This is a genomic window from Paracoccus sp. SJTW-4 (assembly GCF_047716885.1).
GTDB lineage: Bacteria > Pseudomonadota > Alphaproteobacteria > Rhodobacterales > Rhodobacteraceae > Paracoccus > Paracoccus solventivorans.
Genome location: NZ_CP136681.1, coordinates 334,034 through 389,763, shown reverse-complemented (window position 1 = coordinate 389,763; position 55,730 = coordinate 334,034). Strand labels below are relative to the sequence as shown.

Annotated in this window: 55 protein-coding genes and 1 pseudogene (2 of these 56 running past the window's edge); 21 read left to right on the top strand and 35 right to left on the bottom strand. The window is 70.8% G+C overall.

Annotated elements, in window-relative coordinates:
• Both RSP45_RS01940 and RSP45_RS01935 read right to left on the bottom strand, forming a co-directional pair.
• Positions 1-493, bottom strand: the 5' portion of a protein-coding gene (locus RSP45_RS01940) for a propanediol utilization protein (RefSeq protein WP_415393017.1). 290 nt of this gene lie to the left of the window's left edge; only the first 493 of its 783 coding nucleotides appear in the window; its start codon is at positions 491-493; its stop codon lies off the left edge, out of view.
• 2 nt (positions 494-495) lie between these two features.
• Positions 496-1,053, bottom strand: a complete 558-nt coding sequence (locus RSP45_RS01935; RefSeq protein ID WP_415393016.1) for a histidine phosphatase family protein — start codon at positions 1,051-1,053, stop codon at positions 496-498.
• Positions 1,054-1,164: 111 nt separating this feature from the next.
• Between RSP45_RS01935 and cobU the strand changes: the two genes are divergently transcribed.
• From cobU to cobS, 3 genes are read left to right on the top strand one after another with little or no spacing between them, the layout of a single operon-like run.
• On the top strand, positions 1,165-1,713 hold the full coding sequence (gene cobU / locus RSP45_RS01930) for a bifunctional adenosylcobinamide kinase/adenosylcobinamide-phosphate guanylyltransferase (protein WP_415393015.1): 549 nt from the start codon (positions 1,165-1,167) through the stop codon (positions 1,711-1,713).
• A complete protein-coding gene (gene cobT, locus RSP45_RS01925; protein ID WP_415393014.1) occupies positions 1,710-2,690 on the top strand; it encodes a nicotinate-nucleotide--dimethylbenzimidazole phosphoribosyltransferase in 981 nt (326 codons plus the stop codon). Before cobU ends, cobT begins: the two co-directional genes overlap by 4 nt.
• Entirely contained in the window at positions 2,687-3,445 is a 759-nt protein-coding gene (gene cobS / locus RSP45_RS01920) for an adenosylcobinamide-GDP ribazoletransferase (protein ID WP_415393013.1), read from the top strand. Before cobT ends, cobS begins: the two co-directional genes overlap by 4 nt.
• Before the next feature lie 147 nt (positions 3,446-3,592).
• On the opposite strand, the gene RSP45_RS01915 is transcribed toward cobS, so the two are convergent.
• The 20 genes and pseudogenes from RSP45_RS01915 to fabF form a co-directional block, all read right to left on the bottom strand.
• Positions 3,593-4,309 (bottom strand): DUF2793 domain-containing protein, encoded by a 717-nt coding sequence (locus tag RSP45_RS01915; RefSeq protein ID WP_415393012.1) that lies wholly within the window; start codon positions 4,307-4,309, stop codon positions 3,593-3,595.
• On the bottom strand, positions 4,302-8,195 hold the full coding sequence (locus RSP45_RS01910; RefSeq protein WP_415393011.1) for a baseplate multidomain protein megatron: 3,894 nt from the start codon (positions 8,193-8,195) through the stop codon (positions 4,302-4,304). The genes RSP45_RS01915 and RSP45_RS01910 overlap by 8 nt, the downstream gene beginning before the upstream one ends.
• Before the next feature lie 41 nt (positions 8,196-8,236).
• Positions 8,237-8,671, bottom strand: coding sequence for an NlpC/P60 family protein (locus RSP45_RS01905; RefSeq protein ID WP_415393010.1), 435 nt, complete (start codon positions 8,669-8,671; stop codon positions 8,237-8,239).
• Complete coding sequence (locus RSP45_RS01900; protein ID WP_415393009.1) at positions 8,668-9,504, bottom strand: DUF2163 domain-containing protein; 837 nt, start codon at positions 9,502-9,504, stop codon at positions 8,668-8,670. The genes RSP45_RS01905 and RSP45_RS01900 overlap by 4 nt, the downstream gene beginning before the upstream one ends.
• On the bottom strand, positions 9,501-10,133 hold the full coding sequence (locus RSP45_RS01895) for a TIGR02217 family protein (RefSeq protein ID WP_415393008.1): 633 nt from the start codon (positions 10,131-10,133) through the stop codon (positions 9,501-9,503). The genes RSP45_RS01900 and RSP45_RS01895 overlap by 4 nt, the downstream gene beginning before the upstream one ends.
• 114 nt (positions 10,134-10,247) lie before the next feature.
• Complete coding sequence (locus tag RSP45_RS01890) at positions 10,248-10,901, bottom strand: phage tail tape measure protein (protein ID WP_415393007.1); 654 nt, start codon at positions 10,899-10,901, stop codon at positions 10,248-10,250.
• A gap of 4 nt (positions 10,902-10,905) precedes the next feature.
• Positions 10,906-11,151, bottom strand: coding sequence for a rcc01693 family protein (locus RSP45_RS01885; RefSeq protein ID WP_415393006.1), 246 nt, complete (start codon positions 11,149-11,151; stop codon positions 10,906-10,908).
• Positions 11,148-11,465 carry a gene transfer agent family protein gene (locus tag RSP45_RS01880; protein ID WP_415393005.1) on the bottom strand — a complete coding sequence of 106 codons (318 nt, stop codon included), beginning with the start codon at positions 11,463-11,465 and terminating at the stop codon, positions 11,148-11,150. The genes RSP45_RS01885 and RSP45_RS01880 overlap by 4 nt, the downstream gene beginning before the upstream one ends.
• 74 nt (positions 11,466-11,539) lie before the next feature.
• Positions 11,540-11,947 (bottom strand): annotated as a pseudogene (locus tag RSP45_RS01875) (phage major tail protein, TP901-1 family); the annotation flags it as partial.
• A 10-nt stretch (positions 11,948-11,957) separates the two neighbouring features.
• Positions 11,958-12,389, bottom strand: coding sequence for a DUF3168 domain-containing protein (locus RSP45_RS01870; RefSeq protein ID WP_415393004.1), 432 nt, complete (start codon positions 12,387-12,389; stop codon positions 11,958-11,960).
• A complete protein-coding gene (locus RSP45_RS01865; RefSeq protein WP_415393003.1) occupies positions 12,386-12,724 on the bottom strand; it encodes a head-tail adaptor protein in 339 nt (112 codons plus the stop codon). The genes RSP45_RS01870 and RSP45_RS01865 overlap by 4 nt, the downstream gene beginning before the upstream one ends.
• The gene (locus tag RSP45_RS01860; protein ID WP_415393002.1) at positions 12,721-13,338 is read right to left on the bottom strand and encodes a head-tail connector protein; all 618 of its coding nucleotides are present in this window, start codon (positions 13,336-13,338) and stop codon (positions 12,721-12,723) included. The genes RSP45_RS01865 and RSP45_RS01860 overlap by 4 nt, the downstream gene beginning before the upstream one ends.
• A gap of 139 nt (positions 13,339-13,477) precedes the next feature.
• The gene (locus RSP45_RS01855) at positions 13,478-14,659 is read right to left on the bottom strand and encodes a phage major capsid protein (protein WP_415393001.1); all 1,182 of its coding nucleotides are present in this window, start codon (positions 14,657-14,659) and stop codon (positions 13,478-13,480) included.
• A gap of 173 nt (positions 14,660-14,832) precedes the next feature.
• On the bottom strand, positions 14,833-15,384 hold the full coding sequence (locus RSP45_RS01850; RefSeq protein WP_415393000.1) for an HK97 family phage prohead protease: 552 nt from the start codon (positions 15,382-15,384) through the stop codon (positions 14,833-14,835).
• 11 nt (positions 15,385-15,395) lie between these two features.
• Positions 15,396-15,626 carry a GTA head formation protein, RCAP_rcc01685 family gene (locus RSP45_RS01845; RefSeq protein WP_073065769.1) on the bottom strand — a complete coding sequence of 77 codons (231 nt, stop codon included), beginning with the start codon at positions 15,624-15,626 and terminating at the stop codon, positions 15,396-15,398.
• Between the two features lies 1 nt (position 15,627).
• Positions 15,628-16,896: a phage portal protein gene (locus RSP45_RS01840; protein ID WP_415392999.1), complete on the bottom strand. Its 1,269-nt coding sequence runs from the start codon at positions 16,894-16,896 to the stop codon at positions 15,628-15,630.
• A 104-nt stretch (positions 16,897-17,000) separates the two neighbouring features.
• Positions 17,001-18,356, bottom strand: coding sequence for a DNA-packaging protein (locus RSP45_RS01835; protein ID WP_415393973.1), 1,356 nt, complete (start codon positions 18,354-18,356; stop codon positions 17,001-17,003).
• Complete coding sequence (locus RSP45_RS01830; protein ID WP_415392998.1) at positions 18,298-18,696, bottom strand: permease; 399 nt, start codon at positions 18,694-18,696, stop codon at positions 18,298-18,300. Before RSP45_RS01830 ends, RSP45_RS01835 begins: the two co-directional genes overlap by 59 nt.
• 350 nt (positions 18,697-19,046) lie before the next feature.
• Positions 19,047-20,222, bottom strand: coding sequence for an endolytic transglycosylase MltG (gene mltG, locus RSP45_RS01825; RefSeq protein ID WP_415392997.1), 1,176 nt, complete (start codon positions 20,220-20,222; stop codon positions 19,047-19,049).
• Positions 20,222-21,484 (bottom strand): beta-ketoacyl-ACP synthase II, encoded by a 1,263-nt coding sequence (fabF, locus tag RSP45_RS01820; RefSeq protein WP_415392996.1) that lies wholly within the window; start codon positions 21,482-21,484, stop codon positions 20,222-20,224. Before fabF ends, mltG begins: the two co-directional genes overlap by 1 nt.
• Before the next feature lie 315 nt (positions 21,485-21,799).
• On the opposite strand from fabF, the gene RSP45_RS01815 reads away from it, so the two are divergent.
• The 5 genes from RSP45_RS01815 to RSP45_RS01795 all read left to right on the top strand — a co-directional run bounded on the left by RSP45_RS01815 (position 21,800) and on the right by RSP45_RS01795 (position 27,627).
• Complete coding sequence (locus RSP45_RS01815) at positions 21,800-23,020, top strand: toxic anion resistance protein (protein WP_415392995.1); 1,221 nt, start codon at positions 21,800-21,802, stop codon at positions 23,018-23,020.
• 89 nt (positions 23,021-23,109) lie between these two features.
• Positions 23,110-24,123 carry a DUF2927 domain-containing protein gene (locus RSP45_RS01810; protein WP_415393972.1) on the top strand — a complete coding sequence of 338 codons (1,014 nt, stop codon included), beginning with the start codon at positions 23,110-23,112 and terminating at the stop codon, positions 24,121-24,123.
• A gap of 83 nt (positions 24,124-24,206) precedes the next feature.
• Positions 24,207-25,349 (top strand): SPFH domain-containing protein, encoded by a 1,143-nt coding sequence (locus RSP45_RS01805; protein ID WP_415392994.1) that lies wholly within the window; start codon positions 24,207-24,209, stop codon positions 25,347-25,349.
• A 92-nt stretch (positions 25,350-25,441) separates the two neighbouring features.
• The gene (locus RSP45_RS01800; protein WP_415392993.1) at positions 25,442-26,731 is read left to right on the top strand and encodes a zinc ribbon domain-containing protein; all 1,290 of its coding nucleotides are present in this window, start codon (positions 25,442-25,444) and stop codon (positions 26,729-26,731) included.
• Positions 26,716-27,627 carry a PfkB family carbohydrate kinase gene (locus tag RSP45_RS01795; protein ID WP_415392992.1) on the top strand — a complete coding sequence of 304 codons (912 nt, stop codon included), beginning with the start codon at positions 26,716-26,718 and terminating at the stop codon, positions 27,625-27,627. The genes RSP45_RS01800 and RSP45_RS01795 overlap by 16 nt, the downstream gene beginning before the upstream one ends.
• A 112-nt stretch (positions 27,628-27,739) precedes the next feature.
• Here RSP45_RS01795 and RSP45_RS01790 read toward each other — a convergent pair whose 3' ends face one another.
• The gene (locus tag RSP45_RS01790) at positions 27,740-28,909 is read right to left on the bottom strand and encodes an aspartate aminotransferase family protein (protein WP_415392991.1); all 1,170 of its coding nucleotides are present in this window, start codon (positions 28,907-28,909) and stop codon (positions 27,740-27,742) included.
• Positions 28,910-29,082: 173 nt separating this feature from the next.
• Complete coding sequence (locus RSP45_RS01785; protein WP_415393971.1) at positions 29,083-29,868, bottom strand: ABC transporter permease; 786 nt, start codon at positions 29,866-29,868, stop codon at positions 29,083-29,085.
• 252 nt (positions 29,869-30,120) lie between these two features.
• Here RSP45_RS01785 and RSP45_RS01780 point away from each other — a divergent pair, with 252 nt between their 5' ends.
• The 3 genes from RSP45_RS01780 (at position 30,121) to RSP45_RS01770 (ending at position 32,630) form a co-directional block, all read left to right on the top strand.
• Positions 30,121-30,807, top strand: coding sequence for a GcrA family cell cycle regulator (locus tag RSP45_RS01780; protein ID WP_415392990.1), 687 nt, complete (start codon positions 30,121-30,123; stop codon positions 30,805-30,807).
• Between the two features lie 45 nt (positions 30,808-30,852).
• Positions 30,853-31,578: a hypothetical protein gene (locus RSP45_RS01775; RefSeq protein ID WP_415392989.1), complete on the top strand. Its 726-nt coding sequence runs from the start codon at positions 30,853-30,855 to the stop codon at positions 31,576-31,578.
• A gap of 71 nt (positions 31,579-31,649) precedes the next feature.
• The gene (locus RSP45_RS01770) at positions 31,650-32,630 is read left to right on the top strand and encodes a hypothetical protein (RefSeq protein WP_415392988.1); all 981 of its coding nucleotides are present in this window, start codon (positions 31,650-31,652) and stop codon (positions 32,628-32,630) included.
• Positions 32,631-32,971: 341 nt separating this feature from the next.
• Here the strand turns inward: RSP45_RS01770 and RSP45_RS01765 are convergent, their stop codons facing one another.
• A complete protein-coding gene (locus RSP45_RS01765; RefSeq protein WP_415392987.1) occupies positions 32,972-33,202 on the bottom strand; it encodes a hypothetical protein in 231 nt (76 codons plus the stop codon).
• Between the two features lie 15 nt (positions 33,203-33,217).
• Here RSP45_RS01765 and metG point away from each other — a divergent pair, with 15 nt between their 5' ends.
• From metG to argF, 4 genes are all read left to right on the top strand, one after another.
• Positions 33,218-34,945: a methionine--tRNA ligase gene (gene metG / locus RSP45_RS01760; RefSeq protein WP_415392986.1), complete on the top strand. Its 1,728-nt coding sequence runs from the start codon at positions 33,218-33,220 to the stop codon at positions 34,943-34,945.
• A gap of 594 nt (positions 34,946-35,539) precedes the next feature.
• Positions 35,540-37,609 carry a TonB-dependent receptor domain-containing protein gene (locus RSP45_RS01755; protein WP_415392985.1) on the top strand — a complete coding sequence of 690 codons (2,070 nt, stop codon included), beginning with the start codon at positions 35,540-35,542 and terminating at the stop codon, positions 37,607-37,609.
• A gap of 119 nt (positions 37,610-37,728) precedes the next feature.
• Positions 37,729-38,649 (top strand): arginase, encoded by a 921-nt coding sequence (gene rocF / locus RSP45_RS01750; protein ID WP_415392984.1) that lies wholly within the window; start codon positions 37,729-37,731, stop codon positions 38,647-38,649.
• A gap of 255 nt (positions 38,650-38,904) precedes the next feature.
• The gene (argF, locus tag RSP45_RS01745) at positions 38,905-39,831 is read left to right on the top strand and encodes an ornithine carbamoyltransferase (RefSeq protein WP_415392983.1); all 927 of its coding nucleotides are present in this window, start codon (positions 38,905-38,907) and stop codon (positions 39,829-39,831) included.
• On the opposite strand, the gene RSP45_RS01740 is transcribed toward argF, so the two are convergent.
• Positions 39,832-40,890: an A/G-specific adenine glycosylase gene (locus tag RSP45_RS01740; RefSeq protein WP_415392982.1), complete on the bottom strand. Its 1,059-nt coding sequence runs from the start codon at positions 40,888-40,890 to the stop codon at positions 39,832-39,834.
• A gap of 64 nt (positions 40,891-40,954) precedes the next feature.
• Between RSP45_RS01740 and RSP45_RS01735 the strand changes: the two genes are divergently transcribed.
• The gene (locus tag RSP45_RS01735; RefSeq protein ID WP_415392981.1) at positions 40,955-41,536 is read left to right on the top strand and encodes a DUF721 domain-containing protein; all 582 of its coding nucleotides are present in this window, start codon (positions 40,955-40,957) and stop codon (positions 41,534-41,536) included.
• A 38-nt stretch (positions 41,537-41,574) separates the two neighbouring features.
• Positions 41,575-42,240, top strand: coding sequence for a DsbA family protein (locus RSP45_RS01730; protein WP_415392980.1), 666 nt, complete (start codon positions 41,575-41,577; stop codon positions 42,238-42,240).
• 40 nt (positions 42,241-42,280) lie between these two features.
• On the opposite strand, the gene lpxK is transcribed toward RSP45_RS01730, so the two are convergent.
• Both lpxK and RSP45_RS01720 read right to left on the bottom strand, forming a co-directional pair.
• Positions 42,281-43,270: a tetraacyldisaccharide 4'-kinase gene (gene lpxK / locus RSP45_RS01725; RefSeq protein WP_415392979.1), complete on the bottom strand. Its 990-nt coding sequence runs from the start codon at positions 43,268-43,270 to the stop codon at positions 42,281-42,283.
• Positions 43,270-44,463: a 3-deoxy-D-manno-octulosonic acid transferase gene (locus RSP45_RS01720; RefSeq protein ID WP_415392978.1), complete on the bottom strand. Its 1,194-nt coding sequence runs from the start codon at positions 44,461-44,463 to the stop codon at positions 43,270-43,272. Before RSP45_RS01720 ends, lpxK begins: the two co-directional genes overlap by 1 nt.
• A 514-nt stretch (positions 44,464-44,977) precedes the next feature.
• Here RSP45_RS01720 and purD point away from each other — a divergent pair.
• Positions 44,978-46,237: a phosphoribosylamine--glycine ligase gene (gene purD / locus RSP45_RS01715; protein ID WP_415392977.1), complete on the top strand. Its 1,260-nt coding sequence runs from the start codon at positions 44,978-44,980 to the stop codon at positions 46,235-46,237.
• Positions 46,238-46,494: 257 nt separating this feature from the next.
• On the opposite strand, the gene RSP45_RS01710 is transcribed toward purD, so the two are convergent.
• Entirely contained in the window at positions 46,495-47,514 is a 1,020-nt protein-coding gene (locus tag RSP45_RS01710) for a ribose-phosphate pyrophosphokinase (RefSeq protein ID WP_415392976.1), read from the bottom strand.
• Between the two features lie 110 nt (positions 47,515-47,624).
• Between RSP45_RS01710 and RSP45_RS01705 the strand changes: the two genes are divergently transcribed.
• Entirely contained in the window at positions 47,625-48,224 is a 600-nt protein-coding gene (locus tag RSP45_RS01705; protein WP_415392975.1) for a 2-hydroxychromene-2-carboxylate isomerase, read from the top strand.
• Positions 48,221-49,006 (top strand): alpha/beta fold hydrolase, encoded by a 786-nt coding sequence (locus RSP45_RS01700; protein WP_415392974.1) that lies wholly within the window; start codon positions 48,221-48,223, stop codon positions 49,004-49,006. Before RSP45_RS01705 ends, RSP45_RS01700 begins: the two co-directional genes overlap by 4 nt.
• 278 nt (positions 49,007-49,284) lie before the next feature.
• Here RSP45_RS01700 and RSP45_RS01695 read toward each other — a convergent pair whose 3' ends face one another.
• The 6 genes from RSP45_RS01695 to RSP45_RS01670 form a co-directional block, all read right to left on the bottom strand.
• Positions 49,285-49,734 (bottom strand): F0F1 ATP synthase subunit epsilon, encoded by a 450-nt coding sequence (locus tag RSP45_RS01695; protein WP_073065691.1) that lies wholly within the window; start codon positions 49,732-49,734, stop codon positions 49,285-49,287.
• A 9-nt stretch (positions 49,735-49,743) separates the two neighbouring features.
• Positions 49,744-51,165, bottom strand: coding sequence for a F0F1 ATP synthase subunit beta (atpD, locus tag RSP45_RS01690; RefSeq protein WP_073065687.1), 1,422 nt, complete (start codon positions 51,163-51,165; stop codon positions 49,744-49,746).
• A 20-nt stretch (positions 51,166-51,185) separates the two neighbouring features.
• Entirely contained in the window at positions 51,186-52,058 is an 873-nt protein-coding gene (locus tag RSP45_RS01685) for a F0F1 ATP synthase subunit gamma (protein WP_415392973.1), read from the bottom strand.
• A 12-nt stretch (positions 52,059-52,070) separates the two neighbouring features.
• The gene (atpA, locus tag RSP45_RS01680; RefSeq protein ID WP_073065681.1) at positions 52,071-53,606 is read right to left on the bottom strand and encodes a F0F1 ATP synthase subunit alpha; all 1,536 of its coding nucleotides are present in this window, start codon (positions 53,604-53,606) and stop codon (positions 52,071-52,073) included.
• On the bottom strand, positions 53,606-54,166 hold the full coding sequence (locus tag RSP45_RS01675) for a F0F1 ATP synthase subunit delta (protein ID WP_073066136.1): 561 nt from the start codon (positions 54,164-54,166) through the stop codon (positions 53,606-53,608). Before RSP45_RS01675 ends, atpA begins: the two co-directional genes overlap by 1 nt.
• A 352-nt stretch (positions 54,167-54,518) precedes the next feature.
• Entirely contained in the window at positions 54,519-55,310 is a 792-nt protein-coding gene (locus RSP45_RS01670) for a class I SAM-dependent methyltransferase (RefSeq protein WP_415392972.1), read from the bottom strand.
• 121 nt (positions 55,311-55,431) lie between these two features.
• On the opposite strand from RSP45_RS01670, the gene gloB reads away from it, so the two are divergent.
• Positions 55,432-55,730: the 5' end (the start) of a hydroxyacylglutathione hydrolase gene (gloB, locus tag RSP45_RS01665; RefSeq protein ID WP_415392971.1), read on the top strand. The gene runs 439 nt beyond the window's last position; 299 of the gene's 738 nt are visible here — the first part of the coding sequence; the start codon lies at positions 55,432-55,434; the stop codon falls past the right edge of the window.

Here is a 55,730-nt window from a genome sequence, read left to right as displayed (position 1 = left end):
CGGTGCGCCGCGGTGGCCCCACAAATCCGCCGACGATCTCACAAGGCTCCAGCGGCGCCATCGCCCGCACCACCCGCCCCTCGCGAGAGGCCCAGAGCACCGCCCCCTCGGGCAGCATCAGCGGGTCCGAGGCCCCTTCGGCCGCGATACAGGCCAGCGCCAGCCGCAGCGGGTCGCCCCGCCATCCCGCCAGCCGCGCCAGCGCCACCAGCGCCGCGGTGGACATGCCCGCGCCGCCCCCCGGCACCGCCTCGGGGAACAGCGCCACGCAGCCCCGCAGCGGCAGCCGCAACCCACCAAGGAACCGCCGCGCCCGCGCAGGCGAAATGAGCCCGCCGCGCAGCGACAAAGCCGCGCCCGCCGCGACCCGCACCGCCCGCACCCCCAGCGCCGGGCATGGCAGCGTCAGCAGCACCACCGGCCCCTCCGGCCCCAGCCGCCCCTGCAACAGTTCGCCAAAATGCCCCGCCACCCGGACCCGCGACCGCGCCATGCTCACACCGACAGGTTCACGCAGGCGACCGACCAGCCCGAGGGCGCCGCGTCGATCACCGTCAGCGACAGGGGCGCCACGCGGAACGCCAGCGCCGCCCCGGCGCCGCCGATCGCCCGCGCCAACCCCGCCCGCACCGTGCCGGCATGGGCCACCACCGCGACCCGCCCGCCGCTGGCCGCCAGCTCCTCCAGCGCCGGGATGCTGCGCGCGCACAGCGCTGCGAAACTCTCGCCGCCATGGGGGGCCGAGCGCGCCAGTTCCTCGCCGCCCATCACCCCCAGATCGGGCAGCTCCGCCAGCGCCATCCCCTCCCAGCTGCCGAAATCCTGCTCCCACAGCCGCGCGTCCTCAGCGACCGCCACGCCCGGCCACAGCGCCGCCGCCGTCTCGCGGCAGCGCCGCGCCGGGCTGGACACCACGCGCGAGACCGGCCCCGCCAGCGCCGCCAGCCGTCGCGCCGCCGCCGCATCCACCACCGCCGCCACGTCACGCCGCCCGGTCAGCCGCGCGGGATCCGCCAGCGGCGCGTGCCGGATCAGCAGCAGCGTTCCGGTCATAGGGCTCAGGCTCCGGGTCAATGTTTCATCTTTCGGCCACGGCGCGGTTGTGCTTTGTCCCGTCCCGGCAGACAAGCCCCCCGACTGACCCCTGGCCCGGACGACCACGGCATGACCCGCATCACCCTGATCACCGGCGGCGCCCGCTCGGGCAAAAGCCGCCTGGCCGAGGCCGAGACCCGCGCCCTCTGCCGCGCCCGCCAGCGCCCGCTCTACATCGCCACGGCCGAGCCGGGGGACGCCGAGATGGCCGCCCGCATCGCCGACCACCGTGCCCGCCGCGGCCCCGAGTGGGACGATCTGCACGCCCCCCTTGACCTCGCCTCTGCGCTTGAGGGCAGCGACGGCCGCGGCCCGCGGCTGGTCGATTGCCTGACGCTGTGGCTCAGCAACCTGATGCTGGGCGGCCACGACATCGACGCGGCCACGGACGCGCTGCTGGAGGCGCTTTCGCACCAGCGCGACCCGGTGGTGATCGTCACCAACGAGGTCGGGCTGGGCATCGTCCCCGACAACGCACTTGCGCGCGCTTTCCGCGACGCGGCCGGGTTTCTCAACCAGCGGGTGTCGGGCGCCGCCGACCGCGTGGTGCTGGTCGCCTGCGGCCTGCCGCTCAGCCTCAAGGGCGCCCCGCTGACGCACGCAAAGGAGCATCCATGAAAGACCTCGCCACCACCGCCGCGCAGACCCAATTCGACCACGACAGCGCCGCCGAGGCCCGCGCCCGGCAGGACAGCCTGACCAAGCCGCAGGGCTCGCTGGGCCGGCTCGAGGAACTGGCCCTGTTCATGGCCGGCTGGCGCGCCACCCCGCGACCGCGGATCGACCGCGCGCAGCTGGTGGTGTTCGCCGGCAACCACGGCGTCTGCGCGCAGGGCGTCAACCCCTTCCCGCAAGAGGTCACCGCCCTGATGGTGCAGAACTTCCGCTCGGGCGGCGCGGCAGTGAACCAGCTCGCCCGCGTGGCTGGGGCGACGCTGTCGGTGGTGGCGCTCGACCTCGACCGCCCCACCGCCGACTTCACCCAAGGCCCCGCCATGACCGCGGCCGAACGCGACGATGCGATGGCGCAGGGCGCTACCGCCGTCGATCCCGCTGCCGACGTGCTGGCGCTGGGGGAAATGGGCATCGGCAACTCCACCGTCTCGGCCGCGCTGTGCCTGGCGCTGTTCGGGGGGCGCGCCGAGGACTGGACCGGCGCCGGCACCGGCGCCGAGGGCGACACCATGGCCCGCAAGATCGCCGCCGTCGCCACCGGCGCCGCCCGCCATCAGGGGCTGGCGCCGCTGGACCTGCTCGCCGCCATCGGCGGCCGCGAACAAGCCGCGATCTGCGGCGCCATCCTCGCCGCCCGCGCTTCCCGCATTCCGGTGCTGCTCGACGGCTTCATCTGCTGTTCTGCGGCCGCCGTGCTGCACGCGCAGGACCCGGCCCTGCTCGATCACTGCCTGATCGCCCACGCCAGCGCCGAGCCCGGCCACGCGCCACTGGTCGAACAGCTCGGCAAGCGCCCGTTGCTGTCGCTGGACATGCGCCTGGGCGAAGGCTCCGGCGCCGCCGTGGCCCTGTCGCTCTTGCGCCACGCGCTGGAAATGCACGACGGCATGGCCACCTTTGCCGAGGCCGGGATCGCGTGACCGCCCCCCTGCGCATCCGCGCCGCCGAGGCCACCCTTGCGCTGGCCATGCTCACCCGCCTGCCGGTCCCGCAGCTGCGCGACTGCCCGCCGGTCGGCGCCTCGGCCTGGGCGTGGCCGCTGGCTGGGGTGGTGGTGGGCGGCCTGCAGGCCGCGGTGCTGCTGGCCGCCGCGGCGGTCATGCCGCCCGCGATTGCCGCGGGGCTGGCGCTCGCCGCCGGGCTGCTGCTGACCGGGGCGCTGCACGAGGACGGGCTTGCCGACCTCGCCGACGGGCTCAGCGGCGGGCGCAGCCCCGCGCAACGGCTTGAGATCATGAAGGACTCGCGCATCGGCAGTCACGGCGCCGTGGCGCTGATCACCGCCCTCGGCCTGCGATGGGCCGCGCTCGCCGCCATCGCGGCCTGGCACCCGGCCGCCATATTCGCCGCCCTGATCGCCGCGCAAGCCGCCAGCCGCGCCGGCCTCGCCCTGATGAACTTCGCCGGCCCGCAAGCCCGCCCCCGCGGCTTCGCCGCCGCCGCGACGGATGGCCTGACCGCCCCGCGTGCCACCGCCGCGCTGGCCCTCGCTGCCGCGCTGGCGCTGGCCACGCTCCCCCTCACCCAGGCGCTCACCCTGCTCGCCGCCGTGGCACTGACCCAGCTCCTGCTGCTGCGCCACGCCCGCCGCCGCCTCGGCGGCATCACCGGCGACGTCCTCGGCGCCGCCCAGATCACCGCCGAAATCGCCGCCCTCGCAACTCTCCTCGCCTGAACCCTCTTTCATCTGGCCGAAAATATCCCGGGCTCCCCAGCGCCCGGAATAGAAGGCGGATCAGAAAACAGCCCACGAGGCTTTTTCCCGCCGGATGGTCCAGTGGACCGTTTTCAGAGAGAAAGGCCGGGGCAGAGCCCCGGTCCTTCACACCGCATCCGGCACCCGCAGCGCCAGGTAATGCACCGCCAGTCGCAGCCGCCCCCCGGCGAACGCGCCGCCCAGGGCGGTCAGCAGCAGCTCCTCGGGCGCCCAGACCGCCATCGGCGCTGACAGCAGCCCCTGCGACCACGAGTTCACCCCCAGCCCCAGCCCCGAGCCATAGCGATCCGCCGCGCCCTCGACCCCCAGCGCCCAGGCGTCCAGCGATCCGGTGATCGCCTCGACCACCCGCGCCGTCACCCCCAGCACCAGCACATGCGAGGGGATTTCCACCCCCGTCGCCACCACCGCCCCCGTGCCGACCGCCACCTCGGCCTCGAGAATCCCGGCGCTGATGCCGCCACCCCACAGGCCCAGCGTCAGCGCACCACCGCGCCATTCCTGCCCGTCCCAGACCGCCTCTACGCCGCGGTCCAGCAGGAATGCCCGCTGCCCGCGCTGCGGCGTCGCGAACACCCAGCCGCCATTGGCGCCGATGGCGATGCGGCCCGCCTGCCCCTCCCACGCACCCGTGGCGCCAGCACCCACGCCCCAGCACTCGCCCTCGACCACCGCCGGAGGCTGGACCCGCGCCGCGCCCTGCAGCACCAGGTTGACCAGCCCGTCCAGCCGCAGCAGCGACTCGTTCACCGTGACGTGTTTCTGCGCCTGCGCCGGCTGCAGCAGGGGCAGGAAGTGGCGCCCCGTAACCTGTTCAGACATCGACATTCCTCCTGACAGACGGGCCCGGCCCGTAGAGTTCCGACAGCTGCGCCACCGCGACGGCAAACCCGCCGCCCGCGCGCGCCGCCGCCCAGACCGAGGCCGGGATTTCATACTCCGGCCCCGTGACCTCGGCGCGATGCAGCTCGACCTCGCCGCGCAGCAACCGCAGCAGATAGCGTTCCGAGGTCTCGCCCAGCGGCACCTCGGGCGCCTCCCAGCCGTCGCCCTCGACCCGCGTGCGCCGGATCCAGCGCACCACCCGCCCCTCAATCCGCAGATGGCAGGGCGACAGCGGCCGCAGCCCGGCGCCGCCCGCCACCACCGCCTGATGGCGATAGGCCGCATCCTCGGGCGACAGGCTCGCCGGCCCCACTCGCCAATGCCGCAGCTGCAACCGCGCGGACGCAGGCAGTTCCACCTGCCGCGGCCCACCGTCCAGCAGCACCACCACGCTGCCCGCAGGCCATTCCCCCGGCATCAGCGCATCGGTCCCCGCCTGCCCCCGCAGCCGCTCCCAAACCTCCCACTCGCCCGGCGCCACCAGCCGCGCCTGCGCGAACTGCATCAGCTCCCACCGGTCCGAGGAACCGTCGCCGATCGCCAGCAGGTTCCCCCCGGCCAGCAGCGCATTCGCCGTCACCGAGCGCAGGTTGCCGCCCTTCAGCCGCAGCCGCAGCGCCGGGCCGCGGTCCACCACCCCCGGCCGCGCCGCCGCCAGCGGCTCCAGCGTCACCCCCATCACCGCAGGCCCCGGCAGGATCACGTTCGGCTGATACCCCGCCCCTTCGTCGACCGAGACCCAGGCCCGCACCGCCCCCGGCCAGGGCGTCGCCGCCACCGCCAGCCACGGCGCGTGGGGGGCCTCGTCCCCGGTCAGCAGCGGCAGGTCCAGAAACAGCGGCCAGACCGGCCCCGCCGCTACATAAGGTTTCCCCTGCAACGTCCCGGAAACGAACGGCAACGGCCGGTAGACCCCCGGCTCGACCCGCACCGCCTCGGCCAGCAGCGCCCCGGCGCGCTCGATGCGGTCGATACGCCAGCGCCCGCCCGCGCCGGTGCCATCCGCCATCGCCACCACATCCCCCGGACCCAGATGCCCCAGCGAGGGCGGCAGCGCGAACCGCGCCGCATCCTGCGCGACCAGCGTCTCGGCCAGCCAGCGCAGCGCGGTCGCCTGCGCTTCGGGCCGGGTCAGCACCATCGGAAATTCGCTGTCCGCGGTCGAGATGCGCGCCCGTTCCGGCATCGCCGCCTCGGCCGTGCCCAGCGCGTAATCACCGCCGGCCTCGATATGGCTCAGCCGGATGCGGCCCGGCATTTCGGCGTCGGGCGCGCGGGTGATCTCGAACCCGCCCTGCCCCTCGGCCACCGCCAGCGCGCCTTCCTCCAGCACCGCCGCCGCCCGCCCGTCGCGCATGACGAAGCGCAGCACGCCCTCGCGTTCCACCGCGTCGAACCCATGGGCCAGCATCAGCGGCTGCAAGGCGGCGCGGCCGGTCTCGGGCCCCTGCACCGCATAGCCGCGCACCACCCCGTATAGCCCGCCGGCATCCACCGCCCCCAGCCCCGAACCGGCGCAGATATCACGCACCACATCCGCCAGCGCCACCGCGCCGGCGCGCCCGTTCAGCCAGTGCCCGCGTTCCCACGCCGGCCCGTCCGACCACAGATCGCCCAGCGCAGGAAACGCCGGATAAGGCCGCGCGTCCCAGGCCCAGACATGGGCGCGCGACAGATCGACCATGCGGCCGCCGCCCTCCATCTCGGGGTTGTTCCCCGGATCGGCCCAGTAGGAGTTCACCGCCTCGACATAGGCCGCTTGCATCGCATCGTCGCGCAGCCCCCGCGAATAGCGCGGCAGGGACGACTCGCTGCTCATCGCATCCAGGAACTTGTTGGGCTGGTTCGTGGCGCGGTCCAGCGCCGCGCAGCCGTATTCGGTGAACCAGATCGGCTTCGAGCCCGGCACCCAGGCGGTCGGCTCGGCCGCGCGCCCGCCGCCGGGCAGGCGCTCGTAATGCCAGTTCGACCACCAGCCGCGCAGGTCCTTGGTGCGCCAGATCCACGGCTCGGCCTGCCCGTCGGTGATGGGCGTGCGGGTCTGCACCTCGCGGTGTTCCTCGCTGGCGTAATACCAGTCGTAGCCCTCGCCGCCGCAGACATTCGCGCGCAGGTAATCGGGGTTGCGCACGTCGCCCCAATGCGCGTCCAGATGCGCATCGCCCTCGCGCCAGTCGGACAGAGGCATGTAATTGTCGATGCCTACAAAGTCGATGTTCTCGTCGCCCCACAGCGGGTCCAGATGGAACCGCGCCTCGTCGCCGCCGGGGTGGTGGCCGAAATACTCGCTCCAATCCGCGGCATAGCTCAGCTTGACGCCCGGCCCCAGAATGCCCCGCACATCCGCCGCCAGCTGCCGCAGCGCTGCCACCGCCGGATAGCCTTGGGCACCGCGGATCTGCGTCAACGCCACCATCTCGGACCCGATCAGGAACGCCCCCACGCCCCCCGCCATCCGGCACAGATGCGCGTAATGCAGGATGAAACGGCGATAGGACCACTCATCCGGCCCGCCATAGACCACGCGCCCGCCGTGGGTCGTGAAATCCCCCGGCGCCGCGCGGCCGAAAAACGCCGCCACCTCGGCCTCGGCCGCCGCCGTCCCCTGAGGAGAGCCCTCGCGTCCCGCCGCGACCGAACTGGTGATCCGCCCCCGCCACGGCATCACCGGCTGCTCGGGGATCACTCCGTCCTCATCCGGCACACCCCACGGGTCGGGCAGCCCATTGCCCGCCAGCTGCTCCATCAGGATGAACGGATAGAACACCGCCGACTTGCCCGAGGCCCCTATCGCCCGCAGCGCCTCGACCACCGATTCGTCGGCAGGGGTGCCGCCATAGATCACCCGCCCGTCCACCTGAGGCAGAACCTGCGCCTGCGCCCGGCCAATACCCCCCGCGCGCCAAGCCATCTCGCGCCCGTCCAGCGCCTTTTGTTCCACCTTGGGCCGAATCCGGCAGTTCCCGCAGCGCAGGTCGTCGCCGAACCACGACACCACCAGCGACACCGATTCCACCGCCGGCAACTCCCGCCCCAGCACCGTCAGCGAGGCCGCAAAATCCGTCCCCCCCATCGCCGTGTTGCGATTCAGCACCCGCGTCTCGCCCAGCCCCAGGTCATGCGAGACCTGCCGTGTCGCCAGCGCATATTCCCCCGTCCCCGGGATCATCGCCACCGCCCGCACGTTGCCGGCCAGCGACTGCGCCCCCTCGACCCCGCGCGTCACCTCGAAGCTCAGCTGCGGCACGCGGTTGCCCCAGCGCTCCAGCGCCAGATCCTCGAACACCACATAGGCCGTGCCCCGCCAGCCCGGCGCCGCCTCGCCCTCATGCGCGGCCACCGCCGGGTCGGGCAGCTGCGCCTCATCCCCCGGATAGACCCGCATGTTCAGGGTTAAGGGGTCGATCTCCTCGCCATCCGCCCAGATGCGCCCGACGCCCCGGATCGCGCCCTCGCACAGCGCCACCGCCAGGCTCAGCCGATAGCTCAGCTCCGTCACCCGCGGCCCGGTGCCCTTGCCGCCCGCGTCATGGCTGCGCCGCACCTCGACCAGCTTTGATGCCCAGATCACATGCCCCGGCACCCGCATCTGCCCCCAGATCCGCGGGATCGGCGCGCCCTCTCCGGCCGTTTGCAGCCGCAGCCGGTCGATGCGCCCAGTCTCGACCGAGCGCGCGCCCCCGCCCAGCAGCCGCTGGTCGATCGCCCGCCCGACCGTGGCCCCCACCGCGCGCCCGATCACCGCCCCGGTCAGCCCCAGCACCGTGCCGCCGAACCCCGCCCCGATCGAGGCCCCCGCCGCCCCCAGTAGAATCGTCGCCATCGCCTGTCCCCAATCTGCTTTTGCCGCGCATCACGGCCGCCCTAAGGTGCAGGCCAGCGAAACCGCGCCACGATCCGCGCCCGCCACGGGGCCGAGAGCGGACTTTCCACCACCCCGTGCCGCTCATAGGCATGGATGAAACTGTCACCGCCGCCCGCCAGAATCCCCAGATGCTTGGCCACCGCGCCCGCGCGCATCCGAAACAGCAGCACCTCGCCGGGACTGGCCTCAGCCTCGGCCACCACCAGGTTGCGCAAGGCCGCCGCCAGCAGCGGCCCCTGCTCGCCGCCCCCGATCTCGCCCCAATCGGGCGTATAGGGGGGCGGCGCCTCGGGCTCGGTCCCGTAAAGCTCGCGCCAGACGCCGCGGATCAGCCCCAGGCAATCCGCCCCCGCCCCCTTCACCGAGCCCTGATGCACATAGGGCGTGCCGATCCAGCCCCGCGCGATCTCGACCGCCCGCGGCCCCACCGTCATCGCCGCCCCCGCGCCACCTGCGGCGCCAGCAGCCAGTCCTCGGGCGGCAGTTCGGGGAAGCCTCGGAAGTTCAGGAAATTGAGGAACTTCCCCCGGCAGGTGCCCGCCTGCTTGTCGCAGCCTGCCCCCAGCCGCAGCCGGTCGCCCACGCGCGGCGCCGCCCCCGGCGCCGCCCACAGTTCAACCTCGCGCCTCTCCCCGGCCACACGGTCGATCTTGACCACCCCCGCCAGCCCCGCCGCCGGCCCGTCCAGAAACTCAGCCCGCCCATGCTCGAACCAGCCCGCCGCATGGAGGCCGACCCCCGACAGCTGCAGCCGCGCCCCGCCCTCGGAGACATCGGTAACCACGGCTTCGGCCGAATACCCCTCGCGCGACAGGTCGAACCGGCACTGCCCATCGCCCAGCATCGCCGAGCAGCGCGCGTGGAACACCCGCCCCTGCGGCCGATTCAGCGCCTCGGACAGTCCCCGCAACTCCGCCCGATAGGCGCCCCCGGCAAGGACCACCTCGCCCAAGGCCCCGCGAAACAGCAGCCGCCGCTGCGCCACATCGCGCCAGTCCACCTCCCACAGCCGCACCTCGGCGCCGTCCCAGCGCCCCGCCGCCAGATCCCCGGGCGTGATCGCGTCCGAGGACAGCACCCCCTGCACCTCGGTATTGTCCACCGCCAGCCCCAGCCCCTGCACCAGCGCCTGCGCGCTCAGCCCGGCCTCGGGGCGAAATACGATGCCCTCGAACTCCAGCGCCATGTCGTGGTCGGTGAACCCCAGGCACAGCCCGTCGGCACGCGTGACCGCCCAGGCCCGCGCGATCGTGGTCGCCGCGCTCACAGCCGCAGCTCCACCACCGGAACCTGCGGCACGTCCCCCGCCTGGAACGAGGCCACCGATACCGCGATCCGGTCGGTATCGAAGCGCACCGGCACGTCGAACTCGAACCCCGCGGTGACCGGCGCCTCCATCATCGGCGCCTTGCGCAGCACCACCACGCCGGTGGCGTGGTCGATGTCGTAATCCTGCCCCTCGAAACGCTCGACCCCGCCCACGGCAATGCGCACCGTCCCCGCCACGGGCTTGGTGATCGGCCGCAGATACCCCTCACCCCCCGAGCGATAGAGCTTGCCTAACCCGAACTCGACCCGCAGCCCGTCGCCGGTGCCGATCAGCTGGTCCCCCGGCGCCACCACGCCGCTGGGCGGGCAGGATTTGTAATCCGCCCAGTCCTTCCAGCGAAACCCGTGCAGCTGCCCCGCCCGCGCCTCGAAGAACGCGATCAGCGCCGCCATGTCGTCCAGGCTGCGCAGCCCCACCCCCGCGTCATAGCGGCGGCGCGAATGTGCCCAGGGGCTGTTGCGTTCCTCAAACCCGTTGGTCAGCGCGACGATCTCGGTCCGCCGCTCCGGCCCGCCCATCGAGCCGAAGGACAGATCCGCCGGAAACCGGATCTCGTGAAATGCCATGATGCCACCTTTCCGCAGCCGCAACCAAAGCCCGCAAACACCCGCGGCTTCTTCATCATCCAAATATCCTGGGGGGGCCGGCGCAGCCGGCGGGGGCAAAGCCCCCCTTTGCGATCAGCCGTGCCGATCGCCCCGCGCCAGCACCCGCCCCAGCCGGGCCGCAATCTGCCCCTGGCTGCGCTGGAACCCCGCCACATCGGGGGTCGAGACGTTGAAGGTCACGTTCACCGCCCGCCCGCCGCCCGCAGCCGCCACCCCCAGCCGCCCGTCCGGGCCGCGGCGCAGCGGCATGATCGCCTCGGGCCCCGCCTCGCCCATCAGGCCCACGCCACCGCGCATCGGGAAATGCGTGGGGGCGCTGACGATGCCGCCCTGCGCGAACGGCATTACCCGGCCCTGCGTGAACGCGCCCCCTTGCGCAAAGGGCAACGCCCCGGCCACGAACCCGCTCACCCCCTCTGCCAAGGCACCCGCAACCGCGGTCTGCACCGGCTTCATGGCCACGGAAAACACCGTGTCCGCCATGCTGCGCGCCACCGACTTCAGCGCATCCGACAGCTTCACCCCGTCGAACACCAGCCCGTCGAACGCCCGCCGCAGCCCGCCCCCAAAGCCCGCGGTCAGCGAAGAGACCTCGCGCCCGGTCTGCCCCATCGCCTGCCCCAACCGCGCCAGCTCCGCCTCGAACGCGGCGGCGATCCGCCCCGACTGCTCCAGCCGCTCGTCCAGCCGCGCCAGCCCGCCCTCGTCGATTCCGTCCCCGTCCATTGCCTCACTCCTTGCATTGCCGCACCGCGCCCGCAGCGGCGCCGTCGGGGAACCGCGCCATCAGCGCGTCCAGCCCGCTGCGGGTCATTGCGCTCGCCTTCACCCCGGCCCCCGCCCCGGCCCCGGGCTCGACCCCCAGCATCAGCGCCAGCTCGGCCGGGGTCAGTTCCCAGAACTCCCCCGGGCGCAGCCGCAGCCCCTGCAGCCCCGCCCGCATCAGCCCCGGCCAGTCGAGCCCCCGCCCGCTCATTCCGGCAGTCGAAAGGCGCGGGCGATCAACTCGGCGGCAGCACGGGCCGCGGCGACCGGGCCGCCCTCAATCTCGGCGGTCAGCAGGTCCGGGTCCGCCCCCTGCCAGCCGCCGCCGCGCAGCCCGGCGACCAGCACCGCCATCACGTCGCGGCTGGAAAACCGCCCCGCCTCGAAGCGCTCGATCACCTCGACCAGGCTGCCCGCCCCCAGCGCCGCCTCCAGCGAGGCCAACGCCCCCAGCGTCAGCCGCGCCGCATGGCGGCGGCCGTCCAGCGTCACCGCCACCTCGCCGCGATGCGGGTTCACGCTCATGGCGCCTCCCCCTCATCCTCGCCGGCAGGACTCCCATCCTCTCCGCCATCGCCCGGATCGCCGCCCCCCGGCTCGGCCACGAAGCCCAGCACCCCGGCCGAGGCCAGCGACAGCTCGTAGCTCGCCTCGCCGTTGTAGCTGCCGGCATATTCCAGCCCGGTGATCTGGAACGGCCCCTCGATGCGGCCGAAGCCGGGGATCACCACCTGGAACCGCGGCACCTCGGCGTCAAAGAACGCCTGCCGCGCCCGGGCATCCGTCGCCTCATCCCGAAACACCCCCGACCCCGAGATCGAGGCCGACCGCACCCCCGCGCCCCCCAAAAGCTCGCGCCAGCCCCCGGCGCTGCCCATCGAGGTCACGTCCACCGTCTCGGCGTTGAACGCCAGCCGCGTGGCGCGCAGACCCGCCACCGTCTCGAAACTGCCGTCGCCGGTCATGTCCATCTTGATCAGCAGGTCGCGCCCGTTCTGTACCGTCATGCCGCTCTCCTCATGCCACCTTCAGGCCCAGGTCGATGCGCGCGCGGAACACCAGATCCACGCGGCGCCCTGCGCCCACCCCGGCCCGGCGCGCCCGGGCGCGCAGGAACCACAATCCGACCAGATGCCCGTCCCACAGCGCCAGCGCCCCATCCTCGAGCGCCGCCACCACCGCCGCCGCCGCGGCCTTTACGGGCGCAAAACCGCCCGTATCCTCGGCCCCCGACAGGACCGAGACGGTGAAATCATGCCGCGCGCCGCCGCCGGTCATGTCACCCGCATCCGCCACATCCTCGGGGCCGATCGCGACATGGGTCCCGGCCGGCGGGCTGACCGGCAGCGCGTCATAGATCGCGTCCCCCACCAGCGCCGCCAGCGCCTCGCTGTCGCGCAGCGCCCGATAGACGGCCGCCTGCAATTCTGCTGACACATGAAAATTCATGCCACCCTCACCTCTCTGGCCAGACAGTCGAGCCACAACCCCGCGGCATCCGCCTCGGCCACGGCGTCGATGCGAAACACCCGCGCCCCCATGCGGAACCGCTGTTCCGGCCGAGGGCGCCGCGGATCACCCTCGCGTGTGGCGCGCAAGGTAATGCGCCAGCGCACCACGCTTTCGGCGCCGACCTCGCCCGCGCGCTCTGCTCCCGTTCCCGCCTGCATCCGGGCATGGACGATGCCCAGCGCGTGCCAGACCATCCGATAGCCGCCCATGCCGTCGGCTACCCGCTCGGGCGTCTCCAGCATCAGCGGATGCAGCATCCTGGGCGCGCTCATGCCCGCCTCCCGAAGCCGCCGCGCCCGGCCAGGGTGCGCACCGCGCGCCAGCGGTCGATCAGCGCGCTGACCCCATGCGGCAGCGCCAGCTGGCTGCCGTCAAAGCCGCGGTCCTCGTAGTAGCGGGCGGCCAGCATCATCACCGCCTGCGCCAGATCGGCGGGCACCTGGTCCCAGCCGGTCCCGAAGCCGGCGGTAAAGCGCACGGTGACATGCCCGCCCACGGGGACCGAGGGCAGGCTGCCCGCCACCGGCGCCAGCACCGGACGCTGGTTGTCCGGCACCAGCCGCCAGCGCCCGGGCGGGACCTGCGTCACCACCCCCGCCGCGTCGGTCAGCTCGACCGTCTCGACCGACAGCGCCGGGGCCAGCGGCAAGGGCTGGCCCATCGGGTCGCGCCAGTCCTCCAGCCGCAGCCGGAACACCCGCGTCAGCAGCACCTTCCCGGTGCGCGCCTCGACGGTGGCGATGGCGGCGCGCAGGAACCCCGCCAGCGCCGCATCCTCGGTCGCATCCTCGACCAGCTCGAACCCCGACCCCATCCGCAGGTGATTGCGCAACCCGGCAACCGGCAGCGCCGCCTGTGCCGGAGCGGTTTCCTCGACGAGCAACATTCCTGAAACCTCCCGTTCCGAAAGCAGCTGCTGGTGAAAGCTGTCGGGGCCGCGGCGCGCCCGCCGGCCACGGCGCGCGCGGACAGTGGATCAGCCACCGTCTCCGGCGACCGGCACCGCGGCCCCTGCCTCGCCACGATCAGGCGGCGAAGTTCAGCAGCTTCACGGCCCGGGTATCGACCACGCCGCCGCCGACGCGCTTGGTCGCATAGAACAGCACATGCGGCTTGGCCGAATAGGGGTCGCGCAGGATGCGCAGCTCGGGGCGCTCGGCCACGGTATAGGCGCGGCGGAAATCGCCGAAGGCCACCGACTTGGACCCGGCGGCGGGGTTGGGCATGTCCTCGCAGATCAGCACCGGATAGCCCAGCAGCCGCGCCGGCTCGCCCGCGGCCAGCCCGTCCGACCACAGATAGCGCCCGTCGCCGTCGCGCATCCGCCGGATCATCCCGGCCACGCGGCTGTTCATCAGGAACGAGGCATTGGCCCGGTAGCCCGCCCCCAGCGCATAGACCAGCTCGATCAGCGCATTCGCCGGCGCGGTGCCGGCGAAATCGCCCGCGGCGCCGGTGTTGATCAGCCCGATATCGCCGTCGGTGACGGTGGCGTTGGGCGCGCTGGGATAGTTCAGCAGCCCCCGCGGCTTGTCCATGCCGTTGCCGGTGATGAAGGCCGCCGATTCCGCACGCGCGAATTTTTCGGCGATGCGCTCGGCCAGCCAGCTTTCCAGGTCGAACGACGCATCGTCCAGCAGCCGCTGCGTGGCCTTGGGCATCGCCGCCAGCTCATGCAGCGGGATCGAGATGCGCTCGACCTGCGGGGTATCGGTCTCGGCGGTGGCCACGGTCTCGCTGGCCCAGCCGGCGCCGATGTCCGAGCGATCCGCCAGAACCTCATAGGCCGCCGATTCCACCTGCACCACCGTGGCCAGCGCCCGCAGCGAGCCCGCCCCCCGCAGCGCCTCCTGCACGGTGTCGGAAATCACCGGCGCCGCCAGATAGCCGCCGTCGGTCCCCGACGCCATGGCCTTTTCCTCGACCGCCAGCCCGCGCAGCCCGGCGTCGTCGCCGCGGCGCAGATAGGCGGCAAAGGCTTTCTGATGCGGCGCCTCGATCTCGGCGGCCTGCGAAAGCGGCGAACGACCCCGAAGGGCGGTCTTGCGGTCCAGCATGGTCATGCGTCTGTCCTGTGCTTGCAGTTTCTGTTCGATCGTCTCGCGAAAGCCCTTGAGTTCACTGACGAACTCGGCCATCGCGTCCTCCACGCCGGCCGGCATGGCCCCGGCAGCGGCCCCGGCCCCTGCGGCCTTAACCTCGGTCATCGCCGTCTCTCCTCATCTGAAAAAGGCGGCCGCCCCAAGGGAACGCCGCCTGCCGTCGGCGGAACTCGGGCCCCGCCGCATCCTCTCTGCCCCGCAGCCGACAAGCCGCAGAAAGCATCTTCTGTCTGAAAATATCCTGGGGGAGTCCCGGCACGGGACGGGGGCAAAGCCCCCTACCGCCCCGCGCGCAAAACCTCCGCCGCCGCCCGCAGTACCCCCGCCAGACCCCCGGCCAGCTCACTCCGGGACTTCCGCCCCAGCTTCGCCTCGCGCAGCATCGGGAAGGTGACCAGCGACACCTCCCACAGATCGACCTCGGTCAGCACCCGCCGCCCGTGGCCATCGCGCTCGGCCCGCAGGGTGCGATAGCCGATCGACAGCCCGTCGATGGCGCCCGCCGCGACCAGCGCCGCCGCCTCGCGCGCCCGCGCCACCTCGGGCAACAGCCGCCCGCGCACCCACAGCCCGCGGCTGTCCTCGCGGATCTCCTCCCACACGCCGATCGGGTGGGCGGGGTCGTGCTGCCACAGCATCCGCACCCGGTCACCCCGCGCCGCGATTCGCGCAAGGCTGCCCGCATAGGCCCCCGCCGCGATCACGTCGCCCCCTTGGTCCGCGATCCCGAACAGGCTCGCATAACCCTCGATCACGCAGCCCGCCGCGCCGGTCTCGGCCTGCAAGGGCAGCCCACCCGCGAATTTCAGTTCCAACCCCGGATCATCCATTCCGTTCTCCCTCATCCCTTCGGCGCGAATTGCAGGATCGACTGCACCGCCTGGGTCAGGATCACCGCGACCACGCCATAGACGGTCATCCACAGCCGCCGCTCCAGCCCCTCGATCAGCGCCTCGATCCGTTCCAGCCGCCGGTCCACCTGCCCGAATTGCAGCGCCATGATCCGCTCTTGCGCCTCAAGCTTCTGCTCATGCCAGATCCCCGGCCGGTCGACGAACTTCGACCCTTCCATCCTAGCCCCCCGCGGGATCGGCCGCGGCCAGCGGCGGCAGCCCCAGCGCCGCGCGCTTCTCGGCCTCGGTCAGGAACCCCGCCGCGCCGACCCGCCGCCAGTGCTGGTCGCGCTCTTCCGCCAGCGCCGGGATCTGGTCCAGGTCCGGGCGCAGGTCGATCTCGGCCCCCAGATGCTCGCTCAGCCACCAGCCGATCCCCGCCGCGACCCGCGTCGCCAGCGGCAGCACGGTCAGCCGATAGAACGCCCGGTGCGCCTCGGCATAATTGGCATAGGTCGCCTCGCCGGGGATCCCGATCAGCATCGGCGGCACCCCGAAGGCCATGGCGATCTCCCGCGCCGCCGCCAGCTTGGTCTGGTGAAACTCCATGTCCGAGGGCGAGAATCCCATCGGCTTCCAGTCGAGCCCCCCTTCCAGCAGCATCGGCCGCCCGGCGTTGCGCGCGCCCTGATGGTGACTCTCCATCTCGCCGACCAGCCGGTCGTATTGCTCGGGGCTCAGCACCCCCTGCCCGTCCGCCCCCTTGTAGATGATCGCGCCACTGGGCCGTGCCGCATTGTCCAGCAGCGCCCGCGACCAGCTGCTGGCCGAGTTATGCACCTCGACCGCCACCTGCGCCGCCTGCATCGGCGACATCCCGTAATGGTCGTCCGAGGGGTGAAAGCTGCGGATATGGCAGATCGGATCGGGACTGCCGGTCATGTCGAAGCGATGCTTGCGCCCGCCCACCACATATTCATAGGCCACCGGCCAGCCATCCGCCCCGGGAACCACGCTCACCCGGTCGGATCGCAGCACATGCAGCTCGGCGGGCAGGCCCGAGTCGCTCACATCCACCGCCTCCAGATAGCCATTGCCGGTCAGCAGCACCTGCCCGAACAGCGCCTCGAACAACTCGGCGCGGCCCTGCGCCGGATTGGGGCGCCGCATCAGGTCCAGCACCGGATGAACCTCATAGCGCCGCTCGGCGTCCTGACAGACCAGCGGCACCGCCGCCGCGGCCTCGGCGATCAGCTTGACCGCCCGGAACCCCACCGGGTTGCCCAGAAACCCCGACCGGGTCAGCCCCCCGGTATCGCGGCCGCCCCACAGCGCCCGCCCCGATCCTTGCGCCGCGGCCGCCACCCGCCCGGCCGCACTCGCCTTGACCTCGGGCACCGCCACCACCGCCGCCACCGGCACCGGCATCGCCTCGACCTCACCCACCGCCCGCGGCGGCGCGTTCCCGACATCCCGCGGCCCACGCCGCCCGAACCACCGCATCGCCATGCGTACCTCCTGTCCATGAAAAAGGGCCGCCCCCCAAGACTACCCCACCGCTTCCCGCTTCTTTCTGGCCCCAATACCCCCCGCGACCGCACCGCAGCCGCCGCCTACAGCCCCCGAACCTGAGGCCGCCGGTAATGCGCCGCGGGCTCGATCATCAGCTCGTGGATCGCCCAGACCAGCGCATCCAGCCGGTCGGGGCTACCCCGCCCGATGAGCCCGCGCACCGTCATCCGGCACAGCTGGTCCTCCAAAGCGCCCAGCCCGCGCAGATGCCGCACCCGGCCCTGCTCGTACAGCGCCGCCACCGGCTCGGCCCGCAGGCCCTTGCCGCGCCCGGCCCGCAGCGCCCGGAACGGGACCAGAGGGTCCAGCTGCCGGATCACGCTTTCCACCAGATCGCCGCCCTGGTTGACCTCCGCCACCAGCCGCTCGGCCCCGTGCCGCGCCATGGCGGCGATCGCCGCCCGCGCCCAGTCCACCGGCCCGCCGCGGACGCTGGCATCCTCCAGCACATAGGCCCGCCACTCCTGCGGCGGCCCCTCGCAGACCACCCCCGCCACCACGATCCCGCATTCGTCGCTGCCCGCGCCGCCGGTGACCGACGGGTCCACCGCCACCACCACCCGGTCGAGCGGGGGCGCTTCCTCCACCCGGCACCCCTCCAACATCGCGGTGGTCCACAGCGCGCCCTCGACATCCTCGAGCAGCACCCCCTCCAGCTCCTGCCGGCCCAGCCGCGTGCCGGCATAGCGTGCCTGCACCTCGGCCAGGAAGCTCTCGGCCAGATAGGCCCGGTTCGCATCCGTCGGCGCGTGCGTCACCACCGTCGACGGGTTGCGCAGGATCGCCTTCAGCACGCCCACGTTGCGCGGAGTCGTCGTCACCACCTGCTGCGGATGCTCGCCCAGCCGCAGCGCGAATTGCAGCATGTCCCAGCTTTCCTCGGCCTTCTTCCACTTGGCCAGCTCGTCCACCCAGGCCGCGTCGAACTGCGGCCCCCGCAGCGCCTCCGGCTCATGCGCCGAATAGACCGTCGCGGTCGCGCCGTTCGGCCAGAGCAGCCGCCGCCGCCCCGCCTCCCACACCGGACGCCGGTCGGGCGGCGAACAGGCAAGGATGCCGCTGTCCCCCATCACCATCACGTCGCGCCCCTGGTCGAAGGTCTCGGCCACCAGCGCCACCCGCCGCGCCCGCCCCGGCGCATCCGGGCTCGCGCCCTCGACCTGCGCGCGCACCCACTCGGCTCCGGCGCGGGTCTTGCCCGCTCCGCGCCCGCCCATGATCACCCAGGACTTCCAGTCGCCCGCGGGCGGCAGCTGATGCGGCAGCGCCCAGAACTCGAACAGCCACGGCAGGCTGGCCAGCGCATTGTCCGACAGCCCGCCGATGAACTCGTCGACCTCAGCCTGCCCGGCGCAGGCAAGCCAGGCGGCGCCCGATCTCGTCTCGTGCGGCGGCAAGGTCAAGGCCGCCCGCTCCGGCCTGACCGCCGATTTCCTTGCGAAGCTTGTCAACTCGGTTCCTTTCCTCCAGCACCAGCTGCGTCGCGGCCCGCAGGTCGCGCACCAGCTTCGCCGCTTCCCTGACCTCGCCGGACAGCTCGCCGGGCTCTGCCGCCGCGCCCTCCTTCAGCCCGGCCCGCAGCCCGACCCTCAGCCGGTGCAGCTCCTCGGCCAGCTCGCGAAACATCTCGCCCGCCACGTCGATCGCCTGCCCCGGCTCCAGCCCGGCGGCGCCGCCGTCCCTTGCGGAAACGAACGGCCCCTCCGGTGCGCCCCCCGGCTCGAAACTCATGTCCATTTATGTGATGCCCTGCCCTCGGTGCCTGTCCGCACGAGCGAGAAACGAAAAAACGGCCGAAGGTCACCGACCCGGCCGCTTGCCCATCTCTCCCAGCATGTCGGAATGTGTATCCGAGCCCGTTCGCAAAGTCAATCCGCAACAGCGGGCGAAATCGCGATCCTCACAAATTAACCAAGTAAAATCAATCTGTTACGAGACGCAACACTCCACCGCCCCGCACGCAACACCCCCCCGAAACCATCCTCCCCGAGACCCACTTTAATCCCGAAAAACCCACACCTACGAGATTCGGGCGGTCCCAAATATCCCGGGGTCCGGGGCAGAGCCCCGGTCCGACCGCGCAACCCTCAGTCCGTCTGGACCGGAGCCTCCACCTCGCCCCGCGCCCGCTCGATCTCGCGCCAGCGGGCGACATTGGCGTTGTGTTCTTCCAGCGTGCGGGCGAAGGCGTGCCCGCCCGAGCCGTCGGCCACGAAATACAGGTAATCGCTGTCGGCCGGGTTCAGCGCCGCCTCGATCGCCGCCCGTCCCGGGTTGGCGATGGGGGTGGGGGGCAGCCCGGCGATCAGATAGGTGTTATAGGGCGTGCGCCGGTCCAATTCAGAGCGCCGCAGCCCGCGGTCCAGAACCTCGCGGCCGTTGGTCACCCCATAGATCACCGTCGGGTCGGTCTGCAGCCGCATCCCCTCGCGCAGCCGGTTGACGAACACCGCCGCGACGGTGGTGCGCTCCTCGGGGACGCCGGTTTCCTTCTCGACGATCGAGGCCATGGTCAGCGCCTCTTCCCGCGTCTGATAAGGCAGCCCGAAGGGCCGCGCCTCCCAGGCGGCGGCGAGGATCGCGTCCTGCGCCGCCCGCATCCGGTCCAGCAACTCGCGGCGGTTGGCGCCGCGGCCGACCTCGTAGGTGTCGGGGGCCAGCGTGCCCTCGGGCGGCATCGGGCCGGTGGTGCCCTCAAGGAAGGGCGCCTGTTTCAGCCCCTCGACCACCTGCCAGGCGGTGGTGCCCTCGGCTACCGCGACGCGCAGCCGCGCGCCGGGCTTGTCGACCGCCTGTTCCAGCGCCTCGGGCAGCTCGCCGGTGGCGGGATCGTGGCGGATCCGGTCCTCGTAGCGGCCGTTTTCCGGGTTCAGGTCGCGCAGCACCACGGTGTTTGCCCGCACGCCGACGCGAAAGATCACCTCGGTGCCGCAGGTGGACGGCCCGCCGGCGGTGATCACATCGACCACATCTTCCATGCTGGCGTGCGGCGGCACCAGATAGCTGCCGAACTTCAGTTGCCCGGCCTTGCCGGCGTAATCGGCGCCGGTGCGCATGATATAGGGGGAGGTAATCACCCCTTGCGCCTCAAGCTGCTTGCTCACCTCGTTCAGCCGCGCGCCTTGCGGGATCTCGACGCATTGCGCCACCTCGCTGGGGCCGGGCGCCTGATACTGGTTGCGGCCCCAGGCCACCGCCACCGCGACCGCCACCAGGATGACGATCAGCAGCGTCAGCGCGTTCGAGGCGATGGCCCGCCACATCAGTCGCGGACCTTGCCGATCACCAGCGTGGCATTGGTGCCGCCAAAGCCGAAGCTGTTGGACAGCGCCACCTCGATCTTGCGACGCACGGCAGCGTTGGCGGCCAGGTCGATGGCGGTCTCGCGCTGCGGGTCGTCCAGGTTCAGCGTCGGCGGCGCGATCTGGTCGCGCACCGCCAGCGTGCAGAAGATCGCCTCGACCGCCCCCGCCGCGCCCAGCAGATGCCCGATGGACGACTTAGTGGACGACATGGTGACGTTGCCGGCGTGATCGCCCAGCAGCCGCTCGACCGCGCCCAGCTCGATCACGTCGGCCATGGTCGAGGTGCCATGCGCGTTGATGTAGTCGATGGCCGAGGGTTCCAGCCCCGCCCGCTTCAGCGCCGCCGCCATCGAGCGGAAACCGCCGTCGCCGTCCTCGCTGGGGGCGGTGATGTGATAGGCGTCGCCCGACAGCCCATAGCCCAGGATCTCGGCATAGATCTTGGCGCCGCGGGCGCGGGCGTGCTCGTATTCCTCAAGCACCATCACCCCGGCACCCTCGCCCATGACAAAACCGTCGCGGTCCTTGTCCCAGGGTCGGCTGGCGGCCTTGGGGTCGTTGTCGCGCTTGGTGGACAGGGCCTTGCAGGCGTTGAATCCGGCGATGCCCAGTTCGGAGATCGGCGATTCCGTGCCGCCCGCGACCATCACGTCGGCATCGCCCACCGCGATCAGCCGCGCCGCGTCGCCGATGGCATGGGCGCCGGTGGAACACGCCGTCACCACCGCATGGTTCGGCCCCTTGAACCCGTAGCGGATCGAGACCTGCCCGCTGGCCAGGTTGATCAGCGCGCCGGGGATGAAAAACGGCGACACCCGCTTGGGCCCCTTTTCCTTCAGCAGCACCGCGGCATCGGCGATGGTGGTCAGCCCGCCGATGCCCGAGCCGATCATCACCCCGGTGCGCTCGCGCTGCTCGTCGGTCTGCGGCACCCAGCCGGAATCCTCGACCGCCTGCGCGGCGGCGGCCATCCCGTACAGGATGAAGTCGTCGACCTTGCGGCGGTCCTTGGGCTCCATCCAGTCGTCGGGATTGAACGTCCCGCCGCTGCCGTCCCCGAACGGGATCTCGCAGGCGTATTTCGTCACCACGTCGGACGCATCGAACCGGGTGATCGGTCCGGCCCCGGATTGCCCGTCCAGCAGCCGCGCCCAGGTCTCCTCGACCCCGCAGGCCAGCGGTGTGACCATTCCCAGTCCGGTAACGACAACCCTGCGCATTCGCGATCCTTCCCCGACACATTCTTGCGGGCTGAATACACGCGCCCCCCCGCGCGCGCAACGCAGGCGAGAACCACGGGCGCGCGGTTTTGCCACATCCGGCGGCGGTTCGGGGCTCTGCGTTGCTTTTTCGGAACTTTTCTGCCCCTAATCCGGTTGACCGTCCGCCATTAAAATCGCATCTGCCGCCACTTGCACAGACACCGCCCTCCTCCCAACCTGAAACTGCCCGCCCCGGCGGGGATTCGCGGCTGAACCGCGGACCCGGCCTTCCGATCCCGCCGACCCCGACCGCCGAACAAGGGAAACCGCCCGATGAGCATCGAAACCCAGACCCGCGCCGAGGCCACCCTGCCCGAGCTTCAGGCGGTCACCTCCGTCGTGCTGCCCGAACCGGCGGCCGAGGTGGTGCCGCTGGAACAGGCCCCCGCCCCGGTGGCCGAGGAAATCCGCCGCCGCATGGACGAAATCGACCTGCGCGACACCGGCTCGGTGGTGCATTTCGGCTCGCGCGCGCAGGCGGGGTTGCAGGAAATCAGCCAGGCGATGCTGGCCGACGTCAAGAACAAGGACGTGGGCCCCGCCGGCGATTCCCTGCGCGACATCGTGACCACGATCCGCGGCTTCTCGATCAGCGAACTCGACGTGCGCCGCGAACGCAGCTGGTGGGAAAAACTGCTGGGCCGCTCGGCCCCCTTCGCCAAGTTCGTGGCCAATTACGAACAGGTGCAGGGCCAGATCGACAAGATCACCAGCGACCTCGAAAGCCACCAGCACACGCTGCTGAAGGACATCAAGTCGCTGGACGTGCTCTATGAACGCACGCTGGATTTCTACGACGAACTCGCGCTCTACATCGCCGCGGGCGAGGAAAAGCTGCACGAGCTGGACACCAGGACCATCCCCGCGAAAGAGGCCGAGGTGCAGGCCTCGAGCACCGACGGCGACGTGATCGAGGCCCAGCAGCTGCGCGACCTGCGCGCCATGCGCGACGATCTGGAGCGCCGGGTCCACGACCTCAAGTTGACCCGGCAGGTGACCATGCAGTCGCTGCCCTCGATCCGGCTGGTGCAGGAAAACGACAAGTCGCTGGTCACCAAGATCAGCTCGACGCTGGTGAACACGGTGCCGCTGTGGGAAACCCAGCTGGCGCAGGCGGTGACCATCCAGCGCGGCGCACAGGCGGCGCAGGCGGTCAAGCAGGCCAGCGACCTGACCAACGACCTGCTGACCGCGAACGTGAAAAACCTGCGCGAGGCCAACGCCCGCATCCGCACCGAAATGGAACGCGGCGTCTTCGACATCGAATCGGTGCGCACCGCCAACGCCGAGCTGATCGCCACCATCGAGGACAGCTTGCGCATCGCCGACGAGGGCAAGGCGCGGCGCGCCGCCGCCGAGCTGGACCTGCAGAAGATGGAAAGCGACCTGCGCCAGACGCTCGCCGCCTCGCGCGCCCGCGCCACGCTGCCGCCCGGCACCGCTGCCGACATGGGCGCCGACATGGGCGCGGCAAGGATGGCCCCGCGGGGCTGATCCCCCGCGCGCGCCCTTCCAGTCGGCCAGCCGCCCACCCCCGAACGCCCATCACACGGGACCCGACCATCGTGACCGACAGCACGGACATCGCCTGCGCCACCCCGCCACGGGGTTGGCGACCGGCAGCCCTGGCGGCACTGGCCGGGGCGCTGGCGCTGGCCGCCTGCGCCCCCGATCCGGCCCCGGCGCCGCTGCCGGCGCCGCGCCCCTCGGCGGTCCCCGCGCCCGAGCCGCGGCCCGACGACCTCGCTCAGATGCGCCGCGACCGCGCGCAGGCCGCGCGCGAGGCCGCCGGCCACGCCCCCGGCCCCGCCAGCCTCACCATGGCGCAATACATGGGCAACGTGCAGGACGCGCTGCTCGCCCGCGGGCTGCTGCGCCCCGGCGCCGACGGCATCCCCCCCGCCAGCGCCGCGCAGCTGACCGAGGATTTCATCCAGATCGCGCTCCACGACGAATATATCCGCCGCAACGGCCGGCTGGTGCCGGAATCCCGCCCGGCGCCGCTGCGCCGCTGGGAACGCCCGGTCCGCGTGGTGACCGAGTTCGGCGATTCGGTCCCCCCCGCCACCCGCATCCGCGATCGCAACGACATCGCCGACTATGTGCAGCGGCTGTCGCGGGTCACCGGCCACCCCATCGCCATGACCGCCGAGACCGGCAATTTCGTGGTGCTGCTGCTGGCCGAGGACGAACGCCGCGCCATCGGCCCGCGGCTCGCGCAGCTCATCCCCGGCATCCCCGCCGCAGATATCCTGGCAATCCAGGGGCTTGCGCCGCAGAATTACTGCACCGTCTTCGCCTATTCCCCCGGCCCCGGTCAGCCCTATTCCAACGCCGTCGCGGTGATCCGCGCCGAACTGCCCGACCGGCTGCGGCTCAGCTGCATCCACGAGGAACTGGCCCAGGGCCTCGGCCTTGCCAACGACAGCCCCGACGTGCGCCCCTCGATCTTCAACGACGACGAGGAGTTCGCCTTCCTCACCCCGCATGACGAGCTTTTGCTGAAGATCCTCTACGACAAGCGCCTGCGCCCCGGCATGACCGAGGCCGAGGCCCTTCCCATCGTCGCCCGCATCGCCGCCGAGCTGGCACCTTGACAAACCCCCGGCGCCGCCCGGCAATGGTCCCCGGGCCCGCACCGCGCCGCCGCCTGCATAGACCGCCTGCATAGGAGGAAGCCATGGTCCTCGATTTCCTGACCGGCGAGTTCATCGACGTCATCGAATGGGTGGACGACACCCGCGACACGATGGTCTGGCGCTACGAAACCCGCGGCCGCGCCATCAAATACGGCGCCAAGCTGACCGTGCGCGAGGGCCAGGCGGCGGTGTTCGTCCACGAAGGCCAGCTAGCCGACGTGTTTACCCCCGGGCTCTACATGCTGGAAACCAACAACCTGCCGGTGCTGACCCGGCTGCAGCACTGGGACCACGGCTTCCGCTCGCCCTTCAAGTCCGAGGTGTATTTCGTCAGCACCACCCGCTTCAACGACCTGAAATGGGGCACCCGCAACCCGGTCATCACCCGCGACCCCGAGTTCGGCCCGGTGCGGCTGCGCGCCTTCGGCACCTATTCGATGCGCGTCACCGACCCCGGCGTCTTCATGACCGAGATCGTCGGCACCGATGGCGAGTTCACCGCCGACGAGATCAGCTTCCAGCTGCGCAACGTGATCGTGCAAGAGTTCTCGCGCATGATCGCCAGCGCCGGGATCCCGGTGCTGGACATGGCCGCCAACACCGCCGACCTCGGCCGCATCGTCGCCACCGCCATCGCCCCCACCATCGCCCAATACGGGCTGACCATCCCCGAGTTCTATATCGAGAACATCAGCCTTCCCGATGAGGTCGAAAAGATGCTCGATAAGCGAACCTCTATGGGAATCGTCGGCGATCTCAACCGCTTCGGACAATATGCTCAGGCGGAATCGATGCTGAACGCGTCGACCGGCGACAACGCCATGGGCGCCGGGCTCGGCGCCGGGATGGGCGCCGCCATCGGCATGGCCGGCGCCATGCGCGGCCCCTGGGGCGCGGCCCCGCAGAATGGGGCCCCGCAGCACGATACCTCGCCGGCCGGCCCATCCTCGCCGCCGCCCCTCCACCCCGCGGCGCCCGAAGATCCGCCCTGGCATCTCGCGCTCGACGGTGCCGCCGCCGGCCCCTTCACCCGTGCCGAGCTCGAAAGGCTGCGCGACCAGGGCCGGCTGACCGCCGACACGCTGGCCTGGACCCAGGGCCAGGACGGCTGGCAGCGCGCCGGCGAGCTTCCCGCCCTCGCCCCGCTTTTCGCCGGCCTGCCGCCGCCGCTGCCGCAAGCCTGAGCCGCGCGCCCCGGGCGCTTTCATCTTGCCCGAAATATCCCGGGGTCCGGGGCTGGCCCCCGGTCCGACGGCCCACCGGACATCTGCCCCACATGCCCACCGCCCCGATCGAACACCGCTACCCCTGCGACAACTGCGGCGCCGCCCTCGCCTTTGCGCCGGGGCAGGATGCGCTGGTCTGCCCCTATTGCGGCCATATGCAGAAGATCTCGCCCGGCGCGGCCCAGGCGCCCGCCCGCCAGCACGCCGGCGGCCCCGAGGGGCAGGACGCGCTGCTTGGCACAGACGCGACCGGGCGGGCGATCCAGTGGGACGCCGGTCACAAGGCGCCGGGGCTGGACGAGATCCCGCTGGCGCGCGGGCTGCGGCTGGACGAAACCAGCGACCTTGCGGAAACGGTGCGCACGCTCTCCTGCCCGAATTGCGGCGCAAAGATCGAACAGGACAGCACACGCCACGCCAGCACCTGCCCGTTCTGCGCCACCCCGGTGGTCACCGACACCGGCGCCACCCGGCTGATCAAGCCGCAGGCAGTGCTGCCCTTCGTGCTGACCGAGGCGCAGGCCCGCGCCGCGCTCGAGGACTGGCTGCGCGGGCTGTGGTTCGCCCCCAACGGGCTGGTGCAATACGCCCGCCGCGGGCGACGGATGCAGGGGGTGTATTCGCCGTTCTGGACCTTCGACGCCGACACCCACACGCGCTATCACGGCCAGCGCGGCGATTATTATTACGAGACCATCTATGTCACGCAGGTGGTCGACGGCCGCCCGCGGCAGGTGGCGCAGCAGGTCCGGCGCACCCGCTGGACCCCGCGCTCGGGGCAGGTGGCGCGCGCCTTCGACGATGTGCTGGTGCTGGCCTCGGCCTCGCTGCCGCGCCGCTTCACCGATGCGCTGGCGCCCTGGGAGCTGTCGCACCTGACCCCCTACGACCCGCGCTACCTGTCGGGGTTTTCGGCCGAGGGCTATACCGTCCCTCTGGCCGAGGGCCACCAGATCGCCCGGCAGGAAATGGCCGCGGTGATCGCCGTGGACATCCGCCGCGACATCGGCGGCGACGAACAGCGGATCACCTCGGCCGAGACAAGGCACGAGGCCGAGACCTTCAAGCATGTCCTGCTGCCGATCTGGCTCGCCGCCTATAAGTACAACGGCCGCAGCTATCGCTTCGTGGTCAACGGGCAGTCGGGGCGGGTGCAGGGCGACCGCCCCTGGTCGGTGTGGAAGATCGCGCTGGCGGTGCTGGCGGCGCTGCTGGCCGGGGCGATGCTGATGCTGCTGAGCGAGGGCGGCGGCAGCTTCGACCTCGGCGCGGCGCCCGCCATCACTCCGATGCCCGCGGTGACCGCCGCCGCGCCCGCACCGCCATGGGCCGTCACATGACCGTGCTGTGCATGGGCGAGGCGCTGGTCGATCTGGTTCCCCGGCCCGACGGCAGCATCCGCCCGCAGCCCGGCGGCGGCGTCTGGAACACCGCGCTGGCGCTGGGGCGGCTGGGGGTGGCGACCAGCTTTGCCTGGCCGATCTCGCGCGATGCTTATGGGGCGCTGCTGCTGGGGCCGCTGGCCGCGGCGGGGGTCGAGACCTCGCTTTGCCCTCGCAGCGACCGCCCCACCGCCCTGGCGAGAATCGACCTGAACTCTGGCAATGCAGGCTATCGTTTCGACGACGAAAACTCTGCCGGACGAATGTTCGCACCCGAGCAACTGCCGCCGCTGTCGCCGGATTGCCGCGCGCTGCTGATCGGCGGCATCAGCCTGGCCGCCGAGCCCTGCGGCAGCACCGTCGAGCGGTTCGCCACCAGCGCCGCCCGCCGGGGCGTCCCGTTGATGCTCGACTCGAATATCCGCCCGCAAGCCATTCAGGACGAACCGAAATACCGCGCCCGGCTCGAGCGCCTGTTCGCCCTGTCGCATCTGGTGAAACTCTCGGCCGAGGATGCCGCCTGGCTCGCCCCCGCCATGGCGCCGGCAGAGACTGCCGGCCAAATCCTCGCCCGCGGTCCCGGCATCGTGGCGCTGACCTGCGGCGCCCACGGCGCGCTGGCCCTGACCCGGCAGCACCGCCTTTACGCTGCCGCCGTCCCGGCCACGGTGGCCGACAGCATCGGCGCCGGCGACAGCTTCAACGCCGGCTTCCTCGCCAGCCTCCTCCGCAGCAACGCCCTCGACGCCCCCGACAGCGCCGCACTCACCGCCGCCCTCGCCCTCGCCACGAAAGCGGCAGCGATCACCGTCTCCCGCCCCGGCGCCGACCCGCCCTGGGCCGACGAACTCTAACCCGGATTCGGGCGGTTCCAAATATCCCGGGAGCGTCGCGCTTGCGCGACGGGGGCAGCGCCCCCTCTACAAAAGACTCGGGGGCGCAGCCCCCTCCGCCTGAAGCCCCCGCCTACTCCAGCCGCGCCGCCGCGCGGTCCAGCCGCGCCACCGCCTCGGCGATTTCGTCGTCGGTGATGTTCAGCGGCGGCAGCAGCCGCACCACGTTGTCGGCCGCCGGCACGGTCAGCAGCTGCTCGGCATAAGCCGCCGCGACCAGTTCGGACGGCGCCACCTTGCAGCGCAGCCCCAGCAGCAGCCCCATCCCGCGCACCTCGTCGAAGACCTCGGGATGGGCGGCGACCAGCCCCTCGAGCCGCTGGCGCAGCAGCGCGGCCTTGCGGGCGACCTCGGCCAGGAACGCATCATCCGCAACAATCTCCATCACCCGCGCGCCCACCGCGCAGGCCAGCGGGTTGCCGCCATAGGTCGAGCCATGGCTGCCCGCGACCATCCCCGCGGCCGCGGCTTCGGTCGCCAGCACCGCGCCCAGCGGAAAGCCGCCGCCGATGCCCTTGGCGATCATCATGATGTCGGGGGCGATCCCGGCCCATTCATGGGCGAACAGCCGCCCCGTGCGGCCCATGCCGCTTTGCACCTCGTCCAGCACCAGCAGCGCGCCGGTGGCGTCGCACAGCTCGCGGATGCGGCGCAGGTCGGCGTCGGGCAGCACCCGGATGCCGCCCTCGCCCTGCACCGGCTCCAGCATCACCGCGGCGGTGCTGTCGGACATCGCGGCCTCCAGCGCCGCCATGTCGCCCCAGGGCAGCACCCGGAACCCCGGCATCAGCGGCCCGTAGCCCGCGGTCATCTTTTCCGACCCCGCCGCGGCGATGGCGCCGGTGGAACGGCCGTGGAACGCGCCCTCGAAGGTCAGGATCTCGATCCGCTCGGGCTGGCCCTTGCTGTGCCAGTATTTGCGCACCATCTTGATCGCCAGCTCGGCGGCCTCGGTGCCGGAATTGGTCACGAACACCGTGTCGGCAAAGGTCCTGTCCACCAGCATCTCGGCCAGCCGCTGCTGCTCGGGGATCTGGTAGAGGTTCGAGACATGCCAGATCCGCCCCGCCTGCGCGGTCAGCGCCGCCACCAGCTCGGGGTTGGCGTGCCCCAGCGCATTCACCGCGATGCCGGCGCCCAGGTCCAGGTATCGCGTGCCGTCCGTGGCGATGGCCCAGGCGCCCTCGCCACGCTCAAAGGCGATGGGCGCGCGGTTGTAGGTCGGCAGCACGGCGTCGATCATGGGTCTGTCCCTCTGGTCGGAAAGCGAAATAGGATCGGGCGGCGAAGGCCCAGGCGCGCAGCTTGCGCGCGGCGTCCGGGGAACGCATCAGCGTCGGAGACAGGGGCGAATCGTCGTCATGGGCGCAGCGTTACCAAGCCCGCCCTTCCGGTTCAACGCCCCCTGCCACCCGCTCAGGGCTTCATCCGATAGCCGGTGCGCAGCCACCACCAGCCCAGCCCGTTCACCGCCGCGACCGAGACCACGCTGACCGCCAGCCCGCGCAGAACCGGCGCATCGCCGACCCCGGCAAAGCCATAGCGCGCCCCGTCGATCAGGTAGAAGATCGGGTTCCAGTGCGACAGGGTGCGGAACGGCTCGGGCAGGGCCTGCACGGAATAGAAGGTGCCCGACAGGAACGACAGCGGCGTGACCACGAAATTGGTCAGCGTCGCCATGTGGTCGAACTTCTGCGCGATGATCCCGCCCAGGATGCCCAGCCCCCCCAGCAGCAGCGCCCCCAGCACGATATAGAGCAGCGCCAGCAGCGGATGCGCCGGGCCGTGCCCCACCACCAGCGCCAGCCCGGCCGAGATCACCGCCGCCACCATCAGCGACCGCACCAGGCTGCCGGTCAGATATCCCGCCAGGATCTCGGCCGCCGACAGCGGCGGCATCAGCGTGTCGATGATATTGCCCTGCATCTTGGCCGAGATCAGCGAGGACGAGCTGTTGGCGAACCCGGTCTGGATCACCGTCATCATCAAGATGCCGGGGCCGATGAACTCGACGAAGGGCAGGCCCATCACCTCGCCCCGCCCGCTCCCCAGCGCCACGACGAACACCACCACGAACAGCCCCGCAGTGATCAGCGGCGCCAGCACCGTCTGCTGCCACACCGACATGAAGCGCCGGATCTCGCGTTCGGCCAGCGTCGCCGTGCCCAGCCAGTTGATGCGGCCAAAGCGGCGCAGCGGCATCTGGCCATAATCGGGGGCGGCGTGGTCGGGCGTGGGGATGGGGGGCGCATCGGTGGGGGGCATCGCTGGGTCCTTGGCACAGATCCGGGCCAGCATAGCCGGCCCGCGCGCCGGGGACGAGAGGGGCGCCCGGACCGCAGCGGCAACCGCCGATTTCCCGCCCGGACCTTGATTCCCGGGGCGGGGGCGCGTAACTCAGACCATCCGCCCCCAAGCCCCCTTGGGACACCATCTGCCCGTGGAGAGACTGCCATGTCCTGGACCGACGACCGCGTCGAGACACTGAAACGCCTGTGGGCCGAAGGCCAGTCGGCCAGCCAGATCGCCAAGGAACTGGGCGGCGTCACCCGCAACGCGGTCATCGGCAAGGTCCACCGCCTGGGCCTGTCGAACCGCACCGAGGGCGAAGAGCCCGCCAAGCCCGCAGCCGCGGCCCCTGCAGCCGCCGCCGCGCCTGCCGCCGACCCTGCACCCGCACCGCAGCCCGCCCCCCGCGCCGCCGCGCCGCGCGCCGAAGCCCCGGCCCGCGCCGAGCCCGCCGCGGAAAAACCCGCCGAGCCGCGCGCAGAGCCGCGCCCCGAGCCCCCCGCCGCCGAGGCGCGCCCCGCGGCCGAAACCCCCGAGCCCGCCCCCGCGCCGCAGCCGGTGTTCACCCCGCGCCGCCCGATCGTGCCCGCCGGCCAGCCGCTGCCGCCGCAGCCCTCGGCCAACGAGATCTCGCCCGAGGCGCTGGCCTCGGTGCGCGAGGTCGAAAAGACCTCGCTGAAACTGTCGCTGATGGAGCTGACCGAGCGCACCTGCAAATGGCCGATCGGCGACCCCGCGACCGACAAGTTCTGGTTCTGCGGCCTGCCCAGCCAGCCCGGCAAACCCTATTGCGAAGCCCATGTCGGCGTCGCCTTCCAGCCGATGAGCGCGAGGCGCGACCGCCGGCGCTGAACTGTGGGGCGCTGGCCGGAACTGTACGCCGGACTGGTCTGCGCCGTGCTGTTCGTGGCGTGGCGATACTGCTATCCGCACAGCAATCCGCTGCTCCAGGCGGCGGCATGGGTGGTGCCGGTCATAGCGCTGCTGTTGGTCGGGGCCGGGATCTTGCTGCGCCGGGTCCGGCTGACTCAGGCCGTGCGCGAGGGGATATTCCTGCCGGAATCGCGCTGGAAGCATCGGTTCAGCGAGCACCTGACCGGCGCAATCCTCGCCGCGACAGAAGGCACCGCCATCACTCTGGGCATGTGTCATTTCGCGCTTCACGCAAGCGACCCCGAGCTGCTGTTGGCCGCTGCCATTGGGATCTGCACCTTGGCCGCCATCGCGCGGATGCGCCGCATCATGGCGGCAGAACTGCGGCCAGAATTCGCCATCGCGGCCAGCGCCTGGATCTCGGCGGGGATCGCGCTGCTCTTCTGCCTGCCGCATTTCTGGATGCAGCAGAACATCCTGCCGCCGCCCGCCTATCTGGAGGCCGGCAGCTTCATGGCGGTGATGAACGCGTCTCTGGCCGAACTGCCCGCCCGTCGCGACGGCATCATCGAGGCCCTCAGCGCCATGCAATTGCTGGAAGCCGCGATCCAATGGATGCTCAAAGGGATGAACGGGATCTGGGGCGTCTCGGTGCTGCTGTTTATCTATAACTCTGCCATCTGTCTTGCCGTTGGGCGATTTTTTGCCGATGTTGCCACGACATTCCATATGGTTAGGTTGTATCGATGAAACCTCCCCGCCAGCTTGAACAAGCAGGATATCCCCAGTCACAGCAAGTAGGACATCCCCAGTCACAGACCGTGAGCAGTCCCGCCCCCGATGCTTCACCCAGACCCCAGGCAACTCCCGCGCCCCGGCACGGTATCGGCTTTTATTTCTGGAGCACCATCTTCGCCCTGATTGTCCTGACCGCCGCGCTGGTCGTTCTGGCCCTGCTGCGGCCGGTCCCGGAACATACGGCTTCCGATCTCACCCCGCCCCCGCAGATCAGCATCACGCAAGAGCAACTGGAGCAGATCGAGATCCACGCGCGACTGGCGGGATATCAGGCGGTCGAGGCGAATCTGGATGGCGCGCTGGATGCGATGTTTGAGCCCGTCCATGCCAGCATCCCGGCCTATGTCGATTTCCATTATTCGGTCTGGGGCCAATATGCCGAACTTCTGACGGCGGCGGCTGAAACGACCGGGCTTGTGGAAGATGTCGGCAGCCTGATGCGCCAGCATCTGTTCGACGGCTTCGAAGACCGGCACACTGAACAGATGGGCCATCTGGAGCAGGTCTATAAACAGGCTGTCACGGACCGTTTGGCGCAAGAGGGCAAGCGACTGGCCGATGATGCCGGACAGCCGCTGCCCGAGGCGGCGCAATTGGCCCTCAGGGACGCGCAGCAGCGCATGATCGTGACCGCGCCTGCCGTTGTTACGGGCTCGGCCGCTGCGACGGTGACCGTGGTCGCCATCATCAAGCCCATTGCCAAGAAGGTGGTCACCGCGACCGCGACCAAGGCGGCGGCCAAGGGCATCGGCAAAATGGGCGGCATCGGGGGCACGACACTGGCCGGGGCAAGCCTAGGCAGCTTCCTTGGCCCCGTCGGGACGGTGGTCGGTGGCGTTGGCGGTGCGGTCGTCGGTTGGCTGGTCGTTGATTATGCGGTGGTGTCGCTGGACGAATATTTCAACCGCGATGACTTCGAGGCTGAGTTGCGCAAGGCCATCGTCGAGCAGAAATCCGTGATGCGGCAACAGATCCTTAACAGCTACGCGGCATCGGCGGGTTAAGAAGGCCGCCCGTGGGGCCGCCGCTATGCGCGGCCCCACACAATCCGTTGGGTGCGACCGGTCAGCGCCACCCCCTCGCCCCCCCCGGTCGGGGGCAAAACAGATCACCGCCTGCACCAGGATGATGGCGGTGCCCAGCTCCATCATCTCTTCGGCGCGGCCCCAGCGCCTCGCCCAGTTCCGTGCCCAGCGTGATCCCCAGAACTCCAGCTTGCGGCCCAGTTCGTCGATGGTCTTGGTAACGACCAGCACCGCCACCGCAGCCCCCGCCAGCTAGGCGCGGCCCGGTGGCGCAGCCCCTACCACCAGCGCGGCAGGCTGATGCGCACCAGCAGGATCACCTACAGGCCCAGCAGCTTTTCCCAGACCGACGACGGCCCGGAATACAGCCGCAGTTGCAGGATGCCCTCGGACAGGAACCGCTTGTCGAAATCCAGTTCCCGCAGCGACATCATCACCAGCAGCGCCAGCACATGCCATTGCTGCCAGCCCCGGTCATCGGCGCGCAGCACGATCCAAGCCGCCGCCACCGCCCTTCCCCTGCGCGGCGCATGGGGGTAAGAGCCGGTCATCCAAAGGACGACACCATGCCCAAGACGCGCACGCGCCATCTCATCACCTCGGCCCTGCCGTATATCAACGGCATCAAGCACCTGGGGAACCTTGTCGGCAGCCAGCTGCCCGCGGATCTGTTCGCCCGCTATCAGCGCGGCCGCGGCAACGAGGTCATGTTCGTCTGCGCCACCGACGAGCACGGCACCCCGGCCGAGCTGGCCGCCGCCAAGGCCGGGCAGAAGGTCGCGGATTTCTGCGCCCGGATGCACGACACCCAGGCCGACATCGCGCGCCGCTTCGGGCTCAGCTTCGATCACTTCGGGCGCTCCTCCAGCCCGCAGAACCACCGGCTGACCCAGCATTTCGCCGGCAGGCTGGCCGAGAACGGGCTGATCGCCGAGGTCAGCGAGCGCCAGGTCTATTCGCTGGCCGACGGCCGCTTCCTGCCCGACCGCTATATCGAGGGCACCTGCCCCAACTGCGGCTATGACAAGGCCCGCGGCGACCAGTGCGAGAACTGCACCAAGCAGCTGGACCCGACCGACCTGATCAACCCGCGCAGCGCCATTTCCGGCTCGACCGACCTCGAGGTGCGCGAGACCAAGCATCTGTTCCTGCGCCAGTCCGCCATGCGCGGGAAACTGTCGGAATGGATCGACAGCAAGACCGACTGGCCGGTGCTGACCACCTCGATCGCCCGCAAATGGCTGAACGACGGCGACGGGCTGCAGGACCGCGGCATCACCCGCGACCTCGACTGGGGCATCCCGGTGAAAAAAGGCGACCAGCCCTGGCCGGGGATGGAGGGCAAGGTCTTCTACGTCTGGTTCGACGCCCCCATCGAATATATCGCCGCCACCGCCGAATGGGCCGAGGCCCGGGGCCAGCCCGAGGCCTGGCGCCGCTGGTGGCGCCTGGACGAGGGCGCGGGCGACGTGCGCTACACCCAGTTCATGGGCAAGGACAACGTGCCCTTCCACACCCTGTCCTTCCCGGCCACGATCATCGGCTCGGGCGAGCCGTGGAAGCTGGTCGACTACATCAAGTCCTTCAACTACCTGACCTATGACGGCGGGCAGTTCTCGACCTCGCAGGGGCGCGGGGTGTTCCAGGATCAGGCGCTCGAGGTGCTGCCGGCGGATTACTGGCGCTGGTGGCTGCTCAGCCACGCCCCCGAGGGGTCGGACGCCGAGTTCACCTGGGAAAACTTCCAGACCTCGGTGAACAAGGACCTCGCCGACGTGCTGGGCAATTTCGTCAGCCGAATCACCAAATTCTGCCGCAGCAAGTTCGGCGAGACCGTCCCCGCAGGCGGCGACTACGGCCCCGAGGAAGCGGCGCTGATCACGGCGCTGACCACCCGCATCCGCGCCTATGAGGGCTTCATGGAGGCGATGGAGGTCCGCAAATCCGCCAATGAGCTGCGCGCGATCTGGGTGCTGGGCAACGAATACCTGCAATCCGCCGCGCCCTGGGCGACCTTCAAGACCGACCCCGAGCGCGCGGCGATGCAGGTGCGGCTGGGGCTGAACCTGATCCGGCTCTACGCGGTGCTCTCGGCCCCGTTCATCCCGTTTGCCGCCGATTCCATGCTGCAGGCGATGCGCAGCGACGACCGCAGCTGGCCCGACGACGTGGCCGCCGCGCTGGCGGCCCTGCCCCCCGGCCACGGTTTCGACACCCCCGAGGTGCTGTTCGCCAAGATCAGCGACGACAGCCGCGAGGAATGGCAGGAACGGTTCAAGGGCACCCGGGACTGACCCCCGCGCCCACCCGCGGCGGGGTGTTCATCTTGCCGCGAATATCCCGGGGCTTCCGAGCGCCCGGAACAGGAGGCGGATCAGAAACAGCCCCCGAGGCTGTTTTCCTGCCGGATGGTCCGGGCGACTGCTTTCAGCGAGGGAGGCCGCGGCAACGGCTGCCGGGCAGACCGTCTCCGGCTCCGGCCGCCGTCCGGGCCGTCGGCTTGCCGAGAAGCCGTCGGCGCAGCCAGCAACGGAGTTGACGCGCCCTGCATCCGCATCGCCCCGGGCCGGGGCCCTTGCCGCGGGTGCGGACACCAGACGCCCCCCGCAGTCCCGGCCACCGTCCCCCAGCTGCCGAAGCCCAAGCGGAGACCGGCCCTGCCCCGCGGCCCCCGGGGCAAAGCCCAGACCCGCCCCCACTGCGACCCTTTGCGCGCCATCCCAAAACCTCGCCGCCTGTAACATTCCGGCCACAGCCCCGCCACCGGGTCCCCGGGCACGCTTGACCCCGGGGACCGCTTGGGGGAACCGGGCCTGGCACCCAGGTAACGGCGTTTCCCTCCGCGCTCCCGGCCCAGGCAACCTTCCGCTTTCAGTTTCGAGGTCCTGATGCCGTCCCCTCCTGTCCTTCCGTCCCTGCCCTGCGGCAGCCGCAGCCGCCTGCGCGCGGCGCTGCTGTCGCTGACCGCCCTGTCCTCGCCGGCGCTGGTGCTGGCGCAGGAAACGCCTGACCAGATCGTGCTGGATCCGATCTATGTCACCTCGGCGTCGTCCATCGCCACCTCGGTGCAGGACGCGCCCGCCTCCATTACCGTCATCGACCAAAGCGAGATCCTCGCCAGCGGCGGGCGCAGCCTCAACGACGTGCTGCGCCGGGTGCCCGGGCTGAACCTGACCCGCAGCAACGACGGCAACTCGCAGGTCTCGTTCCGCGGGCTGTCGTCCAGCCGGACGCTGACGCTGGTCGACGGCAAGCGGATCAGCAGCCGCAACACCTTTGCCCGCCACTATCAGGGCGATCTCCAGAACGTGCCGCTGGACGCGATCGAGCGGATCGAGGTCGTGCGCGGCCCGATGTCGACACTGTACGGCTCGGACGCGATGGGCGGCGTCATCAACATCATCACCAAGAAGAACACCGAGGTCTGGTCGGGCTCGCTGACCACCGAGTTCGGCTTTGCCGACGAAAGCACCACCGCCGACAACCGCTCGATCTCGGCCTATGTGTCGGGGCCGCTGGGTGAGAACCTCAGCATGTCGGCCTGGGGCAAGATCGCGGAAACCGAGGCGCCGGACGAACCCTACGCCTATTCGACCGCCACCCCGCCCGCGCCGCTTTTCTCGACCAACGGCATCCGCACCAAGGCGCTGGGCGCAAGGCTCAGCTGGACGCCGCTGGACGGGCAGGAATGGGGGCTCGAGGCGCAGACCTCGGTCGACAACTATCTTGACGATCTCGGCGGCCCCGATTCCAACGAGGTCACCAAGAACAGCATCGCGCTGAACCACGACTGGACGCTCGGCACCGGCTCGGTGAGCAGCTATCTTCGCTACGAGACCTCCGAGAACCAGAGCTGGAACACCACCACCTCGGGGTGGAACGACCCGATCGAATACGACACGCTGACGCTGGAAAGCCGCTATACCTCGCAGACCAGCATCGGCGGCCGGACGCTGGACTATACGCTTGGCGGGCTGGTGGCGCATGAAAAGCTGAGCGACCCTCAGACCACCGCCGACGCGCTGATCGAGGGTTCGGTCGATACCGCCGCAATCTACGCCGAAGGCCGCTATCAGGCGACCGAGGCGCTGAGCCTGACCAGCGGCCTGCGCGTGGACCATCACGAACGTTTCGGCACCCATGTCACGCCGCGGATCTATGCCAACTACGATTTCGGCAACGGGCTGATGCTGAAGGCCGGCTATTCGCAGGCCTTCGTGGCGCCGGACCTGCGCAACCTGAACCCGAATTACCAGATGGGCTCTCGCGGCAACGGCTGCAAACCCTATCGCGGCCCCTGCACGATCATCGGCAACCCCGATCTTCAGCCGGAAACCTCGGACAACTTCGAGATCGGGCTGAACTACCAGGGCGAGCGCACCAGCTGGGAGGTCACCGCCTTCTACAACGATGTCGAGAACATGATCAGCGCCCGCCGCACGGACGAGGTGGCCGAAAACGGCAACCCGATCTTCGTGCGCGACAACTTCGATTATGGCAAGACCGCCGGCGTCGAGTTCGGGCTGGACTATCAGCTGAGCGACGACCTGACCTGGGTGACCTCGGGCACCTATATCGCCAAGTCCGAGTTCAAGTATGGCGACTTCGACACTGCCTATCCGATGGCGACGACGCCGAAATGGAACGTCACCACCGGGCTCGACTGGCAGACCAACGACCGGCTGAAGCTGTCGGGCGACGTGACCTATGTCGGCAAGCAGGCCGGCTATGTGGTCGCGGACGGGCTGGTGGTCGGCGAGGGCGAGCAGGCATCCGTGCCCGCAGGCCAGAACAGCAAGGCCTATTTCCTGGTCAATGTCGCGGCCGCCTATGACCTGACCGACAGCGCGACGCTGAACTTCGGCATCGACAACCTGTTCGACGATCAGCCCGAATCCGACGTCGACTATCGCGAGGACGGGCGCGTGTTCACCCTGGGCGTCACCACCCGGTTCTGATTCGTCACCCTGCGCAATATTCCGAAGGGCCGCCGACTGGCGGCCCTTTCCCGTTGCAGCGGGGTGGAACCCCGGCGCCTTGCATCGCATGATGCGGCAGGTCCTGAGCGGGGGAACAGATGACCCATTGCATCCTGATCGGCGCGCCGGTGGACAGCGGCCAGCAGCGGCCCGGCTGTCTGATGGGGCCGGCGGCCTATCGCGTGGCGCGGATCGCCGAGGTTCTGGCGGCGCTTGGCCATACGGTCGAGGACCGGGGCGACGTGGTGCCGGGTCCTTTGGGTCGGGAAAGCTGCCCGAACCCGACCGTGCATTCCCTGCCCGAGACGCTGGCCTGGACCCGGGCGCTGGCCGACGCCTCGGGGCGCGCGATGGCGGAGGGGCTGCCGATCTTTCTGGGCGGCGATCACTCGCTGTCGCTCGGCAGCATCCACGGGGTCGCGGCCCATGCGGCGGCCGTGGGGCGGCCGCTTTTCGTGCTGTGGCTGGACGCGCATTCCGACATCCACAGCCTCAGCTCGACCGAAAGCGGCAATCTGCACGGCACGCCCCTGGCCTATCTGGCCGGGCGCCCGGGGTTCGAGCCGTTTCCGCCCTTTCCCGCCCCGGTGCCCGAGGCAAACATCTGCCTGTTCGGCATCCGCAGCGTCGATCCGGCGGAACATGCGGCGCTGGAACGCTCGGACATCACCGTCAACGACATGCGGGTGCTGGACGAACGGGGCTTCGCCGCCCCGATGCGCGAGTTCCTTGACCGGGTGCAGGCCGCGGGGGGGATGCTGCATGTCAGCCTGGACGTGGATTTCCTCGACCCTTCGGTGGCGCCGGCGGTGGGGACCACCGTGCCCGGCGGCGCGACCTTCCGCGAGGCGCATCTGGTCTGTGAGCTGATCCACGAAAGCGGGCTGATGTGTTCGCTGGACCTGGTCGAGCTGAACCCGTTCCTGGACGAACGCGGACGCACGGCGCGGATGATGGTCGATCTGGTCGGCAGCCTGATGGGGCGCAAGGTCTTCGACCGGCCGACCCGGGCGGGATAGGGGGCGGGACAAGGGGGGCTGCGCGCCCCCCGCCCTTCGGGCTCCCCCGCGGGATATTTTCGTGATGAAGAAACCCGTGAAATTGCGGCGGTTGGGGGCTTGACCCCGCCCGGCGCTGGCGGTGAAGTGCCGCGATCATGTGCAAGCCTCTGCCGACCGCCCCGAAGTTCCGTTCCGTTCCGGCGCCCGCGCGCGCCAGACGCCGACGACGGCATCCGGCGCCGCCAGATACCGGAACAGACAGGACGTTGAAAGATGCCGAGTTTTCTAGACATTCACACCACGCCGCGTGACGAGCTGCGCGCGATCATCGACAATGCGCGCGCGATGAAAGAGGCGCGCAACGGCTGCCCGCGCGGCACCCCGGACGCGGAACAGCCGTTGGCGAACCGCATGGTGGCGCTGATCTTCGAAAAACCCTCGACCCGGACCCGGGTCAGCTTCGACCTGGGCGTGCGGCAGATGGGCGGGCAGACCATGGTGCTGTCGGGCCAGGAAATGCAGCTGGGCCATGGCGAGACCATCGCCGACACCGCAAGGGTGCTGTCGCGCTATGTCGACATGATCATGATCCGCACCTTCGAGGAAGCGACCCTGCAGGAGATGGCGGAATACGCCAGCGTGCCGGTGATCAACGGGCTGACCAACCGCACTCACCCCTGCCAGATCATGGCCGACGTGCTGACCTATGAGGAGCACCGCGGCCCCATCGGCGGGCGCAAGGTGGTGTGGTCGGGCGACGGCAACAACGTCTGCGCCAGCCTGATCCAGGCGGCCGGGCAGTTCGGCTTCGACTTCACCTTTACCGGGCCGAAGCCGCTGGACCCCGAGGCCGAATGGCTGGAGTTCGCCCGCGCGCAGGGTGTGCAGGCGCTGGTCGAGCGTGACCCGGCAAAGGCGGTCGAGGGCGCCGATCTGGTGGTCACCGACACCTGGGTGTCGATGCACGACCCGCAATCGGCCAAGGAACGCCGCCACAACCAGCTGCGCGCCTATCAGGTCAATGCGGCGCTGATGGCGCGGGCCAAGCCGGATGCGCTGTTCATGCACTGTCTGCCCGCGCATCGCGAGGACGAGGTGACATCCGAGGTGATGGACGGCCCGCATTCCGTGGTCTGGGACGAGGCCGAGAACCGCCTGCACGCGCAAAAGGCGGTGATGCGCTGGTGTCTGGGGGTCTGATCAGCGCGCCAGCGCCCAGACCTTGCGCATCAGACCCGGCAGCGTTGCCGGGTCGAAATCCCGCCGCGGCAGCAGCAGCCCGCGGCTGACCCCCTGCGGCGGGCCGGCAAGCACGGTCAGATGCAGCTCGAAATGGGTGAAGATGTGGCGGACCTCGCCCAGCTCCTGCCACGGGCCGGCGGCGGGGGCGGGGTGCTCTGATCCGTCCCAGCCGGTCGAGGGGAAGGCCAGTGTGCCGCCCAGCAGCCCTTTGGCGGGACGGCGTTCCACCAGCACATGATCGCGGTCCAACACCAGCCAGGCGGTGCCGAGGCGCAGCGGCCGCGGCGGTTTCGGGGATTTGCGCGGCAACTCGGCGGCAAGGCCGAGCGCGCGGGCTTGGCACAGGTCGTTCAGCGGGCAGAGCGCGCAGGCGGGGTTGCGCGGGGTGCAGATGGTAGCGCCAAGGTCCATCATCGCCTGCGCGAAATCGCCGGGGCGGCGGCCGGGGGTCAGGGTCGCGGCCAGCGCCACCAGCTGCGGCTTGGCCGCGGGCATCGGGGTCTCGACCGCGAACAGCCGCGCCACCACCCGTTCCACGTTGCCGTCGACCACGGTTTCGGCGCGGTCAAAGGCGATGGCGGCGATCGCGGCCGAGGTATAGGGGCCGATCCCCGGCAGCTGCGCCAGCGCCTGCCGTGTGTCAGGAAACCCGCCCATCGCCGCCACCTGCCGCGCGCAGGCCAGCAGGTTGCGGGCGCGGGCATAGTAGCCCAGCCCCGCCCATTCCCCCATCACCTGCGTATCCTCGGCCGCGGCCAGCGCCTGCACATCGGGCCAGAGCGTGGTGAACCGCTCGAAATATGCGCGCACCGCGGCGACGGTGGTCTGTTGCAGCATCACCTCGGACAGCCAGACGCGATAGGGGTCCATCGGTGCGGTCCCCGGCGGCGCGCGCCACGGCAGCACGCGGGCGTGGCGGTCGTACCAGCCCAGCAGGCGCGGCGCGACAACGGCGGAATCCGGCCCGCCCGGCTGTCCATCACGCGCGGTTTCACGCAAGTTTGCCCGGTTGTTCATCGCGCCGGTCTGGCATCCCCGGCGCGTCCGGTCCAGAGTAAGCCGATCACGAACTGCAAGGCCGATGACCGACACGCCCACGCCCCCCTCGCCGCCCAAGAGCCGCAGGCGCAAGCCCGCGGCGGCCGAGGATGCGCCGCCGCGCCGCAGGATGCGCGGGTTCGAGCCGGCGGCGACGCTGATCGCGCCGCAGCTGCGCCGCAGCGCCGAATCGCGCGGCTTTGCGGTGGCGCGGCTGCTGACCGACTGGCCGGAAATCGTCGGCGCGCAGACCGCCGCCCACACCCGCCCGGTCAAGGTCAGCCACAGCCGCACCCAGGGGCTGGGCGCCACCCTGACCATCCTGACCGACGGCGCCCACGCGCCCCTGGTGCAGATGGAGCTGCCGCGCATCCGCGAGCGGGTGAACGCGGTCTACGGCTTCAACGCCATCGCCCGCGTCACCATCACCCAGACCGCCGCGCAGGGGTTCGCCGAGGGGCAGGCCGAGTTCCTGCACCGCCCCCCTGCCCCCTGTGCCGCCCCCCTGCCGCCCGAGGCTGCAGCCGCGGCCGAGGCGGTCGCGGCGCGGTTCGACGACCCGAAACTTGCCGACTCGATGCGGCGGCTGGCCCTTGCCCGTGCGGCGCGGGCGGCCCGGCGCTGACGGGCGGCATTCCCGAAAAACCCAACGAAAGGCCAGACATGACCCTGATCCGCCGCCTCGCCCCGGCCGCAGCCCTTGCGGCGCTTGCCACCGCGTTCCACCTGCCCGCCACGGCGCAGACCGCCGCCCCCGAGCCGGCCCCGGCCGCCACCGCCGAGGCCGCCGCCCCGCAGATCCTGCCCGACCTGTGGCTGGGGGCCGCGGACGCGCCGGTCGATTTCATCGAATACGCCAGCTTCACCTGTTCGCATTGCGCCGATTTCAGCACCGAGGTGTTCCCCAAGCTCAAGGCGGAATACATCGACACCGGCAAGATCCGCTTTGCGCAGCGCGACGTGTATTTCGACGACGTGGGGCTGTGGGCCGGGATCCTCGCCCGCTGCGGCGACGAGTCCAGGTTCTACCCGGTCGCCGGGATGCTGTTCGAAAGCCAGCGCGAATGGCTGTCGGCCAAGAACGGCGAAGAGCTGGCCGCCAACCTGCGCAAGATCGGCGCCAAGGCCGGCTATTCGGCCGAGCAGATGGACGCCTGCTGGCAGGACGAGGCCAAGGTGCAAAGCCTGGTCGCGACCTTCCAGCAGAACGCGGTCGCCGACCAGATCGAGGGCACGCCCACCTTCATCATCGACGGCGAGAAGGTGTCCAACCTGCCGTGGGAGCAGCTCAAGGCCAAGCTGGACGAGAAACTGGCCGCGGCGCAGTAAACCGCACCGGATGGGCCGCCCGCAGGGGCGGCCCTTTGCGTCAGAACAGCCGGTCCAGCGCGGCGTCCAGCGGCGCGGGATCCTCCAGCCGCAGACGCACCGGCAGGGTCAACACCTTGGGGCGGAAACTGCGCGGCAGCCTTGCTGCGTCCTTTTCGGTGGTGACCAGCTGCGCCCCCAGCAGCCGCGCCTCGGTTTCCAGCCGCGTCAGCATCTGGCGGGAAAACGGCTGGTGGTCGGCCAGCGCCTCCGCCCGCACCACCTGCGCGCCCAGAGCCCGCAGCGTGGCAAAGAACTTCTGCGGATGGCCGATCCCGGCGAAGGCCAGCGCCCGCAGCCCCTGCCAGTCCATCCCGGTCTGCAGCGGTTGCAGCTCGCCGGTCAGCCGCGGCACCGGCAGCGCCGGCCAGCGGGCAGAAAACGCCGCCTGCGCATCAGGGGCGCCGATGGTCAGCACCATGTCGGCGCGGGCCAGCCCCCGGGCCACCGGCTCGCGCAACGGCCCGGCCGGGATGCACAGCCCGTTGCCCCAGCCGCGCGCCGCATCCGCCACCACCAGCGCCAGGTCATGCGCCAGCGCCGGGTCCTGGAACCCGTCGTCCAGCAGGATCGCCCCCGCCCCCGCCGCCACCGCGGCAAGCGCGCCGGCCACCCGGTCGCGCGCCACCACCACCGGCGCGAAGGCCGACAGCAGCAGCGGCTCGTCCCCCACCTGCGCGGCGGAATGGCTGCGTTCGTCCACCAGCGTCGGGCCGGTCTCGGTGCCGCCATGGCCGCGGCTGACCACATGCGCGGCGATGCCGCGGGCCGCAAGACGCTCGATCAGCGCGATCACCGTCGGGGTCTTGCCGGTGCCGCCGGCGTCGAGATTGCCGACGCAGATCACCGGCACCCCCACCCTGGCGCGGCCGCCCCGCGCCAGCCGCCGCGCGGTCGCGGCAGCATAAAGCGCACCCAGCGGTTGCAGGGCGCGGGCGGCCAGCCCGGGTGGGCGGTTCCAGAAACCGGGGGCGGTGAGGGCGAGGGGCATCAGCAGCTCTCCTGCAGGTCCGACAGCACGGCTTCGGCGATGCGGCGGGTGATTTCGGCGCCCTCGGTCGCGACCTCCCAGGCGGCGCGGGCCAGGCGGGCGGCGGTGTCGGGCTCGGCCAGTTCCTCGATCACCCGCGGCAGCGCCAGCGGGCCGTGGATCTGGCGGGCGCCGCCGGCGCGGTCCAGCGCCTGCCAATGCGCGGCGTGCTCGCCCATGACCGGGCCGTGGACGATGGCGGTGCCCAGCCCCGCGGGCTCGAACGGGTGGCGAGGCGCGGGGTCGGCGCCGCGGATCAGCGTGCCGCCGGCATAGGTGACCGCCGCCAGCCGATACCACAGCCCCAGTTCCGAGCTGTCCTCGGCCAGCAGCACCTGCACCTCGGGGCCGGGGTCGGCATCCTCGATGCGGGCGACGCTCAGGCCGCGCTCGGCCAGCGCCGCGGCGATGGCGTCGGCGTCGCCAGCACGGGCGGGGGCGATGATCAGCAGCGCGCGGTGCCGGGCCGACAGCAGCCCTTCGTGGGCGGCCATCACCGCGGTCAGCTCGCGCAGCGGCAGCGCCGCCGCCAGCCACACCGGGCGGTCGCGCAAATGCGGGCGCAGCGCCGCCAGCTCGCGCGGGTTGCAGGGCAGCGGCGGCAGGATCGGCAGCGCGGTGCCGATGATCTCCACCCGCAGCGGCGCGATGCCTTCGCGCAGCGCCGCCTCGCGCGCAGGCGCGTCGGGGACCAGCACCCGGCTGAGCCGCGCCAGCGGCCCGCGCCTGCCGCCGCGCCAGACCCGCCGCGCCGCCGCCGCGGCCAGGCCGCTGGCGTCGGTAACCAGCGTCACCGGCACCGCGGCCTCTTCGCAGGCCGCGACCAGCGCCGCCGGCAGCGCGTCGTTGCTCAGCAGCACCGCCCCGGGCGAGGTCAGCTCCAGCAGCCGCCGCGCGGCCTGCGGGTCGCCGGGCGGCTCTGGCAGCACCATGGGCACGGCGCGCGCCCCCCGCTCGACCGCGACCTGCCCCAGGGCGCCGACCCGCAGCGGCGGGCACAGGCGGCGCAGCGCAGTGGCGACCGCGCCGGTCTCGAGCCCGCACAGCAGCACCAGCGGCCCGTCGCCGGGCGGAATCACCGGCTCGGCCGCGGCCACATCGCTGCGCGGCACCCGTTTCTGCAACCATTGGGCGAGTTCACCGAAGCCGGGCATGGTGCATTCCGCAGGACGGGGACGGCGGCGCGCCCTGATGGCGGGAACAGCGTGAAAGGCGGAATGGCATGAGAGCGGCCCGGCTGGTGTCGCCCCGGGATAGCCTGCCGCGGCCGGGGAACCAAGGGCCGCGGCGTGCAGCGGTTTGGGATACGAGGCATTTGTATCGAATGCCGCGGGTCCCGCGGTTGCGGCGGCGCCGGGACCTCGGGCATGAATCGCAGCATGGCGAGAGCGGCCGGAACCGATTTCGCATCGCGTGTGGTGGGCGTGGGGTTGCCGGGGACACGCGGCGGCGAAGGGTTCCGGGTGTCATGCCGGAGCCCTTCGCCTGCAAGCCCGCGGCCGCGGGACGGCGCGACCCCGGCAGGTCTGCCGCAGGGAGGTTCGTGGGGGGCATCGCCGGACCGGGGCTCTGCCCCGGCCCCCGGGATAGGTCCGCAAGGAAGAAGGACGGGTTGAAGGCGCGCCTGGCGCGGCCTAGAGCAGGCGCGACATCGACAAGGGGGCGCGCATGAACATCCTGATCCTCGGCGGCGGCGGGCGCGAACACGCGCTGGCCTGGGCGATACGGCAGAACCCGAAATGCGACCGGCTGATCGTGGCCCCCGGCAACGCCGGGATCGCCGGGATCGCCCGCTGCGCCGAGCTGGCGATCACCGACGGCGCGGCGGTGGTGGGTTTTTGCGAGGAGAACGCCATCGACCTGGTGGTGATCGGCCCCGAGGCGCCGCTGGCCGCCGGCGTCGCCGATGCGCTGCGCGCGGCCGGGATCCTGGCCTTTGGCCCCTCGGCGGCGGCGGCGCAGCTCGAGGCGTCGAAAAGCTTCACCAAGGAAATCTGCGACGCCTGCGGCGCCCCCACCGCCGCCTGGGCCCGCTTTACCGACGCCGCCGCCGCGCGCGACCATATCGCCCGGGTCGGCGCGCCGATCGTGGTCAAGGCCGACGGGCTCGCCGCCGGCAAGGGCGTCACCGTCGCCATGACCGAGGCCGAGGCCGTCGCCGCCGTCGATGCGGCCTTTGGCGGCGCCTTTGGCGAGGCGGGCGCCGAGGTGGTGATCGAGGAGTTCATGGCCGGCGAAGAGGCCAGTTTCTTCGTGCTGGTCGACGGCACCAACTGCCTGCCCATCGGCACCGCCCAGGACCACAAGCGCGTCGGCGAAGGCGACAGCGGCCCCAACACCGGCGGCATGGGCGCCTATTCCCCCGCCCCGGTGCTGACCGCGGCGATCCAGGCGCAGGTGATGGCCGAGATCGTCGCGCCCACCGTCGCCGAGATGGCCCGCCGCGGCACGCCGTTCCAAGGCGTGCTCTATGCCGGGCTGATGATCGCGGACGGCCGGGCGCGGCTGGTCGAATACAACGCCCGCTTCGGCGACCCCGAGGCGCAGGTGCTGATGATGCGGCTGGGCGCGCAGGCGCTGGACCTGATCCAGGCCTGCGCCGAAGGGCGGCTGGACAGCGTGACCGCCAACTGGGCCGAGGATCACGCCCTGACCGTGGTGTTGGCCGCCAACGGCTATCCGGGCGATTACGAAAAGGGCACGGCGATCCGCCTGCCCGAGCTGACCGAAAGCTCGTCGCGGATGATCTTCCACGCCGGCACCGCCCTGCGCGACGGGCAGCTGGTCGCCACCGGCGGGCGGGTGCTGAACGCCACCGGCCGCGGCGCCACCTTGGCCGAGGCCCGCGACGCCGCCTATGCGCTGGCCGACGCGGTGGACTGGCCCGGCGGCTTCTACCGCCGCGACATCGGCTGGCGCGCGCTCTGAACGGACAGGTGCATGACAGACAGGTGCGTGGGGACCACGCACCCTACAGCTTGAAGAACCGTAGGGTGCGTGGTCCCCACGCACCATTTATCAACCCGCTATAAATTGCGTGCCCGCCGCGCCCGCTCTTTCATCTTGCCATGAATATCCCGCGGGCTTCCGAGCGCCCGGGAAACGGTCCATTTTCAGCGAGGAAGGCCACGGCAGTGGCCCGCGGGGGGCACGAGGCCCCCGTTGCGGCGCCGAAACCCGCGCGCTCAGGCCGCCGAATACATCCCCTCGTAGATCGGCAGCAGCGTCTCCAGCTCGAACAGCGACGACACCGAGGTGCCGTTCCAGGTCGACATGATCGCCTGCGCGAACAGCGGCGCGGTGGGGACGATGCGGATGTTGCGGGCGTTCTTGACCGGCTCGGGCTGGCTGATCGAATCGGTGACGACCAGCGATTTCATCACCGATTTCTCGATCCGCTCGACCGCGGGGCCGGACAGCACCCCGTGGGTGATATAGGCATGGACCTCGGTCGCGCCGTGGTCGGCCAGCAATTGCGCGGCCTTGACCAGCGTTCCGGCGGTGTCGCAGATGTCGTCGACGATGATGCAGGTCTTGCCGGCAACATCGCCGATCACGGTCATCTCGGCAATTTCGCCGGCCTTTTCGCGGCGCTTGTCCACGATCGCCATCGGCGCGTCGATCCTTGCCGCGATCTCGCGCGCCCGCGCCACGCCGCCCACGTCCGGGGACACGATCATCAGCTCGTCCATGCGGCCCTTGAAGTTGTGCATGATGTCCAGCGAAAAGATCGGCGCCGCATAGAGGTTGTCCACCGGGATGTCGAAGAACCCCTGGATCTGGGTGGCGTGCAGGTCCAGCGTCAGCACCCGGTCCACGCCGGCCTGCGTCAGCAGGTTGGCCACCAGCTTGGCCGAGATCGGCGTGCGCGCCTTGGCCCGGCGGTCCTGCCGCGCATAGCCGAAATAGGGGATCACCGCGGTGATGCGATTGGCCGAGCTGCGCCGCAGCGCGTCGGTCATGATCAGCAGCTCCATCAGGTTGTCGTTGGCCGGGTTCGAGGTCGGCTGGATGATGTACATGTCCTCGCCGCGGACGTTGTCATAGACCTCGACGAAGATTTCCTGGTCGTTGAACCGCTCGACCCGCGCATCCACCAGCCCGACGTTCATGCCGCGGTGCATCGACATCCGCCGCGCGATGGCGGTGGCCAGCGGGCGATTGGCGTTCCCGGCGATCAGCTTGGGTTCGGTCATGGCGGGCATCGGCATCCTCGGCGGCTTTCTGGGGGTGAAGCACCCGGCGACTCGCCGGATTGCGCCCCGCTTACCACCGCGATAGCGTCCGGGCAAACCGGCGAAAGGGGAAACTGGCCATGGCCGCGATCGACTATTACCTCAGCCCCATCAGCCCCTGGGCGTATCTGGCCGGCGACCGGCTGGAACGGATTGCGCAGGCGCACGGGGCAAGCGTCACCTATCGCCCGCTCGACATCATGGCGCTGTTCGACCGCACCGGCGGCACCCGCCCGGAATCGCGCCACCCCGCGCGGCTGGCCTATCGCGCGCAGGAGCTGCCCCGCTGGGCCGAGCATCTGGGGATGCCCCTGCGCATGGACGTGACGGTCACCAACCCGGCGCCGGCCTCCTATGCGATCATCGCCGCGCAGGCCGAGGCGCAGCCCGGCGGCGATGTGGGCGCGCTGGTGCGCGGGCTGCTGGCGGCGCGGTTCGTGGACGGGCGCGACATCGCCGAGGATGCGGTGATCCGCGAGGTGCTGGCGGCCACCGGCTTCGACCCCGCACTTGCCGATCGCGGGCTGTTCGTCGGCGCCGAGACCTATGGGCGCAACCTGGAACGCGCGGTCGAGGCCGGGGTGTTCGGCGTGCCCTTCTACCACGTGCTCGACAGCGACCAGCGGTTCTGGGGACAGGACCGGCTGGAGTTCCTCGACCGCCATCTCGGCACGCTGTGAGCCCCGTGCATCTGCGGCACTGGCCGGGCGATCCCGCGCGCCCGGCACTGGCGATCCATTGCATGATGGGCAGCAGCCGCGCCTTCGACCCGGTGGCGGCGCGGCTGGGGGGACGGGTGGCGCTGCACGGATTCGACCTGCCCTCGCACGGACGCAGCGCGAAGTGGCGCCCCGAGGCGGGCGAGGATTACCACAGCACCGTCACCCGCATCGCGCGGGGGCTGATCCGCGACATCGCCGGCGACGGGCCGCTGGACCTGATCGGCCATTCCATCGGCGCCACCGTGGCGCTGCGCATGGCGGTGGATACGCCCGCGCTGGTGCGCTCGCTGACGCTGATCGAGCCGGTGCTGTTCGCGGCCTCGGACAGCGGCCACGCGCTGGACGGGCAGCTGGCCGAACTGGCGGCCGAGGGGCGGATGGAACAGGCGACGCGGCTGTTCATGGATATGTGGGGCGGCCCCGGCGGCTTCGACGCCCTGCCCCCTGCCACCCGGCAGGCCGCCGTCGCGCAGATGCCGCTGATCCTGGAAACCGGCCCGGCGATGTCGGGCGACTGCCACCACATCCTGCGCCCGGGCGGGCTCGAGGGCACCCTTGCGCCGGTGATGCTGATCGCAGGCGCCGACAGCCCGCCGGTGATCGCCGAGATCGCCGAGACCCTGGCGGCGCGGCTGGCCGACGTCGGCCGCGCCAGCGTGCCGGGCGCCGGGCATATGCTGCCGATGACCCACCCCGAACAGGTTGCCGGGCTGATCGCGGTGAACCTTGACCGGTCGTGACGCGGGCTGGCTGAGCGGGGCATAGGGGGCCGCCCGGCTGGCAGCCGGGCCGAGGGCAGGGAGTTTCATTCCAGCACGACGTCCCCTCGTGCCCGGCGCCGCCGTTCGCCAGCCGGCCTTCCACCGGGGCGATCCATGTGTCCACGCTTGGCAACAGGGCACCTCCCGCCCCGCGGACTGCGGTTATCGCAAGCACTGGCGCGGAAACGAAAAAACCCCTCCCGGCGTCCGGCCGGGAGGGGTTGGTTCGTCAGATCACCCGATCCGCTGACAGAGGATCAGTCGGGAAACGTCGCCTGGTTGGGGTCCAGCCCGATATGGGTGCCAAGCGCCTCCATGTCGCCAAGCAGCTTGGCGGCGGCGGCGACGACCTCGTCGCCCAGCGATTCGCGGCGGGTCTCGGCGGTCTGGTGCGCGCGGCGGGCCTCGCGCATCATCTCGTTATAGACCTCCTGCGTGATCTCGGCGCGCGGGTGCCCGCGCTCGGCCAGCAGGCTGACGGATTCGCCGTTGATCTCGGCAAAGCCGCCGGTCACCGCGAATTCGGTCGCATTGCCCTGCGCGTCCACCACCGTGACCAGACCCGGCCGCAGCGTGACGATGGTCGCGGCATGGCCGGGCATGGCGGTCATGTCGCCGTCGGTGCCCGGCAGGCGCACCTCGCGCACCGGGACGGAGACGAGGCTCCGTTCCGGCGAGACGAGGTCGAACTGCATCGTGTCGGCCATGTCGCCCCCTTATGCCGCGTCAGCGGCGAGGCGCTGCGCCTTGGCTTTCACTTCCTCGATGCCGCCGACCATGTAGAAGGCCGCTTCCGGCAGGTGGTCGTATTCGCCGGCCACCACCGCCTTGAACGAGGCGATCGTGTCCTCCAGCGGCACCTGCACCCCGTCCGAGCCGGTGAAGACCTTGGCCACGTCGAACGGCTGCGACAGGAAGCGCTGGATCTTGCGGGCGCGGGCCACGGTCAGCTTGTCCTCTTCCGACAGCTCGTCCATACCGAGAATGGCGATGATGTCCTGCAGCGACTTGTATTTCTGCAGGATCCCCTGGACGTCGCGGGCCACCTGATAGTGCTCTTCGCCGACCACGGCCGGGTCGAGGATCCGGCTGTTGGAATCGAGCGGGTCCACGGCCGGGTAGATGCCCAGTTCCGAGATCGCGCGCGACAGCACGGTGGTGGCGTCGAGGTGGGCAAAGGTCGTCGCCGGCGCCGGGTCGGTAAGGTCGTCGGCCGGAACATAGACGGCCTGGATCGAGGTGATCGAGCCCGATTTGGTCGAGGTGATGCGTTCCTGCATCGCGCCCATGTCGGTGGCCAGCGTCGGCTGGTAGCCCACGGCAGAGGGGATGCGGCCCAGCAGCGCCGACACCTCGGAACCCGCCTGGGTAAAGCGGAAGATGTTGTCGACGAAGAACAGCACGTCGGTGCCGGTGGCGTCGCGGAACTGTTCCGCCAGCGTCAGCCCGGTCAGCGCCACCCGCATCCGCGCCCCGGGGGGCTCGTTCATCTGGCCATAGACCAGCGCCACCTGCGATTCCGCCAGGTTGTCCGGCTTGATGACGCCCGATTCCACCATCTCGTGGTACAGGTCGTTGCCCTCGCGGGTCCGCTCACCCACACCGGCGAACACGGAATAGCCCGAGTGCACCTTGGCGATGTTGTTGATCAGCTCCATGATCAGAACGGTCTTGCCGACGCCGGCGCCGCCGAACAGCCCGATCTTGCCGCCCTTGGAATAGGGGGCCAGCAGGTCGATGACCTTGATGCCGGTGACCAGGATTTCCGAGCTGGTGGCCTGCTGCGCGAACTCGGGCGCGGGCTGGTGGATGGCGCGGGTTTCCGTCGCCTCGACCGGGCCGCGGTCGTCCACCGGCTCGCCCACGACGTTGAGGATGCGGCCCAGCGTCGCCTCGCCCACCGGGACCGAGATCGGCCCGCCCAAGTCGGTGACGGCGGCGCCGCGGACCAGACCTTCGGTCGCGTCCATGGCGATGGCGCGGACGGTGTTCTCGCCCAGGTGCTGGGCCACTTCCAGCACCAGTTTCTTGCCGTTGTTCTCGGTTTCCAGCGCGTTCAGGATCGCCGGCAGATGGTCGTCGAACTGCACGTCGACGACGGCGCCGATGACCTGAGTAATCTTGCCAGTAGCTGCCATTATCTACCCCTGCGTTACGGTCAGAGCGCCTCGGCGCCCGAAATGATTTCAATGAGTTCCTTGGTGATCGCGGCCTGACGCGAGCGGTTGTAGACCGTCGTCAGCCTGTCGATCATGTCGCCCGCGTTGCGGGTGGCGTTGTCCATGGCGGTCATCCGCGCACCCTGTTCCGAGGCGGCGTTTTCCAGCAGCGCCGCGAACACCTGGGTGGTGATCGAGCGCGGCAGCAGCTCGGACAGGATCGCCTCTTCGCCGGGTTCATAGTCGTAGAGCGACGACACCTCGGTCGCCTCGCCCTCGATCACGGCCGGGATGATCTGGCGTGCGGTCGGCACCTGGCTGATCACCGATTCGAAGCGGCTGTAGAACAGCGTTGCCACGTCGAAATCGCCCGCGTCGAAGCGGTCGAGGATATCTTGCGCGATCTCGCGGGCGTTTTCATAGCCCACGCGCTTGACCTCGGACATGTCGACATGATGGACGAAGCGCTTGCCCATGTCGCGGCGCAGCTGTTCGCGGGCCTTCTTGCCGACGGTGACGATCGCCACCTCCTTGCCCTGGGCCAGCAGCGCCTCGGCATGGCTCCGGGCCAGCTTGACGATCGAGCTGTTGAACCCGCCGGCAAGCCCGCGTTCCGAGGTCAGCACCACCAGCAGGTGGCGCTGGTCGGCGCCGGTGCCGGCCAGCAGCCGCGGCGCGCTTTCCGACCCGGCGGTGGCGGCGGTCAGCCCCGCCATCACCACGGCCATGCGTTCGGCATAGGGGCGCGCGGCCTCCGCCGCCTCTTGCGCGCGGCGCAATTTGGCGGCGGCGACCATCTGCATCGCCTTGGTGATCTTCCGCGTGTTCTTGACGCTTCCGATCCGGTTCTTGAGATCCTTGAGGCTGGGCATCTATCCCTCCTCTCAGGCGTAGGTCTTGGCGTAGGCGTCCAGAACCTTCTTCAGCCGGTCCTCGGCCTCGCCCTTGATCTTCGGGTCCTCGCGGGTCAGCCAGTCCAGGACATCGGCGTGCTGGTTGCGCAGATAGGCCAGCAGCCCCTGTTCCCACTTGCCGGCCTCGGCCAGCGGCAGGTTGTCCAGATAGCCGTGGGTGCCGGCATAGATCACCGCCACGATTTCCGCGTTGGTCAGCGGCGAATACTGCGGCTGCTTCATCAGCTCGGTCAGGCGGGCGCCGCGGTTCAGCAGCTTCTGCGTGGCGGCGTCGAGGTCCGAGCCGAACTGCGCGAAGGCCGCCATCTCGCGGTATTGCGCCAGTTCCAGCTTGACCGGGCCGGCGACCGATTTCATCGCGTTGGTCTGCGCGGCCGAACCCACCCGGCTGACCGACAGACCGGTGTTCACGGCCGGGCGGATGCCCTGGAAGAACAGGTCGGTTTCCAGGAAGATCTGGCCGTCGGTGATCGAGATCACGTTGGTCGGGATATAGGCCGACACGTCGCCCGCCTGGGTCTCGATGATCGGCAGCGCGGTCAGCGAGCCGGCGCCGTTGTCCTCGTTCAGCTTGGCCGAACGCTCGAGCAGGCGGCTGTGCAGGTAGAACACGTCGCCCGGATAGGCCTCGCGCCCCGGCGGGCGGCGCAGCAGCAGCGACATCTGGCGGTAGGCCACGGCCTGTTTCGACAGGTCGTCATAGATGATCAGCGCATCCATGCCGTTGTCGCGATAGTATTCGGCCATCGCGGTGGCGGCATAGGGGGCCAGGTACTGCATCGGCGCCGGCTCGGATGCCGTCGCGGCGATGATGGTGGTATAGGCCATGGCGCCGGTTTCTTCCAGCTTCTTGACCAGCTGGGCCACGGTCGAACGCTTCTGGCCGATGGCGACGTAGAAGCAGTGCAGCGTCTTCATCCCGTCGGCTTCGCGGCCGTTGTAGTTCTTCTGGTTGAGGATGGTGTCCATCGCGATGGCGGTCTTGCCGGTCTGGCGGTCGCCGATGATCAGCTCGCGCTGGCCGCGGCCGATCGGGATCATCGCGTCGACGGACTTGAGCCCGGTCGCCATCGGCTCGTGCACCGACTTGCGCGGCATGATGCCGGGGGCCTTGACGTCGGCCACGCGGCGCTCGGTCGCCTCGATCGGGCCCTTGCCGTCGATGGGGTTGCCCAGGGCGTCCACGACGCGGCCCAGCAGCGCCGGGCCCACCGGCACGTCCACGATCGAACGGGTGCGCTTGACGGTGTCGCCTTCCTTGATCGAGCGGTCGTCGCCGAAGATCACGATGCCCACGTTGTCGGTTTCCAGGTTCAGCACCATGCCGCGGATGCCGCCGGGGAACTCGACCATCTCGCCGGCCTGCACCTTGTCCAGACCATGGACGCGCGCGATCCCGTCACCGACCGACAGCACCTGGCCGATCTCGGCCACTTCGGCGTCCTGACCGAAATTCTTGATCTGATCCTTGAGGATCGCCGAAATCTCGGCAGCCTGGATTCCCATTATCCGACCTCTTTCATGGCATTCTGGAGAGAAGCGAGCTTCGAGCGGATCGAGCTGTCGATCATCTGCGAGCCCAGCTTGACGATCATTCCGCCGATGAGGCTTTCATCGACGCTGGTGTTCAGTTTCACGGTCTTGCCGGATTTGGCGGCAAGCGTCTCGGTCAGCCGCTTCTGCTGCTCGGCCGACAGCGCGGCGGCGCTGACCACCTCGGCGGTGACCTCGCCGCGCGCCTCGGCGATCAGCTCGCCCAGCCGGGCGACCAGCTGCGGCAGGGTGAACAGGCGGCGGTTCTGCGCCATCAGCCGCAGGGTGTTCGACAGCGTCGCCGACAGCCCCATTTTGGCGGCAATGGCGGCGATCGCGGTTTCCTGCTGCTCGCGCGAATACAGCGGCGAGGTGATCAGCGTGCGCAGATCGGCGCTGCCCGACAGGGCCGTGCGCAGGTCGTCCAGTTGCGCGGCAAGCTGGTCCAGCCCGCCCTGTTCCTTCACCAGGTCGAACACGGCCTGCGCATAACGCCCGGCGATATTTGCGGAAATCGAAGCGGTATTGGCCACGGACACCCCTTTGGTTTGCGCGTAGCCCCGCGGGCGGGCTGCCAGTGGCGGCGGCCGGTCGCGAGGTGCTGACAACGGCAGGGCGGCCTGTGGACGGCGCACCCCTCAAGATGCGGCGTCTCTAACAGCAGATCACGGGACCGCGCAACCATGCGAAGGTTGGATTCAGCAGCATCGTGGCCGGAAACGCGCATATCCGGCCCGGCAGCCGCGCAACCTCCAAGGGTGCAGCGCTAACAGTCCGCCCGCAAGGCCCCGGCGGGCAGCCTGCCGCCACGGCATCGCCCCGTCCTTGCGCCCTGCCCCGGCCCCCGGCGGCGCCGAATCGTTTCCCGCGGCGGGGTTGGCCGGTTCAGTCGTCGCGGCGCAGGCTGGGGCCGCCCGAGCGGCTCGGCTCGGCCGAGGGGCGCGGGCGGCGGATCCCGTCCAGCAGCTCGAGCGGGCTGGGGATGACCACCCGCTGCGCCGGCCCCACCGGCGCCGGGGCCTGCTTGGAGAACTCGGCCACCACCACCCCCGCGATCAGCACCGAGGCGATGCGCGTGCCGGTGCGTTCCCACAGCTGCGCGGTCTTGAGCCAGAAGCGCCGGTCCGAGGGCGGGATATAGACCGCCGCCCCCGCGGTTTCCGGCACGAAGCCGGCGGCGCGGGCCTGGGCTTCCAGCTGGCCGCGGGTATAGCTGCGCCCGATGCCGAACGGCGTGGTGTCAGTCTGCGCCCACAGCCCGGCGCGGTTCGGGACCATCACCACCATCCGCCCCCCCGGCCCCAGCACCCGCGCGCATTCCGTCAGCAGCCCGGCGGCGTGGTCGGCGGTCTCCAGCGCGTGCAGCACCAGCAGCCGGTCGACGCTGCCGGTCTCCAGCGGCCAGGCGTCCTCGTCCGCCAGCACGCTGTGGTTGGGCAGCCCGGCGGGCCAGGCCATCACCCCCTGCTGCCCCGGCATCAACGCCATCACCCGCCGCGAGCGTGCCAGATAGGGCCGCAGCAGCGGCGCCGCGAACCCGTAGCCCGCCACCGTCATGCCCGTGGCCCGCGAAGGCGGCCACAGCGCCGTCAGCCGTTCGCGCAGGATACGCTGCACCACCCGGCCCAGCGGCCGGTCGTAATAGAAACTGCGCAGCGCGGCGACATCGTGGTGCATGGCGACAACAGGGACCGGGGCCGCGGCGGCGTCAAGTCCGCCCGCCTCAACGGGCCGCTTCGGGGGGTGGTCTCGGTCCCGGCCCGCGCCTATCCTCGGCCCATCGACCAAGGAGGAGACGATGGCCGAGCTGCTCAGCATCCGCTGCCTGACCGACAACTATGCCTGGCTGGTCCACGACCACGGCTGCACCCTGCTGGTCGACGCCCCCGAGGCCGCGCCGATCTTGGCGGAACTCGACCGCCGCGGCTGGGGGCTGGACGTGATCCTGCTGACCCACCACCACGACGACCATATCCAGGCGGTGGCCGAGATCGTGGCCGCGACCGGGGCGCAGGTCTGGGGCAACGGCGCCGACGCCGCCCGCCTGCCGCCGCTGGACCGGGCGCTGGAGCCGGGGGCCGACACCGAGCTCTGCGG

Excerpts from the sequence above, each read along its gene's own strand:
- RSP45_RS01855 (WP_415393001.1), bottom strand. The coding sequence starts at position 14,659 with ATGACCGAGGTTAAGGCCGCAGGGGCCGGGGCCGCTGCCGGGGCCATG.
- RSP45_RS01685 (WP_415392973.1), bottom strand. The coding sequence starts at position 52,058 with ATGCCCAGCCTCAAGGATCTCAAGAACCGGATCGGAAGCGTCAAGAAC.
- mltG (WP_415392997.1), bottom strand. The coding sequence starts at position 20,222 with ATGTGGCGGGCCATCGCCTCGAACGCGCTGACGCTGCTGATCGTCATC.
- RSP45_RS01890 (WP_415393007.1), bottom strand. The coding sequence starts at position 10,901 with ATGGACGGGGACGGAATCGACGAGGGCGGGCTGGCGCGGCTGGACGAG.
- RSP45_RS01755 (WP_415392985.1), top strand. The coding sequence starts at position 35,540 with ATGCCGTCCCCTCCTGTCCTTCCGTCCCTGCCCTGCGGCAGCCGCAGC.
- metG (WP_415392986.1), top strand. The coding sequence starts at position 33,218 with ATGCCCAAGACGCGCACGCGCCATCTCATCACCTCGGCCCTGCCGTAT.
- RSP45_RS01780 (WP_415392990.1), top strand. The coding sequence starts at position 30,121 with ATGTCCTGGACCGACGACCGCGTCGAGACACTGAAACGCCTGTGGGCC.
- fabF (WP_415392996.1), bottom strand. The coding sequence starts at position 21,484 with ATGCGCAGGGTTGTCGTTACCGGACTGGGAATGGTCACACCGCTGGCC.
- RSP45_RS01865 (WP_415393003.1), bottom strand. The coding sequence starts at position 12,724 with ATGAGCGCGCCCAGGATGCTGCATCCGCTGATGCTGGAGACGCCCGAG.
- RSP45_RS01905 (WP_415393010.1), bottom strand. The coding sequence starts at position 8,671 with ATGACGGTGGGGCCGCGGGCGGTCGAGATCGCGCGGGGCTGGATCGGC.
- RSP45_RS01830 (WP_415392998.1), bottom strand. The coding sequence starts at position 18,696 with ATGGACATGAGTTTCGAGCCGGGGGGCGCACCGGAGGGGCCGTTCGTT.
- RSP45_RS01895 (WP_415393008.1), bottom strand. The coding sequence starts at position 10,133 with ATGGCATTTCACGAGATCCGGTTTCCGGCGGATCTGTCCTTCGGCTCG.
- RSP45_RS01845 (WP_073065769.1), bottom strand. The coding sequence starts at position 15,626 with ATGGAAGGGTCGAAGTTCGTCGACCGGCCGGGGATCTGGCATGAGCAG.
- RSP45_RS01935 (WP_415393016.1), bottom strand. The coding sequence starts at position 1,053 with ATGACCGGAACGCTGCTGCTGATCCGGCACGCGCCGCTGGCGGATCCC.
- RSP45_RS01670 (WP_415392972.1), bottom strand. The coding sequence starts at position 55,310 with ATGCACCACGATGTCGCCGCGCTGCGCAGTTTCTATTACGACCGGCCG.
- RSP45_RS01915 (WP_415393012.1), bottom strand. The coding sequence starts at position 4,309 with ATGTCTGAACAGGTTACGGGGCGCCACTTCCTGCCCCTGCTGCAGCCG.
- RSP45_RS01850 (WP_415393000.1), bottom strand. The coding sequence starts at position 15,384 with ATGGATGATCCGGGGTTGGAACTGAAATTCGCGGGTGGGCTGCCCTTG.
- RSP45_RS01765 (WP_415392987.1), bottom strand. The coding sequence starts at position 33,202 with ATGACCGGCTCTTACCCCCATGCGCCGCGCAGGGGAAGGGCGGTGGCG.
- argF (WP_415392983.1), top strand. The coding sequence starts at position 38,905 with ATGCCGAGTTTTCTAGACATTCACACCACGCCGCGTGACGAGCTGCGC.
- RSP45_RS01840 (WP_415392999.1), bottom strand. The coding sequence starts at position 16,896 with ATGGCGATGCGGTGGTTCGGGCGGCGTGGGCCGCGGGATGTCGGGAAC.
- cobU (WP_415393015.1), top strand. The coding sequence starts at position 1,165 with ATGACCCGCATCACCCTGATCACCGGCGGCGCCCGCTCGGGCAAAAGC.
- RSP45_RS01735 (WP_415392981.1), top strand. The coding sequence starts at position 40,955 with ATGACCGACACGCCCACGCCCCCCTCGCCGCCCAAGAGCCGCAGGCGC.
- atpA (WP_073065681.1), bottom strand. The coding sequence starts at position 53,606 with ATGGGAATCCAGGCTGCCGAGATTTCGGCGATCCTCAAGGATCAGATC.
- RSP45_RS01705 (WP_415392975.1), top strand. The coding sequence starts at position 47,625 with ATGGCCGCGATCGACTATTACCTCAGCCCCATCAGCCCCTGGGCGTAT.
- RSP45_RS01880 (WP_415393005.1), bottom strand. The coding sequence starts at position 11,465 with ATGAGCGTGAACCCGCATCGCGGCGAGGTGGCGGTGACGCTGGACGGC.
- RSP45_RS01805 (WP_415392994.1), top strand. The coding sequence starts at position 24,207 with ATGGTCCTCGATTTCCTGACCGGCGAGTTCATCGACGTCATCGAATGG.
- RSP45_RS01695 (WP_073065691.1), bottom strand. The coding sequence starts at position 49,734 with ATGGCCGACACGATGCAGTTCGACCTCGTCTCGCCGGAACGGAGCCTC.
- rocF (WP_415392984.1), top strand. The coding sequence starts at position 37,729 with ATGACCCATTGCATCCTGATCGGCGCGCCGGTGGACAGCGGCCAGCAG.
- RSP45_RS01785 (WP_415393971.1), bottom strand. The coding sequence starts at position 29,868 with ATGCCGCTGCGCCGCTTTGGCCGCATCAACTGGCTGGGCACGGCGACG.
- RSP45_RS01800 (WP_415392993.1), top strand. The coding sequence starts at position 25,442 with ATGCCCACCGCCCCGATCGAACACCGCTACCCCTGCGACAACTGCGGC.
- RSP45_RS01910 (WP_415393011.1), bottom strand. The coding sequence starts at position 8,195 with ATGGCGACGATTCTACTGGGGGCGGCGGGGGCCTCGATCGGGGCGGGG.
- RSP45_RS01740 (WP_415392982.1), bottom strand. The coding sequence starts at position 40,890 with ATGAACAACCGGGCAAACTTGCGTGAAACCGCGCGTGATGGACAGCCG.
- purD (WP_415392977.1), top strand. The coding sequence starts at position 44,978 with ATGAACATCCTGATCCTCGGCGGCGGCGGGCGCGAACACGCGCTGGCC.
- RSP45_RS01730 (WP_415392980.1), top strand. The coding sequence starts at position 41,575 with ATGACCCTGATCCGCCGCCTCGCCCCGGCCGCAGCCCTTGCGGCGCTT.
- RSP45_RS01815 (WP_415392995.1), top strand. The coding sequence starts at position 21,800 with ATGAGCATCGAAACCCAGACCCGCGCCGAGGCCACCCTGCCCGAGCTT.
- RSP45_RS01710 (WP_415392976.1), bottom strand. The coding sequence starts at position 47,514 with ATGCCCGCCATGACCGAACCCAAGCTGATCGCCGGGAACGCCAATCGC.
- atpD (WP_073065687.1), bottom strand. The coding sequence starts at position 51,165 with ATGGCAGCTACTGGCAAGATTACTCAGGTCATCGGCGCCGTCGTCGAC.
- cobT (WP_415393014.1), top strand. The coding sequence starts at position 1,710 with ATGAAAGACCTCGCCACCACCGCCGCGCAGACCCAATTCGACCACGAC.
- RSP45_RS01790 (WP_415392991.1), bottom strand. The coding sequence starts at position 28,909 with ATGATCGACGCCGTGCTGCCGACCTACAACCGCGCGCCCATCGCCTTT.
- RSP45_RS01795 (WP_415392992.1), top strand. The coding sequence starts at position 26,716 with ATGGGCCGTCACATGACCGTGCTGTGCATGGGCGAGGCGCTGGTCGAT.
- RSP45_RS01870 (WP_415393004.1), bottom strand. The coding sequence starts at position 12,389 with ATGAATTTTCATGTGTCAGCAGAATTGCAGGCGGCCGTCTATCGGGCG.
- lpxK (WP_415392979.1), bottom strand. The coding sequence starts at position 43,270 with ATGCCCCTCGCCCTCACCGCCCCCGGTTTCTGGAACCGCCCACCCGGG.
- RSP45_RS01885 (WP_415393006.1), bottom strand. The coding sequence starts at position 11,151 with ATGAGCGGGCGGGGGCTCGACTGGCCGGGGCTGATGCGGGCGGGGCTG.
- RSP45_RS01860 (WP_415393002.1), bottom strand. The coding sequence starts at position 13,338 with ATGTTGCTCGTCGAGGAAACCGCTCCGGCACAGGCGGCGCTGCCGGTT.
- RSP45_RS01720 (WP_415392978.1), bottom strand. The coding sequence starts at position 44,463 with ATGCCCGGCTTCGGTGAACTCGCCCAATGGTTGCAGAAACGGGTGCCG.